Source organism: Streptosporangium sp. NPDC053982 (genome assembly GCF_055585205.1).
Map to the genome: position 1 here is coordinate 417,603 of NZ_JBVJKQ010000004.1, position 42,874 is coordinate 460,476.

At 72.7% G+C, this 42,874-nt stretch carries 38 protein-coding genes (1 of these 38 running past the window's edge); 33 read left to right on the top strand and 5 right to left on the bottom strand.

Translation table 11 applies throughout. The features are described 5' to 3' along the window. The 3 genes in view from ACZ6W9_RS09355 to aspS are tightly spaced (at most 3 nt apart) and all read left to right on the top strand, a layout consistent with a single transcriptional unit that may run on beyond the window. Positions 1 to 472, top strand: partial view of an MBL fold metallo-hydrolase gene (locus ACZ6W9_RS09355; RefSeq protein WP_362934312.1) — the 3' portion only. 242 nt of this gene lie to the left of the window's left edge; the window shows 472 of its 714 coding nt (coding positions 243-714); the start codon falls outside the window, past its left edge; its stop codon occupies positions 470 to 472. A gap of 3 nt (positions 473 to 475) precedes the next feature. Further along, the gene (hisS, locus tag ACZ6W9_RS09360) at positions 476 to 1,741 is read left to right on the top strand and encodes a histidine--tRNA ligase (protein WP_362934315.1); all 1,266 of its coding nucleotides are present in this window, start codon (positions 476 to 478) and stop codon (positions 1,739 to 1,741) included. Further along, on the top strand, positions 1,738 to 3,474 hold the full coding sequence (gene aspS, locus ACZ6W9_RS09365) for an aspartate--tRNA ligase (RefSeq protein ID WP_389969806.1): 1,737 nt from the start codon (positions 1,738 to 1,740) through the stop codon (positions 3,472 to 3,474). The genes hisS and aspS overlap by 4 nt, the downstream gene beginning before the upstream one ends. Positions 3,475 to 3,674: 200 nt before the next feature. On the opposite strand, the gene ACZ6W9_RS09370 is transcribed toward aspS, so the two are convergent. Then, the gene (locus ACZ6W9_RS09370; protein WP_389969804.1) at positions 3,675 to 4,550 is read right to left on the bottom strand and encodes a peptidylprolyl isomerase; all 876 of its coding nucleotides are present in this window, start codon (positions 4,548 to 4,550) and stop codon (positions 3,675 to 3,677) included. Positions 4,551 to 4,773: 223 nt separating this feature from the next. Here ACZ6W9_RS09370 and ACZ6W9_RS09375 point away from each other — a divergent pair, with 223 nt between their 5' ends. Both ACZ6W9_RS09375 and ACZ6W9_RS09380 read left to right on the top strand, forming a co-directional pair. After that, positions 4,774 to 5,313: a hypothetical protein gene (locus ACZ6W9_RS09375; protein ID WP_470117163.1), complete on the top strand. Its 540-nt coding sequence runs from the start codon at positions 4,774 to 4,776 to the stop codon at positions 5,311 to 5,313. 117 nt (positions 5,314 to 5,430) lie between these two features. Beyond that, complete coding sequence (locus tag ACZ6W9_RS09380) at positions 5,431 to 6,741, top strand: replication-associated recombination protein A (RefSeq protein WP_470117165.1); 1,311 nt, start codon at positions 5,431 to 5,433, stop codon at positions 6,739 to 6,741. 127 nt (positions 6,742 to 6,868) lie between these two features. Here the strand turns inward: ACZ6W9_RS09380 and ACZ6W9_RS09385 are convergent, their stop codons facing one another. Beyond that, the gene (locus ACZ6W9_RS09385) at positions 6,869 to 7,531 is read right to left on the bottom strand and encodes a TetR/AcrR family transcriptional regulator (protein ID WP_389969798.1); all 663 of its coding nucleotides are present in this window, start codon (positions 7,529 to 7,531) and stop codon (positions 6,869 to 6,871) included. 45 nt (positions 7,532 to 7,576) lie between these two features. On the opposite strand from ACZ6W9_RS09385, the gene ACZ6W9_RS09390 reads away from it, so the two are divergent. From ACZ6W9_RS09390 to ACZ6W9_RS09470, 17 genes are all read left to right on the top strand, one after another. Further along, on the top strand, positions 7,577 to 8,563 hold the full coding sequence (locus ACZ6W9_RS09390; RefSeq protein WP_389969796.1) for a hypothetical protein: 987 nt from the start codon (positions 7,577 to 7,579) through the stop codon (positions 8,561 to 8,563). A gap of 76 nt (positions 8,564 to 8,639) precedes the next feature. Next, positions 8,640 to 9,998 (top strand): methyltransferase family protein, encoded by a 1,359-nt coding sequence (locus tag ACZ6W9_RS09395; protein ID WP_389969794.1) that lies wholly within the window; start codon positions 8,640 to 8,642, stop codon positions 9,996 to 9,998. Positions 9,999 to 10,039: 41 nt separating this feature from the next. Beyond that, positions 10,040 to 10,435, top strand: a complete 396-nt coding sequence (locus tag ACZ6W9_RS09400) for a DUF948 domain-containing protein (RefSeq protein ID WP_362945389.1) — start codon at positions 10,040 to 10,042, stop codon at positions 10,433 to 10,435. Continuing rightward, positions 10,432 to 10,686 (top strand): hypothetical protein, encoded by a 255-nt coding sequence (locus ACZ6W9_RS09405; RefSeq protein WP_389969792.1) that lies wholly within the window; start codon positions 10,432 to 10,434, stop codon positions 10,684 to 10,686. The genes ACZ6W9_RS09400 and ACZ6W9_RS09405 overlap by 4 nt, the downstream gene beginning before the upstream one ends. A 1-nt stretch (position 10,687) precedes the next feature. After that, complete coding sequence (alaS, locus tag ACZ6W9_RS09410; protein WP_389969790.1) at positions 10,688 to 13,360, top strand: alanine--tRNA ligase; 2,673 nt, start codon at positions 10,688 to 10,690, stop codon at positions 13,358 to 13,360. 51 nt (positions 13,361 to 13,411) lie between these two features. Further along, a complete protein-coding gene (gene ruvX, locus ACZ6W9_RS09415; protein WP_362945395.1) occupies positions 13,412 to 13,918 on the top strand; it encodes a Holliday junction resolvase RuvX in 507 nt (168 codons plus the stop codon). Then, positions 13,915 to 14,949, top strand: coding sequence for an endolytic transglycosylase MltG (gene mltG, locus ACZ6W9_RS09420; RefSeq protein WP_389969788.1), 1,035 nt, complete (start codon positions 13,915 to 13,917; stop codon positions 14,947 to 14,949). Before ruvX ends, mltG (ACZ6W9_RS09420) begins: the two co-directional genes overlap by 4 nt. 163 nt (positions 14,950 to 15,112) lie before the next feature. Then, positions 15,113 to 16,255 carry an endolytic transglycosylase MltG gene (mltG, locus tag ACZ6W9_RS09425; protein ID WP_389969786.1) on the top strand — a complete coding sequence of 381 codons (1,143 nt, stop codon included), beginning with the start codon at positions 15,113 to 15,115 and terminating at the stop codon, positions 16,253 to 16,255. Beyond that, positions 16,252 to 17,094, top strand: a complete 843-nt coding sequence (locus tag ACZ6W9_RS09430) for a shikimate dehydrogenase (protein ID WP_389969785.1) — start codon at positions 16,252 to 16,254, stop codon at positions 17,092 to 17,094. Before mltG (ACZ6W9_RS09425) ends, ACZ6W9_RS09430 begins: the two co-directional genes overlap by 4 nt. Before the next feature lie 304 nt (positions 17,095 to 17,398). Further along, on the top strand, positions 17,399 to 18,085 hold the full coding sequence (gene infC / locus ACZ6W9_RS09435) for a translation initiation factor IF-3 (protein WP_470117170.1): 687 nt from the start codon (positions 17,399 to 17,401) through the stop codon (positions 18,083 to 18,085). A gap of 130 nt (positions 18,086 to 18,215) precedes the next feature. Then, positions 18,216 to 18,410, top strand: coding sequence for a 50S ribosomal protein L35 (rpmI, locus tag ACZ6W9_RS09440; protein ID WP_068924211.1), 195 nt, complete (start codon positions 18,216 to 18,218; stop codon positions 18,408 to 18,410). Positions 18,411 to 18,434: 24 nt separating this feature from the next. After that, positions 18,435 to 18,818, top strand: coding sequence for a 50S ribosomal protein L20 (rplT, locus tag ACZ6W9_RS09445; protein ID WP_189248256.1), 384 nt, complete (start codon positions 18,435 to 18,437; stop codon positions 18,816 to 18,818). 96 nt (positions 18,819 to 18,914) lie between these two features. Continuing rightward, a complete protein-coding gene (locus ACZ6W9_RS09450) occupies positions 18,915 to 19,745 on the top strand; it encodes a TrmH family RNA methyltransferase (RefSeq protein WP_470117173.1) in 831 nt (276 codons plus the stop codon). A gap of 51 nt (positions 19,746 to 19,796) precedes the next feature. Further along, a complete protein-coding gene (locus ACZ6W9_RS09455) occupies positions 19,797 to 20,879 on the top strand; it encodes a sensor histidine kinase (protein WP_389969782.1) in 1,083 nt (360 codons plus the stop codon). An 84-nt stretch (positions 20,880 to 20,963) separates the two neighbouring features. Then, a complete protein-coding gene (pheS, locus tag ACZ6W9_RS09460; RefSeq protein ID WP_389969780.1) occupies positions 20,964 to 22,061 on the top strand; it encodes a phenylalanine--tRNA ligase subunit alpha in 1,098 nt (365 codons plus the stop codon). Next, entirely contained in the window at positions 22,061 to 24,577 is a 2,517-nt protein-coding gene (gene pheT, locus ACZ6W9_RS09465; protein WP_389969778.1) for a phenylalanine--tRNA ligase subunit beta, read from the top strand. The genes pheS and pheT overlap by 1 nt, the downstream gene beginning before the upstream one ends. A gap of 73 nt (positions 24,578 to 24,650) precedes the next feature. After that, a complete protein-coding gene (locus ACZ6W9_RS09470) occupies positions 24,651 to 24,893 on the top strand; it encodes a hypothetical protein (RefSeq protein WP_362945410.1) in 243 nt (80 codons plus the stop codon). 60 nt (positions 24,894 to 24,953) lie between these two features. Here the strand turns inward: ACZ6W9_RS09470 and ACZ6W9_RS09475 are convergent, their stop codons facing one another. Then, the gene (locus ACZ6W9_RS09475; RefSeq protein WP_470117176.1) at positions 24,954 to 26,531 is read right to left on the bottom strand and encodes a PucR family transcriptional regulator; all 1,578 of its coding nucleotides are present in this window, start codon (positions 26,529 to 26,531) and stop codon (positions 24,954 to 24,956) included. A gap of 168 nt (positions 26,532 to 26,699) precedes the next feature. On the opposite strand from ACZ6W9_RS09475, the gene ACZ6W9_RS09480 reads away from it, so the two are divergent. Further along, on the top strand, positions 26,700 to 28,034 hold the full coding sequence (locus ACZ6W9_RS09480; RefSeq protein WP_389969774.1) for an MFS transporter: 1,335 nt from the start codon (positions 26,700 to 26,702) through the stop codon (positions 28,032 to 28,034). Between the two features lie 210 nt (positions 28,035 to 28,244). Then, positions 28,245 to 29,825, top strand: a complete 1,581-nt coding sequence (locus ACZ6W9_RS09485; RefSeq protein ID WP_389969881.1) for an amidohydrolase — start codon at positions 28,245 to 28,247, stop codon at positions 29,823 to 29,825. A 29-nt stretch (positions 29,826 to 29,854) separates the two neighbouring features. On the opposite strand, the gene ACZ6W9_RS09490 is transcribed toward ACZ6W9_RS09485, so the two are convergent. Together ACZ6W9_RS09490 and ACZ6W9_RS09495 are read right to left on the bottom strand one after the other, a co-directional pair. Beyond that, complete coding sequence (locus ACZ6W9_RS09490; protein ID WP_470117179.1) at positions 29,855 to 30,541, bottom strand: Uma2 family endonuclease; 687 nt, start codon at positions 30,539 to 30,541, stop codon at positions 29,855 to 29,857. A gap of 154 nt (positions 30,542 to 30,695) precedes the next feature. Further along, positions 30,696 to 32,354, bottom strand: a complete 1,659-nt coding sequence (locus tag ACZ6W9_RS09495) for a class I adenylate-forming enzyme family protein (RefSeq protein WP_389969772.1) — start codon at positions 32,352 to 32,354, stop codon at positions 30,696 to 30,698. Between the two features lie 243 nt (positions 32,355 to 32,597). Between ACZ6W9_RS09495 and argC the strand changes: the two genes are divergently transcribed. The 9 genes from argC (at position 32,598) to tyrS (ending at position 42,309) form a co-directional block, all read left to right on the top strand. Beyond that, on the top strand, positions 32,598 to 33,620 hold the full coding sequence (gene argC / locus ACZ6W9_RS09500; RefSeq protein ID WP_389969770.1) for an N-acetyl-gamma-glutamyl-phosphate reductase: 1,023 nt from the start codon (positions 32,598 to 32,600) through the stop codon (positions 33,618 to 33,620). After that, positions 33,617 to 34,771: a bifunctional glutamate N-acetyltransferase/amino-acid acetyltransferase ArgJ gene (gene argJ / locus ACZ6W9_RS09505; RefSeq protein ID WP_389969768.1), complete on the top strand. Its 1,155-nt coding sequence runs from the start codon at positions 33,617 to 33,619 to the stop codon at positions 34,769 to 34,771. Before argC ends, argJ begins: the two co-directional genes overlap by 4 nt. Next, positions 34,768 to 35,715, top strand: a complete 948-nt coding sequence (gene argB / locus ACZ6W9_RS09510; protein ID WP_389969766.1) for an acetylglutamate kinase — start codon at positions 34,768 to 34,770, stop codon at positions 35,713 to 35,715. The genes argJ and argB overlap by 4 nt, the downstream gene beginning before the upstream one ends. A gap of 56 nt (positions 35,716 to 35,771) precedes the next feature. Then, the gene (locus ACZ6W9_RS09515; protein ID WP_389969877.1) at positions 35,772 to 36,917 is read left to right on the top strand and encodes an acetylornithine transaminase; all 1,146 of its coding nucleotides are present in this window, start codon (positions 35,772 to 35,774) and stop codon (positions 36,915 to 36,917) included. Next, entirely contained in the window at positions 36,914 to 37,951 is a 1,038-nt protein-coding gene (argF, locus tag ACZ6W9_RS09520; RefSeq protein WP_470117182.1) for an ornithine carbamoyltransferase, read from the top strand. The genes ACZ6W9_RS09515 and argF overlap by 4 nt, the downstream gene beginning before the upstream one ends. A gap of 8 nt (positions 37,952 to 37,959) precedes the next feature. Then, the gene (locus tag ACZ6W9_RS09525) at positions 37,960 to 38,457 is read left to right on the top strand and encodes an arginine repressor (RefSeq protein ID WP_362945440.1); all 498 of its coding nucleotides are present in this window, start codon (positions 37,960 to 37,962) and stop codon (positions 38,455 to 38,457) included. A gap of 275 nt (positions 38,458 to 38,732) precedes the next feature. Further along, positions 38,733 to 40,151, top strand: coding sequence for an argininosuccinate lyase (gene argH, locus ACZ6W9_RS09530; RefSeq protein WP_389969762.1), 1,419 nt, complete (start codon positions 38,733 to 38,735; stop codon positions 40,149 to 40,151). After that, positions 40,151 to 40,798, top strand: a complete 648-nt coding sequence (locus ACZ6W9_RS09535) for a DNA-3-methyladenine glycosylase (protein WP_470117184.1) — start codon at positions 40,151 to 40,153, stop codon at positions 40,796 to 40,798. The genes argH and ACZ6W9_RS09535 overlap by 1 nt, the downstream gene beginning before the upstream one ends. A gap of 242 nt (positions 40,799 to 41,040) precedes the next feature. After that, positions 41,041 to 42,309, top strand: a complete 1,269-nt coding sequence (gene tyrS / locus ACZ6W9_RS09540) for a tyrosine--tRNA ligase (RefSeq protein WP_470117186.1) — start codon at positions 41,041 to 41,043, stop codon at positions 42,307 to 42,309. Positions 42,310 to 42,874: the final 565 nt, after the last annotated feature.

A 42,874-nucleotide genomic window follows, 5' to 3' on the forward strand; every position in this document is an offset into this window, starting at 1 on the left:
CGAGGACCGCGACCTGCTGTCCGACCCCGGCAAGGGGCTGCCGCTCGCGGCCAGGCAGCAGTTCTTCGGCGGGCTGACCTTCACCGAGCCCGACGACGTCCGCGAGCTGGCCGACGGTCAGGCGCTGGAGCTGGCGGGCATGGAGATCACGGTCGACCACGCCCCCGGCCATACCAGGGGGTCGGTGACCTTCAGGCTGCCCGCCTCCGGGGAGATCCCGGACGTGATGTTCTCGGGCGACCTGCTGTTCGCCGGCTCCATCGGCCGCACCGACCTCCCGGGCGGCGACCACCCGACGATCCTGCGCAGCCTGGCGGCCAAGTGCCTGCCGCTGCCGGACGACACGGTGGTCCTGCCGGGCCACGGACCACAGACCACGATCGGCCGCGAACGCGCCACCAACCCGTATCTGGCGGAGCTCGCCGGGCGGGCCGGGACGGCGCCGGGAGCGGGACCCACCAGGGGACTATAAGAGATGACTCTGCAGGCGCCGAAGGGCACCTTTGACTGGCTTCCACCCCGTTCGGAGGTGGCGCTCGCCGTACGTGAGGCGCTGACCGCCCCGGTCCGCCGCGCCGGCTACGGCTACGTCGAGACCCCCGTCTTCGAGGACACCGCGCTGTTCGTCCGCGGGGTGGGCGAGTCCACCGACATCGTCTCCAAGGAGATGTACACCTTCGCCGACAAGGGCGGCCGCTCCCTCACGCTGCGGCCGGAGGGCACCGCCTCGGTCGTGCGGGCGGTCCTCCAGCACGGCCTGCACAACGGCCAGCTGCCGGTGAAGCTCTGGTACTCCGGCAGCCAGTTCCGCTACGAGCGGGCCCAGAAGGGCCGCTACCGCCACTTCTGGCAGGTCGGCGCCGAGGCGCTGGGCGCGGAGGACCCGGCGCTCGACGCGGAGCTGATCGTGATGGCCGCCGACGGCTACGCCGGCCTGGGGCTGACGGGCGTGCGGCTGCTGCTGAACACGCTGGGCTGCCGGGAGTGCCGTCCCGCCTACCGCGCGGCGCTGCAGGACTTCCTGCGCGCGCTCGACCTCGACGAGGCCACCAGGCAGCGCGTCGAGATCAACCCGCTGCGCGTGCTCGACGACAAGCGGCCCGAGGTGCAGGCGCAGCTCGCCGGCGCCCCCCTGGTCGTCGACCACCTGTGCGAGGCCTGCAAGACCTACCACGAGGAGGTCCGCGCGCTGCTGACCGCCTCCGGCGTGACCTACGCCGACGACCCGAGGCTGGTCCGCGGGCTCGACTACTACACGCGCACCACCTTCGAGTTCGTCCACGACGGGCTGGGCTCGCAGTCGGCGGTGGGCGGCGGCGGCCGCTACGACGGCCTGAGCGAGATGCTCGGCGGCCCGGCCCTGCCGAGCGTCGGCTGGGCGCTGGGCGTCGACCGCACCGTCCTGGCCATGGAGGCCGAGGGGCTGCTCGGAGCCGGGGAGGCCGCCTCCCGCGTGCAGGTGTACGGTGTGCCGCTGGGTGAGGAGGCGCGCCGCCGGATGTTCCTGCTCATCACCGAGCTGCGCCGCGCGGGCCTCGACGCCGACATGTCGTTCGGGGGCAAGGGCCTCAAGGGCGCGATGAAGGGCGCCGACCGGTCGGGCGCGGGCTACGCCGTGATCCTCGGCGAGCGTGATCTCGCGGCCGGGTCCGCCCAGGTCAAGGACATGGCCAGCGGTGACCAGACCGCCGTGCCGCTCGCTGAGATCGTCGAGACTCTGAAGGAGAGACTGAGGAAATGATCCGCACGCACGAAGCGGGATCACTGCGCAAGGAGCACGCGGGCGAGCAGGTGACGCTGGCCGGGTGGGTGGCGCGCCGCCGCGACCACGGAGGCGTGGTCTTCATCGACCTGCGCGACGCCTCCGGCTCCTCCCAGGTGGTCTTCCGCGAGGAGGACGACGCGCACGGCCTGCGCGCCGAGTACTGCGTCAAGGTCGTCGGCGAGGTGCGGGTCCGTCCCGAGGGCAACGAGAACCCCGACCTGCCGACCGGCGGGATCGAGGTCGTCGCCTCCCGGGTCGAGGTGCTCAGCGAGGCCGCGCCGCTGCCGTTCCCGGTCGAGGGCGCCGCGGGCGTCTCGGAGGAGGCCCGGCTCAAGCACCGCTACCTCGACATCCGCCGCCCGCAGGTCGCGCAGGCCCTGCGGGTCCGCTCCCGGGCCACCTACCTCGCCCACGAGGTGATGCACGAGCACGGGTTCAACTACATCGAGACCCCGACGCTCACCCGCTCCACGCCCGAGGGCGCCCGCGACTTCCTGGTCCCGGTCCGCCTGCAGCCGGGCAGCTGGTACGCCCTGCCGCAGTCGCCGCAGCTGTTCAAGCAGCTCCTCATGGTCGCCGGCATGGAGCGCTACTACCAGCTCGCCCGCTGCTTCCGTGACGAGGACCTGCGCGCCGACCGCCAGCCGGAGTTCACCCAGATCGACGTCGAGATGTCCTTCGTGGACCAGGACGACGTCATCGCGCTGGGCGAGGCGCTGATCGGCCGCGTCTGGAAGGAGATCGCCGGCTACGAGCTGCCGACGCCGCTGCCCCGGATGACCTACGCCGAGGCCATGTCGCGCTACGGCTCCGACAAGCCGGACCTGCGCTTCGGCCAGGAGCTCGTCGAGATGACGGAGTACTTCTCCGCCACCTCCTTCCGGGTCTTCCAGGCCCCGTACGTCGGCGCCGTGGTCATGCCGGGCGGCGGCTCCCAGACCCGCCGGGAGCTCGACGCCTGGCAGGAGTGGGCCCGGTCGCGCGGCGCCAAGGGCCTCGCCTACGTCCTCGTCGGCGAGGACGGCACGCTCGGCGGCCCGGTCGCCAAGAACCTCTCGGAGAGCGAGAGCGCCGGCCTGGCCGGGAAGGTCGGCGCCGCCCCCGGCGACGCCGTCTTCTTCGCGGCCGGGAAGCCCTCGGAGGCCCGCGACCTGCTCGGCGCGGCCCGGCTGGAGATCGGCCGCCGCTGCGGGCTGATCGACGAGTCGCAGTGGAGCTTCCTGTGGGTCGTCGACGCCCCGATGTTCGAGGAGGACGGCGAGGGCGGCTGGACCGCGGTGCACCACCCGTTCACCGGTCCCAAGCCCGAGTGGGCCGACAACTTCCAGGACCATCCGGCCGAGGCGCTGGCCTACGCCTACGACATGGTCTGCAACGGCATGGAGATCGGCGGCGGCTCCATCCGGATCCACCGCGCCGAGATGCAGCAGCGCGTCTTCGACGTGCTGGGCATCTCCAAGGAGGAGGCCGAGGGCAAGTTCGGCTTCCTGCTGGAGGCGTTCAAGTACGGCCCGCCGCCGCACGGCGGCATCGCCTACGGCTGGGACCGCATCTGCATGCTGCTGTCCGGCGGCGACTCCATCCGCGACGTCATCGCCTTCCCGAAGACGGCCTCCGGGTTCGACCCGCTGACCGGCGCGCCCACCCCGATCACGGGTGCGCAGCGCAAGGAGGCCGGGGTGGACGCCAAGCCCAAGGGCGAGGCGTAACCTCCGCGCGGCACACGGCAGGGCCCCGGACGGATCACCCGTCCGGGGCCCTGCTCGTGCGCGGGGCCGTACGGGCCCTCCGGCGGGATCTCCCCGGGCCGTTCCTCCCGCGTCGCGACGCCGGGCCCGTACGGCCTCCGAGGGCTCTCACGACGACGGCGGCCGCCCCGCGCGGGGCGGCCGCCGGCCCTCCGATCCCGCTAGGAGACCTTCACGTTCTTGATGATCACCGGGAGCTTGGGCGCGGTGGAGCCGCCGTCACCGGTGATGTCGTCGGGGTTGGTGATCCAGCCGCCCTGGGAGATCTTCTCCAGGACCTCCATGCCCTTGGAGACCGTGCCGAACGGCGTGTACGCCTTCTCCAGCTGGGTGTTCTCGTCGCCCAGCGAGAACCAGAACTGGCTGCCGTTCTGGTTGGAGGCGTCCGCCGGCTGGGCCAGCGAGACCACGCCCTTGGCGTACGGCATGCCGAGGTTCTCGTCGTCGAAGACGTAACCCGAGCTGCCCTGGCCGTCGGTGGGGTTCTTGCCGTCGCCCTTGGCCTGCGGGTCGCCGCACTGCAGCAGGGCCACGCCGGAGTTCTCCGGGGTGGCCAGGCGGTGGCACCTGGTGCCGTCGTAGAAGTTCTTCTCGGCCAGGAACGCCAGGGAGTTCACGGCGCAGGGGGCCTGCTGCGTCATCAGGTCGATCACGATGTCACCCTGGTTGGTGGCGATCGTCATGGTCTTGAGCTTGAGGTCGGGCTTGCTCGGCGGCATGCCCACCTTCTTGGCGGGCACGCCGCTGGTGTCCTTGCGATAGGTGCAGGTCACCTTGCCGGGGGCGGCGGCCGGGATGGTCGGCGTCGCCTGGGGCGCCGCGGTCGAGGGGGCCGGGGAGGAGGCGGCCGCGGGCTCGGGATCGTCTCCTCCCGTGAAGGCCGCGACGCCGACCACACCCGCGGCGACGACGGCCACGGCGACACCGGCGCCGATGAAGGTGTTCCGCTTCGCCTTGGCCGTCGCCTGCTCGGCACGTTGAGCCTGCCGCTCCTTGTGCTCCCGCGCCAGCTGGCTCTGGCGGTCCTCGCCGCTCACCGCTATGTCCTCCAGGTTTGCCGTCTCATTACCTCTGACTGGCCGAAAGCGTACCGGCCCCCGGGTGTGCTGGACGTAAGTGACGAGGGTTAACGATGGTGATAAGTGGGAAATCAGGTGCTTTGTCCTGCTGTGTTGCGCAGCTTCCCCACGATAGATTCCGATCTCCGACGCCGGCGTCCGGCCTCGGACAGAGCGGCGACCCCCACGACCGGAGCACCACATGTTCGACGAGATCCTCGGCCTGCCAGCCCACCCCCTGCTCGTCCACGCCGCCGTGATCGCGGTCCCGGTCCTGGCGGTCCTGGCGGTCGTCTACGGGCTGGCGCCCCGTACGCGCACCGCGCTCGGCTGGGCGGTGGCGGCGCTGGCGGTGATCGCCCCGGCCGCAGCCTTCGTCGCCAAGGAGAGCGGCGAGTCGCTGGAGCACCGGCGCTTCGCCTCGGCGACAGGACCGCTGGCCCAGCGCATCGCCGAGCACGAGGAGTTCGCCGACCCCCTGCTGATCGCCGCCTTCGCGCTGGGTGCGCTCTCGCTCGTCCTCCTCTACCTCGTGCGCCGCGGCGGGAACGCCGGTGACGGCGGCCATCGCAACGGCGACGGCGACGGAAACGGCGACGGAAACGGCGACGGCGGCCACCGTGTCGGCGGCCGCGCGGTGACGACGTCCGTCGCGGTGCTCACCGCGGTCGTGGCCGTCGTGGCGGGCTACTACGCGGTGCGGGCCGGCCACAGCGGCGCCGTCGCCGTCTGGGGGGACTGAGCGGGGCTCCGCCCCGGGCCCGCGGCTTCGGCGACCGTACCCCCGGCACCTCCCGATGCTCCCCGGTCCCGGGGCTCCCCGGCCGCCGGCCGCGCGCCCTGACGGTACTGTCGAGGCGTGGACAGCCTGTTCGACTCGGTGGCGGAGGAAGCCCATCGGGGCCACGAGCCCCTGGCGGTGCGGATGCGCCCGCGCGGCCTGGACGAGGTGATCGGCCAGCGCCACCTGCTGGGCCCCGGCACGCCGCTGCGCCGGCTCGTCGAGTCCGAGGCCCCGATGTCGCTGTTCCTGTGGGGCCCGCCCGGCACGGGCAAGACCACCCTCGCCTACGTCGTCGCCGGCGCCACCGAGCGCCGGTTCGTCGAGGTCTCCGCGGTGTCGGCGGGCGTCAAGGAGGTCCGCGCGGCCATCGAGTCGGCCCGCCGGGAACTGGGCATGTCGGGCCGGCAGACGGTCCTGTTCGTGGACGAGGTGCACCGCTTCAACAAGGCACAGCAGGACGCCCTGCTGCCCGCGGTGGAGAACCGCTGGGTCACCTTCATCGGGGCGACCACCGAGAACCCGTTCTTCTCCGTCATCTCGCCGCTGCTGTCACGCTCGCTGCTGCTGACGCTCGAACCCCTGTCCGACGACGACGTCGAAAAGGTGCTGGAGCGCGCCGTCGCCGACCCGCGCGGCCTGGACGGGAAGGTGACGCTGGCGCCGGAGGCGGCCGGCCACCTCGTACGGCTGGCCGGCGGCGACGCCCGCCGCTCCCTCACCTACCTGGAGGCGGCCGCGCTGATCGCCGACGGCGAGATCACCGTCGAGACGGTGGAGCGCGCGGTGGACAAGGCCGCCGTGCGCTACGACCGCCAGGGCGACCAGCACTACGACGTGATCAGCGGCTTCATCAAGAGCATGCGGGGCTCCGACGCCGACGCCGCCCTGCACTACCTCGCCCGCATGGTCGAGGCGGGCGAGGACCCCCGGTTCATCGCCCGCAGGATCGTCATCTTCGCCTCCGAGGACGTCGGCATGGCCGATCCCACCTGCCTGCAGGTCGCGGTGGCCGCGGCCCAGGCGGTGGAGTTCGTCGGCCTCCCCGAGGGGCGGCTCAACCTCGCCCAGGCCGTGATCCACTGCGCGCTGGCCCCCAAGTCCAACGCCGTGATCACCGCCGTCGACGCCGCCGCCGCGGACGTGCGGCGCGGCGACATCGGCCAGGTCCCCGCCCACCTGCGCGACTCCCACTACGCGGGCGCGGGGAAACTCGGCCACGGCGAGGGCTACAAGTACCCCCACGACTTCGAGCACGGCCTGGTCCGCCAGGACTACGCCCCCGCCGAGATCCGCGACCGCCGCTACTACCGGCCCACCCGGCACGGCGCCGAGGCCGGCTTCGCCGACCGCTGGGCGCGGATCCGGTCCTTCCTGCGCGGACGGTAGCGCACCGCCCGCCGTACGGCCGCCCTGCCACGGCCCGCTCCGCCACGGTCCGCCGGTCCCGCTGCGGCCCGCCATGCGCCCTGCCCGTCCCGGAACGGCCCGCACGGCGGGCGGGCCGGGCAGGCGGTCAGCCGGGGGCGGGCGGCGTACGGCGGCGCGGCAGCCGCACCGTCAGCAGCCTGGCGCGCGGGGCGACCCTGCCGACCAGGTCGAACAGCGCCTCGGTGCGGGAGCGGTCGGCGTCGAGATGGGTGAAGACGTTGACGCCGAGATAGAAGGTGATCGCCGCGTAGGCGAGGTCGCGGGGCGGCATGAGGCGGGCGAGCGGTGAACCGCCGATGACCCGCTCCAGGGTCTCCTCGACGAAGCCGATCCACGGCTCGGCACGCTTGGTGATCTCCGCGCGGAGCTCGGGCCTGGCGAGGCCCGCCCCGACGAGCTCGGAGAAGAGCGTGATGTGCCCGCCCTCCAGATCGGCGCGGTAGATGGCGTTGGCCACCTCCACCAGCTCCTCCAGCGTGCGGGCCCCCGCCACGGCCTCCCGGTAGGCGGCCATGCGCTGCTCGGAGGAGCGGTCCAGGGCGGTCAGCAGCAGCTGGTCCACGCCGCCGAAGTGGTAGAAGACCAGGGCCGAGTTGACCTCCGCCTCCTTGGCGATGGCGCGGGCGCTGGTTCCGGCGTACCCCTCGGCCCGCAGCACCCGCGAGGCCGCCTCGACCAGCCGCTCGCGGGTCTCCGCCCCTGCCTGCCTGCTCACTCCGAGCCTCCCTTGCTCCGGCGATCTCCTCATCGTACGGTTTAATCAAGTGATTAAACCAACCGATGAAGAGGCCCCGTGAACGACTCACCCCCATCCCCCGAGCCGAAACCCGAACCGTTCCCCGAGCCGGAACGCGAGCCGGCCTCCGGGCCGCCTCCGGCACCGGAACCGGCGCCCGGACCCTCCCGGGAGCCGGACCCCGCGCACCGGAACCGGGCGCGCCGGACCCTCGCGGCGCTGGTGATCGCCCTGTTCGCCGCGCTGCTGCTCTACCGGGTGCTGCACGCCGGCCACCTGGAGCAGACGGCCCTCTTCTACCTGGGACTGCCGGCCGTCATCGCCGTCACCGTCATCCTCACCGCCCGGCCGCGCACCGTCACCGGGCTGATCATGGCGGCCATCACCGTCGGGCTCGCCCTGGCCGGTCCGCTGCTCGGCGAGGGGATCGTCTGCCTCGTCTTCGCGGCCCCGCTGTTCTACTTCATCGGCCTGATCTTCGGACTCGTCGCCGACGGCCATCGCAGACGGGGGACGAACGCGATCGCCGTCCCGCTGGTGCTGCTGACGCTGGCCGCCGGGGGAGCCGAGCTGGCCGCCCCGTCCCGCGACGGCGAGGTGACCGTGTCCGTCCAGACCTCCGGAAGGGACGTCGAGCGGGCGCTGGCCGCCGCGCCGCGGTTCGGCGCCTTCGACTCGCCGCTGCTCCGGCTGGGCTTCCCCCGGCCGGTGCGGTCGGCGGGGGAGGGGCTGCGGATCGGGGACCGGCGGGAGATCGTCTTCACCCCGCGCCGCTCCCTGGGCATCGGCGCCGCCCCCGAGCCCCGGTCGATGACCCTCGGGGTGAAGGAGCGTGCGCCGGGCCGGGTGACGTTCTCGGTGCTCGGCGACACCACCCTGGCCCGCTGGCTCGACCTGAGGGAGGCGGAGTTCGCCTGGGGCGGCGGGCGGGTCACCGTGACCCTGCGCTACCGCCGCACCTTCGACCCCGGCTGGTACTTCGGCCCGCTCCAGCGGTACGCGCTCGGCGAGGCCGCCGCCTACCTCGCCCGGACGTTCGGATGACCGGCGCCCCGGGAGCCCCGGCGGCGAGCGGCGCCGCGATGGTCCCGGCGGCGGCCGGCGGCGCGGGAGCCCGGCGATGACCGTCGCCGTGGGAGCCCCGGCGGCGGCCGCCGGTCCTGTCCCGGACCCCGCCGGTCTGAGCGCGGCCCTCGCCGGCATGACCGCGGACCCGGCGCTGGTCCGCGGCCTGGCGCTCATGGTCCCCGTGGCCGCCGTGCTCGCCGCCGCCGCGGCCCGCCGTCACCCGGAGCGGGACATCGCGGCGGCGATCCTCGCCACGGCCTGGAACCTGACGGTCCTCGCCGCCGTGAACGTCCTGGCCATCGGCGCGGGCTGGTGGCGCTTCACCGCCGAGGGGGCGGTCTGGCACGGCGTCCCCGCGGACCTGCTGCTCGGCTGGGCGCTGCTGTGGGGGGCGCTGCCCGCCCTGGCCGCCCGGCGGGCGCCCCTGCCGCTCGTCGTGGCGGCCCTGGCGTGGTTCGACCTGGCGGTCATGCCGCTCGGCCGGCCCGTCGTCGTGCTCGGCGACGGCTGGCTCACGGGCGAGACGCTGGCGGTCGCCGCCGCCCTGGTCCCCGGCCTGCTCCTCTCGCGGTGGACGTCCGCCGGGCGCCGCCTGCGCGCCCGGGTCGCGATGCAGGCGCTGCTCGCGGGCGGCCTCGGCCTGGCCCTGCCGATCGCCGCCACGCAGGCGTGGCGGCAGCCGTCGTGGGCGCTGGGCCTGCTCGTCCAGGCGCTCGCCGTGCCGCTGCTGCTCGGCCTGGCCGCGGTGCGGGAGTTCGCCGAGGAGGGCCGGGGCACGCCGCTGCCGTACGACCCGCCGGAGCGGCTGGTGCGGACCGGCCCCTACGCCTACGTGCGCAACCCGATGCAGGTCTCGATGACGGCGGCCTACCTGCTCCTCGCGACCCTCGACCGGGTCTTCCTGGCCGCCGCGGCGGTCGCCCTGGCCTACGGCGCCGGGCTGGCGGCCTGGCACGAGGGCGAACGGCTCGGCGAACGGCACGGCGCGGCCTGGGAGGAGTACCGGCGAGCGGTGCGTCCCTGGGTGCCGCGCCTGCGGCCCGCCGTACCGGAGGGTGTGCCCGGCGCCACGCTCCACGTCTCCCGCGTCTGCGGCCAGTGCGCGGGGGTCGGCGCCTGGTTCGCCCGCCGCCGGCCCGCCGGGCTGCGGATCCTGGCGGCCGAGGACCACCCGGCCGGCCTGCGCCGGATCACCTACACCGGTCCCGGCGGGGGCACGGCCCAGGGGGCCGCCGCCGTCGCCCGCGCCCTCGTCCACGTGCACCTCGGCTGGGCGCTGCTGGGCTGGGCGCTTCTCCTGCCCGGGGTGACCTGGTTCGCGCAGCTGTGCGTGGACGCCTTCGGCGGCGGCCCGCGGACGGAGGCGCGGTTCGCGGGACGTGTGCCGGGAAGGGTCGGTCAGACGCGATAGGGTCTTGCCGTTCCAGCCGGGTGAAGTAGGGAGATCGGCGCATGCTCACCGCCGGAGAGGTCGCGGGCCTGATGGTCGCCATGTTCTGGGCGATCCTGGTCTGCTTTCTTGCCGTGGTCCTGGTCAGGCTGGCACGCCTGCTGACCCAGACGTCCAAGATGGTCTCCGAGCTCGGCGACCGCGTCGTGCCGCTGCTGGAGGACATGACGGCCACCGTCGGCGAGGCCAACCGCCGGCTCGTCGCCGTCGAGGCCATCGCCGAGGACGTCAAGCAGGTCAGCGGTCACGTCGCCAAGGTCAGCGACGTCACGCAGACCCTCATCACAGGGCCGCTGATCAAGGTGGCGGCGCTGGGTCACGGCGTCCGGCGGGCCCTGGGCGCCCGCCGCGCCCGCGGCCGGTCCGCCCCCCGGGTGCTGGAGGGGCGCAGGTCATGATCCGCCGGTTGTTCTACATGTCCCTCGGCGCGTTCTGCGCGGTGTGGACGATGCGTAAGCTTCAGGCACTGCATCCGAACCACGTGGCCCGGCGCGCCCTTCACGGCGCCTCCGGGATGCTGGAGCAGGCACGGGAGTTCGCGGGCGACGCCCTGGACGGCGCCGCCCGGCGGGAAACCGAGTTGCGTTCCCGGTTCGGGCTGGACAGTGTTGACGACACCAACCACTACGACGTAAAGGACGGCCGCTGAAATGGAGTCGGCAGAGATCGCGCGCCGCTTCCTGCGCTTCTTCGAGGAGCGTGGGCACACCGTCGTGCCCTCGGCCAGCCTGATCGCCGAGGACCCGACGCTGCTGCTGGTGCCCGCGGGCATGGTGCCCTTCAAGCCCTACTTCCTCGGGCAGCAGAAACCCCCGTTCAAGCGGGCCACCAGCGTCCAGAAGTGCGTGCGCACCCCCGACATCGACGAGGTCGGCAAGACCACCAGGCACGCCACGTTCTTCCAGATGCTCGGCAACTTCTCGTTCGGTGACTACTTCAAGGACCAGGCGATCCCGCTCGCCTGGGAGCTGCTGACCAAGCCCGAGTCCGAGGGCGGCTTCGGCTTCCCCGCCGAGCGCCTCTGGGTCACCGTCTACCACGACGACGACGAGGCCTACCGCCTCTGGCACGAGAAGGTCGGCGTCCCGGCCGAGCGCATCCAGCGCCGCGGCCTGGAGGACAACTACTGGCACATGGGCGTGCCCGGTCCGGGCGGCCCCTGCACCGAGATCTACTACGACCGCGGCCCCGAGTACGGCAAGGACGGTGGCCCCGTCGCCGACGAGAACCGCTATCTCGAGGTCTGGAACAACGTCTTCATGCAGTTCCAGCTCGGCGCGGTCCGCAGCAAGACCGACTTCGACGTCATCGGCGAGCTGCCCGCCCGCAGCGTCGACACCGGCATGGGCCTGGAGCGCATGGCGGCGATCCTGCAGGGCGTCGACAACATCTACGAGATCGACACCACCTACAAGATCCTCGACCGGGCCGCCGAGCTGACCAGGACGCGCTACGGCCGTGACGAGCGCGCCGACGTCTCGCTGCGGGTCGTCGCCGACCACGTGCGCACCAGCGTGATGCTGGTGGCCGACGGCGTGCTGCCCTCCAACGAGGGCCGCGGCTACGTGCTGCGGCGCATCCTGCGCCGCGCCGTCCGCAACCTGCGCCTGCTGGGCGCGGGCGAGGAGCGCTACATGCACGACCTCACCGCGGTGACCATCGCCGTGATGGGCGATCTGTACCCCGAGCTCAAGGCCGACGCCCCGCAGATCCACGCGGTGATCGACGCCGAGGAGGCGTCCTTCCTGGGCACCCTCCGCACCGGCACCGCGATCTTCGACGCGGCGGTGGAGGAGAACAAGCGCAAGGGCCGGGGCACCCTCGGCGGGGACCAGGCCTTCCAGCTCCACGACACCTACGGCTTCCCGATCGACCTGACCCTGGAGATGGCCTCCGAGCAGGGCCTCAAGGTCGACGAGGAGGGCTTCCGCCGGCTGATGAAGGAGCAGCGCGACCGCGCCAAGGCCGACGCCGCCGCCAAGAAGACCGGCAACGCCGACATCTCGGTGTTCGGCCGGATCCTGGAGAAGACCGGCAAGGTCGACTTCCTGGGCTACGACCAGGTGACGGCGGAGGCGCAGGTCATCGGCCTGCTGGTGGACGGCGCGCCGGTCCCCGCGGCCGGCGCCGGCACCACGGCCGAGGTCGTGCTGAGCCGTACCCCCTTCTACGCCGAGGGCGGCGGCCAGCTCGCCGACCAGGGCGTCATCCGCACCGGCGGCGCCGAGGTCGAGATCGTGGACGTGCAGTCCCCGGTCGCGGGCGTCATCGTGCACCGCGGCAAGGTCCGCGCCGGGGAGATCCGGGTGGGCGACCAGGCCCAGGCCGAGATCGACGTCGAGCGGCGCCGCGCCATCTCCCGCAGCCACACCGCCACCCACCTGGTGCACCGCGGCTTCCGCAACGCGCTGGGGGAGACGGCGGCGCAGGCCGGCTCGGAGAACTCGCCCGGCCGCTTCCGCTTCGACTTCACCGCCGCCGGCGCCGTGCCGCCCAGCGTGCTGCGCGACGTCGAGGACGAGGTCAACGCCGTTCTGATCAACGACCTCACGGTCAACGCCTTCCACACCTCCCAGTCCGAGGCCCGGGCGATGGGCGCGCTGGCCCTGTTCGGCGAGAAGTACGGCGAGACCGTCCGCATCGTCGAGGTGGGCGACTACTCCAGGGAGCTGTGCGGCGGCACCCACGTCGCCAGCTCCGGCCAGCTCGGCCTGGTCAAGGTGCTGGGCGAGTCCTCGATCGGCGCCGGCGTGCGCCGCGTCGAGGCCCTGGTCGGCCTGGACGCCTTCCGGTTCCTGGCCCGCGAGAGCGTGCTGGTGGCCCAGCTGTCCGAGCAGCTCAAGGCCCGCCGCGAGGAGCTTCCCGAGCGGATCGAGGGCATCGTCACCCGGCTGCGCACCGCGGAGAAGGAGCTGGAGCGGCTCCGCTCGGCTCAGGTGCTGGCCGTGGCCGGCGAGCTCGCCGCCGCCGCCCGCGACCTGGACGGCGTCTCGGTCGTGACGCACCGGGCGCCCGACGGCACCTCCCCGGACGACCTGCGCAAGCTGGCGCTCGACGTGCGGGGCCGGTTCCCCGCCGACCGCGCCGCCGTGGTCGTCGTCGCCGGCGTGCCCGGTGACCGGCCCGTCGTCGTCGCGGCCGTCAACGACGCCGGGCGCGCCCGGGGCCTGAAGGCCGGCCGGCTCGTCGGTGTCGCGGCCAAGGCGCTCGGCGGCGGCGGCGGAGGCAAGGACGACGTCGCGCAGGGCGGCGGGGCCCGTCCCGAGGCGATCGGTGACGCGCTCGGCGCCGTGCAGCAGGCGATCGCGCAGGCCGCCTCCTGACACCGGGCGTCCGGGGGTCTGACGAGGCCCGGAGGCGGGGACGATGACCACATGAGAAACGGCATTCGCCTGGGCGTCGACGTCGGCTCGGTCCGCATCGGCGTGGCCCGCAGCGACCCCTCGGGGCTGCTGGCCACGCCGGTGGAGACCGTACGGCGCGGCAGAGGAGACCTGGAACGGCTCGCGGAGATCGCGACCGAGTACGACGTCGTCGAGATCGTGGTCGGTCTGCCGACCTCGTTGTCGGGCCGGGAGGGGCAGGCGGCGGGGCTCGCCCGCGACTTCGCGGCCCGGATCGCCCATCGGCTGGCGCCCGTCCCGGTGCGGCTGTTCGACGAGCGGCTGACCACGGTCACCGCCCAGCAGGGCCTCCGGGCCAGCGGGGTCAAGGCGAAGAACCAGCGCGGCGTGGTGGACCAGGCGGCGGCCATCGTGCTGCTGCAGGCGGCCCTGGACGCCGAGCGCGCCACCGGGAGGCCGCCGGGCAGTGCTCTGGGTGCCTCGGGGCCGCCGGGCGGGCCGCCCGGCACGGGATCGGGTGACGGGACACCGCGGTGATCCCCCGGCCCGCGTGGCTGCTGGCGGGCGGGGCCGCCGCGGTCGTCCTCGCGGCGGCCGCCGGGAGTTACGTGGTGGTCGGGCCGCGGCTGATGCCCGACGACTTCGCCGGGCAGGGCTCGGGCTCGGTCGTCGTGCGGATCCCCTCGGGCGCGAGCGCCGGGGAGATCGCCGAGACGCTCGCCGACGCGGGCGTCGTCGCGAGCGCCGGGGCGTTCGTCAAGGCGGCCGAGGAACGGGCCAAGACCGGCAGTCTGCGGCCCGGCCACTACCGCCTGCGGAAGGGCATGGCCGCCGACTCCGCCCTCGACCTGCTGCTCGCCCCGGGGTCGCGGGTGGTGCGCCGGGTCACGGTCCCCGAGGGGTTGCGCCTGACCGAGCTGTTCGACAGGCTGGCGGCCAAGACCGGTATGCCCAGGGACGCCTTCGTCCGGGCCTCCGAGGACCGTGAGGAGCTGGAGCTGCCGTCCTACGCCAAGGGACCCGAGGGCTTCATGTTCCCGGCGACCTACGAGGTCGAGCCGGACATGACCCCCGCCGACGTGCTCGGCCTCATGGTGGAACGGTACAAGAGAGCCGCGGCCAAGCTGGAGCTGGAGAACCGCGCGGCCGAGCGCGGCCTGACGCCACTGGAGGCGGTCACGGTGGCCAGCCTCGTCCAGGCGGAGGGCGGGCGCGACTCCGACTATCCGAAGATCGCTAGAGTGATCTACAACCGGATCAAGGCGGGCACGCCGCTGCAGATCGACAGTACGGTGCTCTACGCGCAGAACCGCCGGACGCTCAGGGTGACGGAGAAGGACACGAAGGTGAAGTCGCCCTACAACACCTACGCTCATCCCGGGCTGCCTCCGGGACCGATCGCGAATCCGGGGGAGAAGGCGATCACCGCGGCTCTCCGTCCAGATCGGGGTGATTGGTTCTGGTTTGTCACGATCGATCCGAAGCGTAGAATCACGAAATTCACTGACAAAGAGAGTGAGTTTGTGAGATACCGGGAAGAGCTGAACAGATACCTCGGGACGCATTGATGTCCGGCGGAACATCCCCGGTTCCGCCGCAAGCGGCGATGCCCACTGCGCGGCCGAGGCGCGGATCCCGGGACACCGGGCCGCTCGACCCCGTGTCCCCCCTCGGTTTGGCATGCCCGCTTGACGCCAGGCCGTCCCACCCGGGAGATTGGCCAGCGGACCTATGAACGATCTCGATATGGACTTCCTGGTCGGCGAGGACGACCCCTCACGTCGTCCTCGCCGGACCGGCCGTGGGCGCCGCAGACGACGGCGCCGCAACCGCGGCGGGTTCCTCGCCCCGATGCTCGCGGTCATCATCCTGGTCGGCGGCCTCGGCGCCGGCGGCTACTACGGCTACCTGTGGGTGCGCGACGCGATGACCGTCGAGGACTACAAGGGCCAGGGCAGCGGCGAGGTCGTCGTGGAGATCAAGGAGGGGCAGACCGCCTCCCAGATCGCCCTGACCCTCCGGGAGAAGGACGTCGTCAAGAGCTCCGAGGCGTTCACCGACGCCATCACCGACGCCGGCAAGAGCTCCTCCCTGCAGCCCGGCGAGTACCGGATGCGCAAGCAGATGGCCGCCGCCGAGGCCGTGAAGCTGCTCGACCCGGCCAAGCGGCTGCACGAGCGGGTGACCATCAAGGAGGGCCTGCGCCTGACGGCCATGCTGCAGGAGCTCGCCAAGCAGACCGGCAAGCCGCTGAAGGAGTTCCAGCAGGCCGCCAAGAACGGCAAGGCGCTGGGCCTGCCCTCCTACGCCAGGGGCAATCCGGAGGGCTACGTCTTCCCGGCGACCTACGAGATCACCCCCAAGATGACGGCCTCCGACATCCTGACCGCGATGGTCGACCGCTTCAAGGAGACCGCCGAGAAGGAGAACCTGGCCAGGGAGGCCAAGGCCCTGGGCTACACCCCGCACCAGATCGTGACGATCGCCAGCATCGTCCAGGCCGAGGCCGGCAACCTCGACGACATGGCCAAGATGTCCCGCGTCATCTACAACCGGCTCCACTCCGAGCCGCCGATGAAGCTCGGGATGGACAGCACGGTCATGTACGCGCTCGGCAAGTACGGCATCGAGGCCAGCCACGCCGATCTGGAGAGCGCCTCGCCCTACAACACCTACAAGCGTCTCGGCCTGCCGCCGGGGCCGATCTCCAACCCGGGCGACGACGCCATCCAGGCGGCGCTCAACCCGGCCAAGGGCGACTGGAAGTTCTTCGTCACCGTCGACCCCAAGCGCCGCATCACCAAGTTCGCCACCAACGAGACCGACTTCTTCAAGCTCAAGGCGGAGTACGAGCAGAACAAGGCGGGCGGATGACCGGGGCCGCCGGCACCGTCAGGGCCGCGGTCCTCGGGTCGCCCATCGCCCACTCGCTGTCGCCGGTCCTGCACCGCGCCGCCCACGCGGCCATGGGCCTGGACGGGTGGCACTACGAGGCGATCGAGTGCGACGAGGCCGCCCTGCCCGGCCTCGTCGCCGGGCTCGGTCCCGAGTGGGCCGGTCTGTCGCTGACCATGCCGCTCAAGCGCGCGGTGCTGCCGCTGCTGGGCACGGTCTCCGATCTCGCCGTGCGGGTGGGCGGGGCCAACACCGTGGTCTTCGACGGCGGCGCCCGTCACGGCCACAACACCGACGTCCACGGCATCGTCCGGGCGCTCACCGAGGCGGGGGTGGCGCCGCCCCGGTCGGCGACGATCCTCGGCGGCGGGGCCACGGCGGCCTCGGCGCTGGCCGCGCTGCGCGAGCTGGGCCTGGCCGAGGCGACCCTGGTGGTGCGCGACCCGGAGCGGGCCCGGACGACCGCCGGGGCCGCCGAGCGGCTGGAGACGGCCCTGCAGGTGCTGACCTTCGACAAGGTCGGCACGGCCCTGGAGACGGACCTGGTGGTCTCGACGCTGCCCGCGGGCGCCGCCGACGGCCTGGCGGACCTGGTGGCCGGGGTGCCCGCGCTCTTCGACGTCGTCTACGCCCCCTGGCCCACCCGCCTGGCCGCGGCCGTGGCCGCCCGCGGCGGCACGGTGGTCGGCGGCTTCCCCATGCTGCTGCACCAGGCGGCCCGGCAGGTCGAGCTGATGACCGGCCGGACCGACGTGCCGGTGGAGGCGATGCGCGCGGCGGGCGAGGCGGAGATCGCCCGGCGGGCCGCCACGGGCTGACCGGCCCCGCGGCCGTGGACCGGCCGGTCCCGCCGCTCCCGGGAAGGTTCGAGGGGCCTTCGGTGTTGTGATAGAGTGACTACTCGATCGGTCCGGCATGCCTGCCGGACGCGCAAGCGGAGGTTCACCTCCCACCTGGTCGGCCGAAAAGCCGGCAGGTCAAGGATCACACCGGTTGACCCCGGAAAGAGCCCGCGGCGGCGAAGCCGATGAGCTCATGTGGCCCCGCATGCGCGACGTGCGGGGCATTTCGCATTCCGGGCCCTCGGGGCCTCGGGGGTGACTTCCCGGCACGATCGAGTATGTGGCAGACGCCGCCGGGCAAGCCGGCGGTGGATCCGACCTAGGAGGCCCCATCAGCGCCGAGCCCCGCATCAACGACCGTATTCGTGTCCCCGAGGTCCGCCTCGTCGGCCCGAACGGCGAGCAGGTCGGCATCGTCTCCATCGGCGATGCCCTGAAGCTGGCTCAGGAGTCCGACCTCGACCTCGTGGAGGTCGCGGCTACGGCTCGCCCGCCCGTGTGCAAGCTCATGGACTACGGCAAGTTCAAGTACGAGTCCGCGATGAAGGCACGCGAGGCGCGGCGCAACCAGGCGTACACGATCATCAAGGAGATCAAGCTCCGTCCGAAGATCGACCCGCACGACTACGAGACCAAGAAGGGTCACGTGGTGCGGTTCCTCAAGGCCGGGGACAAGGTCAAGGTCACGATCATGTTCCGCGGACGGGAGCAGTCCCGGCCCGAGCTGGGTTTCCGGCTCCTGCAGCGGCTGGCGGAGGACGTCTCGGAGCTCGGCTTCGTGGAGTCCCAGCCCAAGCAGGACGGCCGAAACATGATCATGGTGATCGGCCCGCACAAGAAGAAGGCCGAGGCCAAGGCCGAGAAGGCGGCGGCCAAGGCGCGACGTGACGAGACCTCCGAAGAGGCTCCGGCGCTCGTTGACGACGGCGTGTCCGTCGACGACGGCGCGGCCGTCCCGCAGGAGTGACTCGCACGGCCCGGACCACCGGGCAGTCGCGGGATTAAGCCGAGACCGGGTCCGGTCTCACAGTCAGGCATGCCCTTGACTCGGGTTACCGGCCCGGGACATCGGCACGATCGAGGGAGAGACGGCTGAGATGCCGAAGATGAAGACGCACAGCGGTGCGAAGAAGCGGTTCCGGCTGACCGGCACCGGCAAGATCAAGCGGCGCCGCGCCAACCGCGCGCACTACAACGAGTGGAAGTCCTCCACTCTCACGCGTCGTCTCAAGCCCGAGGTCGTGCTGTCCGACGCCGACACCAAGAAGATCAAAAAGCTGCTCGCCAAGTAACGACCCCCGGGGAGATAGATAGACATGGCACGCGTGAAGCGGGCGATCAACGCCAAGAAGAAGCGCAGGGTCGTTCTCGAGCGGGCGAGCGGCTACCGGGGCCAGCGGTCGCGTCTGTACCGCAAGGCCAAGGAGCAGATGCTCCACTCGATGACCTACGCCTACCGCGACCGCAAGGACCGCAAGGGCACCTTCCGCCGTCTCTGGATCCAGCGCATCAACGCCGCTGCCCGCCAGAACGGCATCACCTACAACCGGCTCATCCAGGGTCTGCGCCTGGCCTCCATCGAGGTCGACCGCAAGATCCTCGCCGACCTCGCGGTCAACGACGCCGCCACGTTCGCGACGCTGGTCGAGGCCGCCAAGAAGGCGCTCCCGGCCGACGTGAACGCGCCGGTCGCCGGCTGAGCAACACGCCCGCCGGGCCGCGGCCCGGCACCGGCGAGGGCGCGGCCCACAGCGATCACGCTGTGGGCCGCGTCCGCATTCCTGGGGGATTCGAACATGGCGGAATCTGAGCTCACCAACATCAAGTCGCCGCGGGTCAAGGCCGTGCGGCGGCTGACCAAGCGCGCCTTCCGGGACCGGGACCGGTCCTTCATCGCCGAGGGGCCGCAGGCCGTACGCGAGGCTCTGGCGCTGGACGGCGTCGTGACGCAGCTGTTCGCCACCGCCGAGGCCGAGGTCCGGCACGCCGACCTCGTCGCCGCCGCCGCGGCGGCCGGCGTGCCGGCGCAGCGCGCCAGCGGCGAGGTCATGGCCGAGCTCGCCCAGACCGTCACCCCGCAGGGCCTGCTGGCCGTCTGCCGGTTCGTGCACGTCCCCCTGGACGACGCCGTCACGGCCGACGCCCGGCTGGTGGCCGTCCTGGCGCACGTCCGCGACCCGGGGAACGCCGGCACCGTGCTGCGCACCGCCGACGCCGCCGGCGCCGACGCGGTCGTCTTCACCGACGCCTCGGTCGACCCCTACAACGGCAAGTGCGTCCGGGCCAGCGCCGGCAGCCTGTTCCACCTCCCGGTGGTCACGGGCACCCCCGTGGCACGGGCCGTCGGGCGGCTGAAGGAGCAGGGCCTGCGGGTGCTCGCGGCAGACGGCGCGGGGGAGCGCACCCTCGACGACGTCGACCTGTCCGGGCCGGTCGCCTGGGTCTTCGGCAACGAGGCGTGGGGGCTGCCCGAGGAGATCCTGAAGCTGGCCGACGAGGTCGTCCGCGTCCCGATCTACGGCGGGGCCGAGAGCCTCAACCTCGCGACCGCCGCCGCGGTCTGTCTGTACGCATCTGCCCGGTCTCAGCGGACCGGTTCCCCGGGCAGCGCCGCGAGGCTGCCGTAGGACGCGGGAAACCCGCTATTGTCGGCGTTGTAGCGTCGAGGAGGCGGGGTCGTGCACGGCGAACACACCGACGAACGGAGCGCTGACTCCGCCTGTGTGATCGACGTGGACGACCTCCCCGACGGCCTCGTCGTGACCGACCGGGACGGCCACGTGCTGGCCGTCAACCGCGCCGCCGTCCGCCTCACCGGCGTCGCCCGCGACCGGGCTCTCGGACGGCACCTGCGGGACGCGTTCTCCTTCCGCGACCACGACGGGCGCGACTGGTGGAAGTGGTTCGACCCCTACGGGGGCCTGCCCGGCCGGGCCCGCCAGCCGGAGCTGCCGCTGCGCACTCCGGGCGGGCAGGAGATGCTCGTGGCCGCCCGCCTGGTGCGCCGGCCCGAGCGGGGCGGCCCGGTCGTCCGGGTGGTGATCACCCTGCGCGACGCGGGCGCCCGCGCCCGGCTGGAGCGCAGCCGCGCCGACCTGGTCTCCACGGTCGCCCACGAGCTGCGCTCCCCGCTGACCAGCGTCAAGGGCTTCACCGCGACGCTGCTGGCCAAGTGGACCCGTTTCACCGACGACCAGAAGCTCGTCATGCTGGAGACGGTCAACGCCGACGCCGACCGGGTGACCCGGCTGATCACCGAGCTGCTGGACGTCTCCCGCATCGAGTCGGGCCGCCTGGAGATCCACCGCCAGGTGGTCGACATCCCGGCCAGGGCCCGGAAGGTCATCGCCGGGCGGGTGGCGGCGGGAGAGCCGGAGGACCGCTTCCGGCTGGAGGTCCGCGGCGAGCTCCCCGAGACCTGGCTCGATCAGGACAAGATCGACCAGGTCCTGGCCAACCTGCTGGAAAACGCGGTGCGCCACGGTCGCGGTACGGTGACAATAGCCATAGAGCCGAACGACTGGGGAGTCGCCGTGTCCGTCCGCGACCAGGGAGAGGGCATCCCGCCCGAGCTGGTCACGCGCGTGTTCCGGCAGTTCTGGCGGGGCAACGCCCGTCGCCGGGGAGGCACCGGGCTCGGCCTGTTCATCGTCAAGGGCCTGATCGAGGCGCACGGCGGCACGATCTCCGTGCGGCGGGGCCCCGAGGGCGGCGCCGAGTTCCGATTTACCGTGCCCACCGGCACCCCTGACTTCGCCTGAGCACTTCGCCTGAGCGTCGATGCGGGCCCGGTGGGCTCTCCCGACTAGACTCATGGCCGCCTAAGCCCTGGATTCGGAGCTCCCTTGTCTAACTACGACCCGGTCGAGGTGACACCGCTGCACGCCGACGAGCTGGCGCGCATGCGGGACGACGCGCTCGACGCCATCAAGGCGGCGCGCGACCTCGACGAACTCAAGCAGGTACGGCTCGCGCACGCCGGAGACCGCTCGCCCATAGCCCTGGCCAACCGCGAGATCGGCGCACTGCCGCCGGCGGCCCGCGCCGACGCCGGCAAGCGGATCGGCGGAGCGCGCAAGGCCGTCGCCGAGGCCCTCGCCGAACGCCAGGCCCAGCTGGAGGCCGAGCGCGACGAACGGGTCCTCGTCGAGGAGACCGTCGACGTCACCCTGCCCTGGGACCGCGCCCCGCGCGGCGCCCGGCACCCGCTGACCACGCTGCAGGAGCGCGTCGCCGACGCCTTCGTCGCGATGGGCTACGAGGTGGCCGAGGGGCCGGAGCTGGAAGGCGAGTGGTTCAACTTCGACGCGCTGAACATCTCGCCCGACCACCCGGCGCGCTCGGAGCACGACACGTTCTTCGTCGAGTCCGTCGACTCCGGCAAGGTGCTGCGCACCCAGACCTCGCCGGTGCAGATCCGGGCGCTGCTCGGCCGGAGCCTGCCTGTCTACGTGGTCTCGCCCGGCAAGGTGTTCCGCACCGACGAGCTCGACGCGACCCACACCCCGGTCTTCCACCAGGTCGAGGGCCTGGCGATCGACGAGGGCCTGACCATGGCCCACCTGAAGGGCACCCTCGACCGGTTCGCCGAGGTCATGTTCGGCGAGGGCATCACCACCCGGTTCCGGCCCAACTACTTCCCGTTCACCGAGCCGTCCGCCGAGATGGACCTCAAGTGCTTCGTCTGCCGCGGCGCCTCGGCGACGCCCGGCAACCCGCCCTGCCGCACCTGCAGGTCGGAGGGCTGGATCGAGTGGGGCGGCTGCGGCATGGTCAACCCGCGGGTCCTCGTCGCCTGCGGCGTCGACCCGGCCCGCTACAGCGGTTTCGCTTTCGGCATGGGCATCGAGCGCACGCTGATGTTCCGCCACAACGTCGAGGACATGCGCGACATGGTCGAGGGAGACACCCGCTTCACGCTCCCGTTCGGGATGGAGGTCTGATGAAGGTCCCGCTTTCATGGCTGCGGGAGTACGTCGATCTCCCCGCCGTCACCGCCCACGGAGTCGCCGACGCGCTCACCCGCGCCGGCCTCAAGCTGGAGGCGATCACCTCCTACGGCCACGACATCAAGAACATCGTGGTCGGCGAGGTGCTCGCCATCGAGGAGCTCACCGGCTTCAAGAAGCCCATCCGGCACTGCCAGGTCGAGGTGGGGGAGGCCGCGCCGCGCGAGATCGTGTGCGGCGCGACCAACTTCCAGGCCGGCGACCGCGTCCCGGTCGCGCTGCCCGGCGCGGTGCTGCCCGGCGGCTTCGAGATCGCCTCCCGCAAGACCTACGGCCGCGTCTCCGACGGCATGATCTGCTCGGAGGCCGAGCTCGGCGTGGCCGAGTCCTCGCCCGGCATCCTCGTGCTGTCGCCCGGCACCCCGATCGGCGTCGACGTGGTCGAGTTGCTCGGCCTGCGCGACGACGTGATCGAGCTGGAGATCACCCCCGACATCGGCTACGCGCTGTCCATCCGGGGCGTGGCGCGGGAGGCCGCGACCGCCTTCGGCGTGCCGTTCCGGGACCCGGCCGACATCACCCCGCCCGACGGTTCCGGCGCCGCCCACCCGGCCTCCATCGCCGACCCGGCCGCCTGCGACCGCTTCGTGCTGCGCGAGGTCCACGGCTTCGACCCGGCGGCGGAGAGCCCGCTGTGGCTGCGGGTGCGCCTGGCCCGCGCCGGCGTGCGCCCGGTCTCGCTGGCCGTCGACGTCACCAACTACGTGATGCTGGAGCTCGGCCAGCCGCTGCACGCCTTCGACGCGGCGACGCTGACCGGCGAGATCGTGGTGCGCCGGGCCGAGCCGGGGGAGACCCTGGAGACCCTCGACCACGTCGTCCGCCCGCTCCACCCCGAGGACGTCCTGATCACCGACGGCTCGGGGGCGATCTCCATGGCCGGGACGATGGGCGGCCTGAAGACCGAGATCTCCGATCAGACCACCGACATCGTGATCGAGGCCGCGCACTTCTCGCCCAGCGGCGTCGCGCGGATGTCGCGCCGCCACAACCTCGTCAGCGAGGCGTCCAAGCGCTTCGAGCGGGGCGTCGACCGCGAGCTGCCGCTGTACGCCTCCTGGAAGGCGGCGCGGCTGCTGGCCGAGCTGGGCGGCGGCACCATCCAGCCGGGCGTCACCCATGCCGAGGCCGAGGTCGAGCCGGTCCGCGTCTCCATGCCGAGCGGCCACCCCGGCCGGGTCGCCGGGGTCCCCTACGACCGCGAGACGGTGGTCCGCCGCCTGGAGCAGGTGGGCTGCACGGTCCAGGCCGGCGGCGCCGCCCCGGCAGGCGGGATCGCCGCCAGACTCGCCGTCACCGGCGACGACATGCTGACGGTCACCCCGCCCTCCTGGCGGCCCGACCTGACCGACCCCAACGACCTCGCCGAGGAGGTCATCCGGCTGGAGGGCTACGAGAAGCTGCCCTCGGTCCTGCCGGCCGCCCCGGCGGGCGCCGGGCTCACCGAGGGCCAGCGGCTGCGCCGCAGGGTCGGCCGGTCGCTGGCCGGCGCGGGATACGTCGAGGTCCTCGCCTACCCCTTCATGGGGGAGCGCGACCTGGACGCCCTGCAGCTGCCCGCGGGTGACGAGCGCCGCCTGGCCGTACGGCTGGCCAACCCGCTCAGCGAGGACGAGCCGCTGATGCGGACCACCCTGCTGCCGGGACTGCTCAGAACGCTGGTCCGCAATGTGGGCCGGGGCTTCGCCGACCTCGCGCTGTTCGAGACGGGCCTGGTCTACCGGCCGGACCGGGAGGCCCCGGCGACCGCGCCGGTCCTCGGCGTGGACCGCAGGCCCACCGCCGAGGAGCTCGACTCGATCGAGTCCGCGCTGCCCGCCCAGCCGGTCCGCGTCGCCGTCGTGCTGGCCGGGGAGTTCGAGCGGTCCGGCTGGTGGGGCGGAGGGCGCGCCGCGAGCTGGGCCGACGCCGTCGAGGCGGCCCGCACGGTGGCCCACGAGGCCGGAGTCGAGCTCCGGGTCCGCGCCGACCGGCACGAGCCCTGGCATCCGGGCCGCTGCGCCGCCCTGTACGCCGGGGACGTCCTCGTCGGCCACGCCGGGGAGCTGCACCCGCGCGTCATCGAGGCGTACGGCCTGCCGCCGCGCACCGCCGCGATGGAGCTGGAGCTCACCCGGCTGGAGCCGCTGTCGGCCGGTCCGGTCCAGGTGTCGTCGATCTCCGCCTATCCGGTCGCCACCCAGGACGTCGCGCTCATCGTCGCCGCCGCCACCCCGGTGGCCGAGGTGGAGGCGGCGCTGCGCGAGGGCGCGGGCGACCTGCTGGAGTCGATCCGCCTGTTCGACGTCTACACCGGGGCCCAGGCCGGTGAGGGCAACAAGTCCCTCGCCTACACCCTGCGGTTCCGGGCGCCGGACCGGACGCTGACCGCCGAGGAGACCACCGCCGCCCGCGACGCCGCCGTGGCGCTGGCGGCCGAGCGCACCGGGGCACGGCTCCGCGGCGCCTGATCCGCGTGTCCGGGGTCCCGGCGGAGCCTTCCGCCGGGACCCTTCGGTTCCGGATCCCGATTCGGGAGGGACGATGAGGCACCTGCTGGTGTTCGCCGGCCGCGACGACGCCGAGGCGGTCGCGGAGCTCGTCGAGGAGGAGCTGCCGCGGGCGGGCGCGCCCGCCGTCGTGCGGGAGGCCCTGGCCGGCGAGGACGACGCCGAGGACGCCCAGTGGCTCGTGGTCGTGGAGAACGCCGACGGCCTGACCGCGGACGACCTGGCCCGCCTGGACGAGCTCGCCGAGGAGCACGACGGCTGGCGCGAGACGGACTGAACGACCCCGGACGACCGCGTCCGGCCGGAGCCCCGCGGGACCGGCGCCCGCCGGTCCAGCTCAGTCCAGGCGTCCCGGGGGGACGGCTTCCCGCAGAGCCAGCGCCAGCCACAGCTTCAGCCGGTGGGAGGGGTCCAAGAAGGAACGCCCCGACAACCGCTCGGCGGTGCGGAGCCGGGTCCTCAGGGTGTTGCGGTGCACACCCAGCCGCCGGGCCGCCGCCTCCAGGTTCTCCCCGCACTCCAGGAACACGTGCACCGAGGCCAGGAGCGCGGTGCCGTGCCGTACGTCGTGCTCACGGAGCGGGCGCAGCACGGTGTCGGCGAACAGGGCCGTCACCGCCGGGTCCACGGCATCGCGCAGCAGGGTCCACGGCTCCAGCTCGTCGACGTGGGCGTAACCGGCGCCGCCCCGCGCGGCCAGTCCGGTGGCGTGCCGCACCGCGACCGGGATCTCACCGAGGTCGCGGGCCCGGCAGCCTCCGGCGACGACCTCGCGGCCGGACAGGGCGGTCAGCCGGTCGGTCAGCGCGCCGCCGATCGGCGGGCCGCCCGCGGCGGATCCGCCCTCGGGGACCACGAGGACGAGCCCCTCGGGGCGGGGGCAGACGAACGCCAGCTCCTCGGTGGCCGGGTCGCCGAGCACGTCGGCCACCGCGTCCAGCGCCGGGTCGACCAGGGCGGAGGCGTCGCAGCCGGCCGCCCGCGCCACCATGACCTCGTACGGCGGAGGCGCGGTGGAGCAGATCTCGGCCAGCCGGACGGCGAACGCCGGTTCGCCGGACAACACGCCGGACAGCACGGCCGCGCGCTGCCGGTGCGCGTGCGTCCGGGTCCGGCGCACCCCGTCCAGTTCGATCGCCAGCAGGCACGCCGCCTGGTTGGCCAGCACGCGCACGTGCCAGTCGGTGGGGCCGGTCGTCCACAGGGCCAGCCAGCCGCGGGGCGGGCCGGTGAAGCCGAGGCTCTGCATCTGCAGGACGCGGTCGCCGTGGTCGACGGCGATCGCGGTGTGCCGCGCTCCGGCCTCACCGGCCGCCTCGACCGCCTCTCCGGCCACCCCGACGGCCTCGGCGTGCCAGGGCCGGGTCGTGTCGGGGGCGGCGGCGCGGGGGCGGCCGCCGGGGTCGAGCAGGAGCGTCTCCCCTTCGGTGTGCTCGGCCAGGGCACGCAGGATGCCCGCGGGGCCGGAGCGCAGCGCGGCGCGCGCCATGGCCTCCTGACCGAAGACGGTCCGCCGCTCGCCGCGGACGCGCTCGTCGGAGTGCCATCGGGCCACCGCCTCGGCCACGGCGATGAACGGCGTCCTGCCGGTGATCTCCAGGACGGGCAGGTCCAGCCGCGCGGCGGTCTCCAGCACCTCGGGCGGCACCTCGGTGATCTGTTCGTGCAGCGCGAACGCCAGGCCGGCGCAGCCCGCCGCGGCCAGCCGTCCGACGTAGGCGCGGCACCCCTCGGCGTCACCCGGTAGCCCGAGACCGACCGTCATGACCAGCTCTCCGCCCCGCAGCCACGGCACCGGGTCGGGCAGTTCCGTCACGTGCGCCCACCGGACCGGGCGGGTCAGGCCGCCGGCTCCGGCGAGCAGCCGGATCTCCAGCGAGGGCAGGGTGAGGACGTCGGCCACGGTTAGGGGCATGTGAAGCTCCTACAGCAGGGCATATACCAGCCTAAATAGCGATATGCACCTTTCCGAAAGGTGTGCGTTCCGCACTATAGCCACTCTCCGACGGTGCGAATCGTCCACAGGCAGCGTCGTTGAGCCGCGCATATCGTCGCTGGAACGACGCACCCCCCGGAGGGCCCCATGGACGGACAACCGCCTCGCCGCACCGGCGAACCGCGCCGCGCAGGCGAACCGCGCCGCGCCGCCTTCGCCGCGTTCATCGGCACCACGATCGAGTGGTACGACTTCTACGTCTACGCGACCGCCGCCGCACTGGTCTTCGGCGACCTGTTCTTCCCCACCTCGACCGACCCCTTCGCCGGCGTCATGGCCTCCTTCGCCACCTACGCCGTCGGCTTCCTGGCCCGCCCGCTCGGCGGCATCGTGTTCGGCCACTTCGGGGACCGGGTGGGCCGCAAGTCCGCGCTCGTGGTCACCCTCCTCATGATGGGCCTGGCCACCTTCCTCGTCGGGGTGCTGCCCACCTACGCGTCGGCCGGCATGCTCGCCCCGGCGCTGCTGGTGCTGCTGCGGATCGTCCAGGGGCTGGCGGTCGGCGGCGAATGGGGCGGCGCGGCGCTGATGGCCGTGGAACACGCTCCGGAGGGCAAGAAGACCTTTTACGGGTCGTTCGCGCAGCTCGGCAACTCCGCGGGCGCGCTGCTGGCCACCGGCGCCTTCAGCCTGCTCAACGTCCTGGGCGGCGACGCGCTGCGGGACTGGGCCTGGCGGCTTCCCTTCCTCGCGTCGGCGGTGCTGGTCCTGGTCGGGCTCCTCATCAGGCTGAAGGTCGAGGAGTCGCCGGTCTTCGAGGAGACGCGCCGGAACGCGCCGGCCGGCCTGCCGATCAAGGAGGTCCTCCGGACGTCCTGGCGCACGGTGCTGCTCGGCATCGGCGCGCTGCCGGTGGCCATCGGCGGCTACTACATCACCACCACGTTCCTGCTGGCCTACGCGACCGGCCCCGGCGTCGGCGTGGAGGAGCAGGTGGTCCTCAACGCGCTGAGCTTCGCGGCCTTCCTGGAGCTGGTCGCCACGCTCGGCGTCTCGTGGCTCGGCGACCGGGTGGGCGCCCGGCGGGTGGTCATCGCCGGGCTCGTCGGCGTGGCCGTTCTGGCGGTGCCGCAGTTCACCCTGATGAGCACCCGGGACACCCTGCTGATCTTCGTGATCCTCGGCCTGATGCGGCTCGCCATGTCGGCGACGTACGGCCCGATGGCCACGATCCTCGCCCAGATGTTCCGGCCCGACGTCCGCTACACCGGCATGTCCCTGGCCTACCAGGTCGCCGGCGCCGTCTTCGGCGGCCTCTCGCCGCTGGCCGCGACCGCGCTGGTCGCCGCGTACGGCGGCGGCCCGGCTCCGGCCATCGTCCTGCTCATCGGGATGTGCCTGCTCAGCATCGGCTGCGTGGCGTTCGTCCGGATGCACCGGGACCCGGCTCCCCGGCCCGTTCCCGCGGCCCCCGGCTCCTGACCCCGGCGGCCCCGGCCGTCCGGGAGCCGGAGACGGTCCCGTCCGGCTCCCCGGCGGCTCGTCGGCCCGCCGGCCCGTCCCGTCCCCGGCGGCCTCCGCCCCTCCGGCGGGCCGTCTCCTTCGTGACCGCAGATCTCGTGACCGCAGAGTGAAGAGTGAGAGGAAGACCTCTTGTCCCCGATCGTCATCACCAACGCCAGGGTCCTCACCATGGACCCCGCCCGTCCCGCCGCGGAGGCCGTGGCCGTACGGGACGGACGGATCCTCGCCGTCGGCCGGGCGCCGGAGGTTCTCGGAGCGGCCGGGCCGGACGCGGAGACCGTCGACGCCGCAGGCAGGACCGTCCTGCCGGGGTTCATCGACCCGCACAACCACCTGCTGTCCACCGCCGAGTCCCTCGTCTCCGTGGACGCCCGCTACCCGCGGGTCGGCAGCGTCGCCGACCTGGTGGCGGCGATCGCGGCGGAGGCCGCGCGCACCCCGCCGGGCCGGTGGATCCGCGCCTTCGGCATGGACGACGCGAAGTTCCCCGAGGGCCGGCCGGACCGGCGCAGCCTCGACGAGGCCACGACCGACCACCCGGTGATCATCTACCACGTGTCGGGGCACCAGGCGGCGGTGAACTCCGCCGCGCTCGCCTGGCGCGGTCTCGACGACCAGGTGACCGACCCGGCGGGCGGCGCTTTCCTGCGCGACGAGGGCGGGCGGCTGACGGGCATGGTCATCGACTCCGCCATGGAACTGCTGCTGCCGCTCGCGGTGGACATCGGCTGCCACGGTCCCAACTTCCACACCGACCTGCCCGCCGAACAGTTGGTGTCCTGGCTTGAGGCGGCCGGGGAGACCTACCTGTCGGCCGGTGTCACCACCGTGTGCGACCCCCAGGTCTCGGCGCGGGAGATGCGGATCTACCGGGCCGCCCACGCCGCCGGCACGCTGCCGGTCCGTACGGTGTGCATGCCGCTGTCCCACCTGCTCGACGACCTGGTCAGGGTGGGGCTGACCGGGCCGTTCGGGGACGACCGGCTTCGCTTCGGCGCCATGAAGTTCTACTGCGACGGCACGCTCCTCGGCGGCACCGCCATGTTCGACGAGCCGTACGGTGAGCGCGGCCAGTTCGCCGGATCGCTGTACCACGCGCCCGACCGGCTCACCGACCTGGTACGGCGGGCCGCGCAGGCCGGATGGCAGGTGGGCGTGCACACCCAGGGCGACCGGGCGATGGGCTTCACCCTGGACGCGCTCCGCGCGGCGGCGGCGGTGTCCGGGGACGACGCCAGGCCGCGCATCGAGCACTGCGGCCACCCGACCCCGGCGCAGGTGAGGGAGTTCGCCGCGCTGGGCGTCATCCCGGTCAACCAGCCCAACTTCCTGTACGACAGCGGCACGGACTTCATCCGCCGGCTCGGCGCGCGGCGGGCGCACCGGCTCCAGCCGATGAGGGAGGAGATCGACGCGGGTCTGCGCCCGGTGCTGTCCAGCGACTCCTTCGTCTCCTCCCTGCGCCCGATGGAGACGGTCGCCAACGCGGTGCGCAGGCGGACCCGCGAGGGCGGGCCGATCGGGGAGGAGCAGGCGGTCTCCCTGCACGAGGCCCTACGGGCGCACACGATCGACGCCGCCCACGCGTTGCGGATGGAGGACCGTATCGGCTCACTCAGCCCCGGGAAGCTCGCCGACGTGGTGGTGCTGGACGCCGACGTAGAGGCGCTGCCCGCCGGCGAGCTGGCGGGGGTCGGTGCGTGGCTGACCCTGCTGGACGGCCGCGTCGCCCACTCGGCTCGCCGCTGAGGCCCGCCCCGCCGGCGGTCCCTGTCGCCTCAGAGGGCGTCGATCTCCGTCAGGTCCACGTCGATCTCGAAGGGCGACGACACCTTGAGCCGATCGTGGTAGACGCCGGTGACGACGTACGTGCCGGTGACGTGGTCGAGCTCGTAGGTGTTGACGACGGGCCGGCCCGCGTCCTCCTCCACGATCCAGAAGTGCCGGATCCCGGCTTCGGCGTACAGCGACGGCTTGCGCTTGCGGTCGCGCTCCTTGGACTCGGGTGAGACCACCTCGGCCACCAGCACCACGTCCTCGGCCCGGTAGGAGGTCTGCCCGGGACTCTGCTCCGCGGCGGCGTGGATGACGCTGAGGTCGGGCTCCGGCCGCTGCTTCGGGCCCAGGACGACGCTCATCTCACGTCGCACGCGGAATTTCCGGGGGGCGTGCTGACGCAGGGCTGACTCGAGAAGAGTGACAGCCCGCATATGGAAGGAAGCCTGAGGACTCACGAACACCAGACTTCCATCAATCAACTCTGTGTGTTCGGGCAATTGCGGAATGCGATCGAGGTCTTCGGCGGTGAACCCTTCCGGGGGAGGGAACGCCCAGTCGGGCAGCGACGAATCCGTCATCCTGGCACTTCCCGTCTCAGGGATTCGAACGTCGACCGTCATGTTCCCACCGTAGCAGCGGGACTCCACTCGGTGAGGGGATCGGCGAGGATACCCGCCCGCCACCATGACACCGGGTCCCGCCGGGGGCCGGGCGGCGGACCGGAGGTCATGCCGGGACGGCGTTCCAGCCGGCCGCCCGGGATCCCGTTCCCGTCACCGGGCTCCGTGGCGGCCGCGTCCGGGGAATCGTTTTCCCGGACGCGGGTCACCGCCGGGGGCGTCAGGAGCCCAGGACCTCCTGGCGCAGGCGGGTCTTGAGGATCTTGCCGCCGGGGTTGCGGGGCAGCTCGCCCTCGCGGATCCAGAACCGGACGGGCACCTTGAACGCCGCGATCCGCCCGAGCAGGAACTCCCGCAGCTCCTCGGCGCTCACCGGGGCGGCCGGCCGTACCACCGCGCCGACCTCCTCGCCCAGTTCCTCGTGGGGGATGCCGATCACCGCGACGTCGTCCACCGCGGGGTGCTCGAACAGCGCGGCCTCGACCTCGGCGCAGTAGACGTTCTCGCCGCCGCGGATCACCATGTCCTTGGCCCGGTCCACGATGTAGACGAACCCCTCGTCGTCCACCCGGGCGAGGTCGCCGGTGTGCAGCCAGCCGTCGAGGAAGGTCTCGGCGGTGGCCTCGGGACGGTTCCAGTAGCCGAGGATGACGTTGGGGCCGCGCAGGCACAGCTCCCCGACCTCGCCGGCCGGCAGCTCCCGGCCCAGCGGGTCGGTGATCCTCACCTCGACCACGGGCACCGGCAGGCCGATGCTGTCGGGCCTGGCGAGGTAGTCGGGGCCGCTGTTGTAGATCGCCAGCGCGGTGGTCTCGGTCATGCCGTACCCGTTGGAGGGGGCGCGGCCGGGGAGCATTCCGGTGATGCGCTCCAGCAGCCTGGGCGGCGCGGGGGCGCCGCCGTAGCCCAGCGAGGTGAGGCTGGAGACGTCGCGCCTGTCCAGGTCGGGGTGGGACAGCAGCTGCCACACGTTGGTGGGCACCCCGCTGAGCGTGGTGATCCGCTCGCGCTCGATCAGCTCCAGGGCCCGTCCGGCGTCCCACCTGTACATCAGCACGAGCCCGCCGCCGGTGAACATGGTGGTGGTCATGACCGCGAAGCAGCCGGTGACGTGGAAGAGCGGCACGGTCAGCAGGGTGACGCGGCGTTTCCCGGCGGCCTCGGCGGGGTCCTTGCCGGCCCTGGCCAGGCTGCGCACCATGCCGTAGGCAACCGTCATCGGCGACTGGCCGAGGTTGCGGTGGCTGCCGAGGGCGCCCTTGGGGCGGCCGGTCGTGCCGGAGGTGTAGAAGATGGTGGCCGGGTCCTCCGGGGCCACCTCCACCTCGGGCAGCGTCACGTCCGCCGTGACCTCGCCCAGGACCTCCTCGAACGGGCGCGCCCCCTCGGGTGCCTCGCCGCGGACCACGATCAGCTGTGCGCGGCCGGTGAGCAGGGCGGCGCGCTCGGCGTCGGCGATCACCACCTTCGCGCCGGAGTCCGACACGCCGAACTCCAGTTCCTGGGCGGTCCACCAGGCGTTGAGCGGTACGGCGACCGCCCCGGCGGCCAGTACCGCGGAGAAGGAGACGATCCACTCGGGGTAGTTGCGCATGGCGATGGCCACCCGGTCGCCCTTGGCCACGCCGTACTCCGCGATCAGGCGGTGCGCCAGCGTGGCGGCCCGGCGGAAGTGCTCCTCGTAGGTGAGGCTCTCGTCCTCGTAGGTGAGGAAGACCTGCTCGCCGTGGCCCCTGCTGCCCTCCAGCAGCGCGCGGAAGTGCGCGGGCGCGTGCTTCCAGGTCCTGACGGCGCCGCCGTGGCCGGGGACCTCCACCGTCTCGAACAGCTGTCCCGGGCCGGTGAGCCGGGCCTGGACCTCGTCGTGGGCGACCGTCATGCGTTCACATCTCCCGGGGCGAAGGGAACCGGACACGCCACGATACCGACCGGTAGGTACGTGCAACAGTGCCGAAACACGGCGCGTATGTCCATGCGCCGGGGGAGTCGTGTTCCTCCTGGTCGGAGGGTCCTTGGGCGACGCGCCTGCCTGGCCCGCTTGCATGACGATTACGGAGGATGCATAATTCTTCTAGTAAATCCATGAGATAGAGTGCATGAACATGCAGAGAGCGGGGGGCGGATGAGAGCGGCCATCGCCGGTGCGAGCGGCTACGCCGGAGGCGAGATCCTGCGTCTGCTGCTGTCGCACCCGGACATCGAGATCGGCGCGCTCACCGCCGCCTCCAGTGCGGGTACCCCGCTGGGCGCCCACCACCCCCACCTGGCCCCGCTGGCCGACCGGGTCCTCCTCGACACCACCCCCGGCACCCTCGCCGGCCACGACGTGGTCTTCCTGGCCCTGCCGCACGGCCAGTCCGCCGCCGTCGCCGCCGGGCTCGGCGACGGCACGCTCGTCGTCGACTGCGGCGCCGACTTCCGCCTCGCCGACCCCGCCGCCTGGGAGCACTTCTACGGCGGCGCCCACGCCGGCACCTGGCCCTACGGCCTGCCCGAGCTTCCGGGCCACCGCGACCCGCTCCGCACGGCCACCAGGATCGCCGTCCCCGGCTGCTACCCGACCGCCGTCACCCTGGCGATGTTCCCCGCCTTCGCCGCCGGCCTCGCCGAACCCGACCTCGTCGTGGTGGCCGCCAGCGGCACCAGCGGCGCGGGCCGGTCGCCCAAGCCCGCCCTCCTGGGCAGCGAGGTGATGGGCTCGGCCGCCGCCTACGCCGCCGGAGGCGTCCACCGGCACACCCCCGAGATGGAACAGAACCTCTCGCCGCTGGCCGGCGCGCCGGTGCGGGTCTCCTTCACCCCCGTGCTCGCCCCGATGAGCCGCGGAATCCTCGCCACCTGCACGGCGCCCGCGAAGCCCGGCGTCACCCCGCGGACGCTGCGCGAGGCCTACGAGGCGGCCGTCAAGGACGAGCCGTTCCTGCGCCTGCTGCCCGAGGGGCAGTGGCCCGCCACCTCGATGACCCTGGGCGCCAACACCGCCGCCCTCCAGGTCGCCCTGGACGAGCGAGCCGGGCGCGTCGTCGCCGTCATCGCCATCGACAACCTCACCAAGGGCACCGCGGGCGGTGCGATCCAGAGCGCCAACCTCGCCCTCGGCCTGCCCGAAGAGACCGGCCTTCCTCTCAACGGAGTCGCCCCATGAGCGTGACCGCACCCCTCGGCTTCCGCGCCGCCGGCGTCGCCGCCGGCATCAAGTCCGGCGGCGCCCGCGACCTGGCGCTGATCGTCAACGACGGCCCCTCCCGCGCCGCGGCGGGCGTCTTCACCGCCAACCGCGTCCAGGCCGCGCCGGTGTTGTGGTCCCGGCAGGTGCTGACCGCCGGCCGGGTCCACGCCGTCGTCCTCAACTCCGGAGGCGCCAACGCCTGCACCGGCCCGCTCGGATTCCAGGACACCCACGCCACCGCCGAGAAGGTCGCCGCCGCGCTCGGCGACTCCGCCGGCGAGGTCGCCGTCTGCTCCACCGGCCTGATCGGCGAGCGGCTGCCGATGGACGCCCTGCTGGCCGGGGTCGACCTCGCCGTCTCCCAGGTCAGCAGGGACGGCGGCCTGGCCGCCGCCGACGCCATCCGCACCACCGACACCGTCTCGAAGATCTCCTTCAAGCGGGGCGAGGGCGGCTACATGGTCGGCGGCATGGCCAAGGGCGCCGGCATGCTCGCCCCGGGCCTGGCCACCATGCTCTGCGTGATCACCACCGACGCCGACCTGACCGCCGGGCAGCTCGACGAGACGCTCCGCGAGGCGACCAGGCTCACCTTCGACCGGCTCGACACCGACGGCTGCATGTCCACCAACGACACCGTCCTGCTGCTGGCCAGCGGAGCCTCGGGCGTGACCCCCGACCCCGCCGAGTTCGGCCGCCTGGTCCAGGGCGTCTGCGCCGACCTCGCCCGCCAGCTCCTCATCGACGCCGAGGGCGCCAGCAAAGCGATCGCCGTCGAGGTCGTCGGCGCCGCCTCCGAGGACGACGCGCTCGCCGTCGCCCGCGCCGTCTGCCGTTCCAACCTGCTCAAGTGCGCCATCCACGGCGAGGACCCCAACTGGGGCCGCGTGCTGTCGGCCGTCGGCACCACCGACGCCGTCTTCGAGCCCGACCGGGTCAACGTCGCCATCAACGGCGTCTGGATCTGCCGGGGCGGCGCGGCCGGCGACGACCGCGCCAAGGTGGACCTGCGCCCCCGCGACGTGACGATCACCATCGACCTGTCGGCGGGCCCGAACTCGGCCACGGTCCACACCACCGACCTCACCGCCGCCTACGTCCACGAGAACTCGGCGTACTCCTCATGACGGCCGGCGACGCGCCGGCCAAGGCGCACACCCTGATCGAGGCACTGCCGTGGCTGGCCCGCTTCCACGGAGCGACCGTCGTCGTGAAGTACGGCGGCAACGCCATGACCGAGGAGCACCTGCGGGAGAAGTTCGCCGCCGACGTGGTCTTCCTGCGCTACGCCGGCCTGCGGCCGGTCGTCGTGCACGGCGGCGGCCCGCAGATCAACGCCCACCTCGACCTGCTCGGCATCGAGTCCACCTTCACCGCCGGGCTCCGCGTCACCAGCCCCGAGGCCATGCGGGTCGTCCGGATGGTCCTGGTCGGCCAGGTCAACCGCGACGTCGTCGGCCTGGTCAACCGGCACGGGCCGTTCGCCGTCGGCATGTCCGGCGAGGACGCCCACCTGTTCACCGCTGAGCGCAAGCACGCCGTCGTCGACGGGACCCCGGTGGACATCGGCCAGGTCGGCGACATCGTCGCCGTCGAACCCGGCGCCGTGCGGGCCCTGCTGGACGACGGGCGCATCCCGGTGATCTCCTCCGTCGCGCGCGGCGAGGACGGCACCGTCTACAACGTCAACGCCGACACCGCCGCCGCGGCCCTGGCCGTGGCACTCGGCGCCGCCAAGCTGATCGTCCTCACCGACGTCGAGGGCCTCTACCGGGACTGGGACCCCGAGACCCGCAGCGGAAAGGTCATCGACCGGCTGTCGGCCTCGGAGCTGCGCGAGATGCTGCCCGGCCTGTCCAGCGGCATGGCGCCCAAGATGGAGGCGTGCCTGACCGCCGTCGACGGAGGCGTCCCCCAGGCGCACGTCCTCGACGGCAGGGTGCCGCACGCCGTACTGCTGGAGATCTTCACCGACGAGGGGGTCGGCACCATGGTGCTGCCCGACGCCGCGCCGGCCGTGCCCGACGCCGCGCGGCCCGCCGTCACGAGCCTGAACGGGAGCGAGCAGTGAGCATCGACGGCCGGCCCGCGGGGGACGACCTCGCCAAGCGCTTCGAGACCGCCTTCATGCCCACCTACGGCGTGCCGCCGGTCGCGCTGGCCCGCGGCGAGGGCGCCCGGGTCTGGGACGCCGACGGCGGCGAGTACCTCGACCTGATCGGCGGCATCGCGGTCAGCTCCCTCGGCCACGCCCACCCGGCCCTGGTGGAGGCGGTGTCCCGCCAGGTCGCCGTCCTCGCCCACACCAGCAACCTGTTCATCAACGAACCCGAGGTGCTGCTCGCCGAACGGCTGATCGGCCTGCTCGGCGCGCCCGCCAGGGTCTTCCTCACCAACTCCGGCACCGAGGCCAACGAGGCCGCCCTCAAGATGGCCCTCAAGTACGGCGGGAGCACCGGCCGCACCTACGTGGTGGCCGCCGAGAACGCCTTCCACGGCCGGACCCTCGGCGCGCTGTCGCTGACCGGCAAACGCGCCATCCGCGACCAGTTCGGCCCGTTCCCGACGGACGTCAGGTTCGTCCCGTACGGCGACGCCGACGCGCTGCGCGACGCCGTCACCGCCGAGTGCGCCGCCGTCTTCCTGGAGCCCACCCAGGGCGAGGCCGGCGTCGTCCCCCCGCCCGCCGGCTACTTCAGGGCCGCCCGGCGCGTCTGCGACGCGACCGGCGCGCTCCTGGTAGCCGACGAGATCCAGTCGGCGATCGGCCGCACCGGCCACTGGTTCGCCCACCAGCACGAGGGCATCCTGCCCGACGTGCTCACCCTGGCCAAGGGCCTCGGCGGCGGCATGCCGATCGGCGCCTGCGTCGGCGTCGGCCCCGCCGGGACGATCTTCGCCAAGGGCGACCACGGCTCCACCTTCGGCGGCAACCCCGTCTCGGCCGCCGCCGCGCTCGCCGTACTCGACACCATCGACGCGGACGGCCTGCTGGAACACGTCCAGACCGTCGGCGCCCAGCTCGCCGGCGGCATCGCCGCGATCGGCCACCCCCTGCTCGCGGGCGTCCGCGGCCGGGGCCTGTGGCTGGCGATCGTGCTGACCGCCGACCGCGCGGCGCAGGTCCAGGCCGCGGCCCAGCGGGCCGGCTTCCTGGTCAACGCCGTCCAGCCCGGCGCCGTACGGCTCGCGCCCCCGCTGGTGATCACTCCCGGGCAGGCCGCCGCCTTCGTGGCCGCCCTTCCCGCCATCCTTGACGAGGCAGCAGAATGACCAGGCACTTCCTTCGCGACGACGACCTGACGCCCGCCGAGCAGACCGAGGTGCTCAGGCTCGCCGAGGCCATGAAGAAGGACCGCTACGGCTACCGTCCCCTCGCCGGTCCGAAGACCGTCGCCGTGCTGTTCGACAAGCCCTCCACCCGGACCCGGCTCTCCTTCGCCGTCGGCGTCGGCGAGCTGGGCGGCCTGCCCCTGGTCATCGACGCCGCCGCCTCCCAGCTGGGCCGGGGCGAGCCCGTCGAGGACACCGCCCGGGTCCTGGAACGCCAAGTCGCCGCCATCGTGTGGCGCACCGGCGGACAGGAGCGGGTCGAGACGATGGCCACCTGGTCGTCGGTGCCGGTGGTCAACGCCCTCACCGACGAGTTCCACCCCTGCCAGATCCTCGCCGACCTGCAGACCGTCCGGGAGCGCTTCGGCGCCACCGCCGGCCTCACCCTCGCCTACCTCGGCGACGGCGCGAACAACATGGCCCACTCCTACCTCCTGGGCGGCGCCGTCGCCGGGATGCACGTGCGGATCGGCGCCCCGGCCGGCTACCACCCCGACCCGGAGATCCTGCGCCGCGCCCAGGAGATCGCCGCCGCCACCGGCGGGTCGGCCACCGTGCTCACCGACCCCGCCGCCGCCGCGACGGGCGCCGACGTCGTCACCACCGACACCTGGGTCTCCATGGGACAGGACGGCAAGGAGCAGCGGGTCGCCGACCTGATGCCCTTCCAGGTCGACGGCCGCCTGATGGACCTGGCCGCCCCGAGCGCGATCTTCCTGCACTGCCTGCCCGCCTACCGTGGGCTGGAGGTGACCGCCGACGTCATCGACGGCCCCCGCAGCCTGGTGTGGGACCAGGCCGAGAACCGGCTGCACGCCCAGAAGGCCCTGCTGCACTGGCTGCTCACCGCCGGCGGGAACGGCGGGAACGGCGGGAACGGCGGGAACACCGATGGGAACGGCGGAGCCGCCACCGGCGGGATCGGCGGGGACACCGGCGCCCCCGCTACGATCCGGGCGGAGGAGGTCACGTGAAGATCCCCATGACGAAGGTCGCCCGCCAGGCGCGGATCACCGAGCTGCTGCAGCGCCGGCCGATCCGCTCGCAGCCCGAGCTGGCCAAACTGCTGCTGGAGAGCGGAGTCGAGGTCACCCAGGCCACGCTCTCCAGAGACCTCGACGAGCTGGGCGCGCTCAAGCTGCGCGCCGAGGACGGCTCCCTGGTCTACGCCCTGCCCGGCGAGGGCGGCGGCCGGATCCCGCTGGCCCGGGTCGGGACGGGCGAGACCCCGGCCGCCCGGCTAAGCCGGATCGCCGAGGAACTGCTCGTCTCCGCCGACGCGTCCGCCAACCTGGTGATCGTCCGCACGCCGCCGGGCGCCGCGCAGTTCCTCGCCTCGGCCATCGACCACGCCGACTGGGAGTCCATCCTCGGCACGGTCGCCGGAGACGACACCATCCTCGTCATCAGCCGCGACCCGACGGGCGGCGCCGCGGTCGCCGAGGCGCTGCTCCGCCACGCCGACCGTCGTGGCGGGTGATCGCGGCACACGGGAAGACCCATGACACGGGTCCCGGGTGCGGGGTGACCCGCACCCGGGAGACCATGGAGAACACTTGATCACGCCTGACCGGGTCGTGCCCGCCTTCTCCGGCGATCCCGGCGCCTCCGCCGCCACGTCGCTCCCCGCCGGGAGCCCCGGCGCCGGGGCCGCCGCCGGGCCGCGGGGACTTCCCCGGAGGGCCGCCGCGGCCCGGAACATCCGAACGCCCAGGTTGGGCTAAGGTCGCGGAGTGGAAGGGGAGGAGAACAACGGTGACTGATGGTGGCAAGCCGATGCGGCTGTGGGGCGGCAGGTTCGAGGGAGGCCCGGCCGACGCGCTGACCAGGCTCTCGGTGAGCGTGCACTTCGACTGGCGGCTGGTGCCGTACGACCTGATGGCCTCCCGGGCGCACGCCCGGGTGCTGCACCGCGCCGGGCTGCTGACGGCCGAGGAACTGGAGCGCATGATCGGCGCGCTGGACGACCTCGAACGCGCCTGCAAGGCCGGCGAGTTCCGGCCCACCGTGGCCGACGAGGACGTCCACACCGCGCTGGAGCGCGGCCTGCTGGAACGCCTCGGCACGCTCGGCGGCAAGCTGCGCGCCGGACGCAGCCGCAACGACCAGATCGCCACCGACCTGCGGCTCTACCTCCGTGACCACGTCAGGAACATCGTGTCCCGCCTGGTCGAGCTGGAGACCGCGCTGATGAGTCAGGCCGAGGAGCACGCCGAGACGGCCGCCCCCGGCATGACCCACCTGCAGCACGCCCAGCCCGTCTCCTTCGGCCACCAGCTCCTGGCCCACGTGCACGCCTTCGCCCGCGACATCGACCGGCTGCGCGACTGGGACCGCCGCGCGGCCGTCTCGCCCCTGGGCTCGGGCGCGCTGGCCGGCTCGTCGCTGCCGCTCGACCCGCAGGCGGTGGCCCGGGAGCTCGGCTTCGACTCCGCCGCGCCCAACTCGATGGACGCCGTCGCCGACCGCGACTTCGCCGCCGAGTTCCTGTTCGACGCGGCGATGATCGGCGTGCACCTGTCGCGGCTGGGCGAGGAGATCGTCCTGTGGGCCTCCCAGGAGTTCCGCTGGATCGAGATGGACGACGCCTACTCCACCGGCTCGTCGATCATGCCGCAGAAGAAGAACCCCGACGTCGCCGAGCTCGCCCGCGGCAAGAGCGGCCGGCTCATCGGCAACCTCACCGCCATGCTGGCCACGCTCAAGGGCCTGCCGCTGACCTACAACCGCGACCTGCAGGAGGACAAGGAGCCGGTCTTCGACTCCGTCGACACCCTCATGCTGGTCCTGCCCGCCATGGCCGGCCTGGTCTCCACCATGCGCGTCAACACCGCCAAGCTGGAGTCCTCGGCCCCCGACGGGTTCGCCCTGGCGACCGACCTGGCCGAGCTGCTGGTCCGCAGGGGGGTGCCGTTCCGCGAGGCGCACGAGGCGGTCGGCCACCTGGTGGTCTGGTGCCAGGTCAACGACAAGGACCTCGGGGACCTCAGCGACGAGGAACTCGCCAAGGTCTCACCCCACCTGACGCCCGACACCCGCGAGGTCCTCTCGGTGCCCGGCGCGCTGGCCGCCCGCAAGGCGCACGGCGGCACCGCGCCCGACCGGGTCCGCGACCAGCTCGTCGCGCTGCGCGAGACCGTCGACGACCAGGCGGCCTGGGCGAGCGGCGCCTGATGCCCGCGGGAGCCTCCGTCCCGGCCGGGTCGGCCCCGCTGACCCGGGACTTCTTCGACCGGCCCGGCCCCGAGGTCGCTCCCGACCTGCTGGGAAGGGTGATCACGCACGGGCCGGTCTCGGTGCGCATCACCGAGGTCGAGGCGTACGGCGTGCCCGGCGAGGACCCCGCGTCCCACACCTACCGGGGCCGTACGGCGCGCAACGCGGTGATGTTCGGGCCGCCGGGACACCTGTACGTCTACTTCACCTACGGCATGCACTTCTGCGCCAACCTCGTCTGCCTCCCCGAGGGGATCGGCGCGGGCGTGCTCCTGCGCGCCGGGGAGGTGGTCGTCGGCGCGGAGGTCGCCACGGCCCGCCGTACGGCGGGCACGAGCCGGGCCGTCGCCCCGCGCGATCTGGCGCGGGGACCCGCCCGGCTGGCGGTCGCGCTGGGCTTCACCCGGGAGCACGACGGGGTGGACGCCTGTCCGCCCGGTCCGGTCAGCGTCCTTTCGGGAGATCCCCCGGTGTCCGGGGCCGTCCGCTCCGGGCCGCGCACCGGGGTGTCGGCGGCCAAGGACGTCCCCTGGAGGTTCTGGATCGACGGGGAGCGGACGGTCTCGCCGTACCGGCCACACGTTCCGCGCCGGCGCGCTTCCTGAGGGCGGGCGCCGGCGTCGGACCCTAGGGTCCTGAGAAGAGACGCCGCTACGGAGATCCTCCGGTCCTGAGGGGAGATACCCGCGTGGAGATCTTCTGATTCGTTCCTGTTCGATGCCTTTCGCGTTGCCCGCCCCAGTTCAGGCCGGTCACGGGGGAGGTTTCAAGTGGCGAAGCGGGGCCGTGATCGGGCAGTCTGTACGGAAGTGACAGGTGTCCCTTCGAACATTGGAAAGCCAGGATCGTGACCGACATCCTCGATGAGCTCGAATGGCGCGGCCTGATCGCGCAGTCCACCGACATCGACGCCCTGCGCGCGGCGATGGCCGGGGGTCCGATCACGGTCTATTGCGGCTTCGATCCGACCGCGCCCTCGCTCCATGTCGGCAACCTGGTTCCCATGCTGACCCTCACCCGCATTCAGCGGGCGGGCCATCGAGCGATCGGTCTGGTCGGTGGCGCTACCGGCCTGATCGGTGATCCCAGCGGTCGCAGCACCGAGCGTTCGCTCAACTCCTCGGAAGTCGTCGCCGAGTGGGTCGCACGGATCCGGGCCCAGGTGGAGAGGTTCCTCGACTTCTCCGACGAGTCACGCGGGATCATGGTCAGCAACCTCGACTGGACCGAGGGCCTGTCGGCGATCGACTTCCTGCGTGACGTGGGCAAGCACTTTCCCGTCAACCGCATGCTGGCGCGCGAGTCGGTCTCCGCCCGTCTCGGTGGCGAAGGACTCAGCTACACCGAGTTCAGCTACCAGATCCTGCAGGCCAACGACTATCTGGAGCTCAACAAGCGGTACGGATGCACGTTGCAGGTCGGCGGCAGTGATCAGTGGGGCAACATCACCGCGGGAACCGACCTGATCCGCCGGGTGACCGGCGAGCACGTACACGCGCTGACCGTGCCGCTGATCACGAAGGCTGACGGGACGAAGTTCGGCAAGTCGGCCGGTGGCGCGGTGTGGCTCAACCCGGAGATGACCTCTCCGTACGCCTTCTACCAGTTCTGGCTGAACGCGGACGACCGTGACGTGGTGAGGTTCCTCAAGATCTTCAGCTTCAGGTCCCGAGAGGAGATCGAGGAGCTGGAGAAGGTGGCCGCCGAACGGCCGGCCGCCCGTGAGGCTCAGCGTGCGCTCGCGACGGAGTTCACCACGCTGCTGCACGGCGCGGAGGAGTGCGCCGCGGTGGTCGCGGCCTCTTCGGCCTTGTTCGGACAGGGCTCACTGGAAGATCTGCCGGCCAGGACGCTGGGAGAGGCCCTTGCCGAGGTTCCGCGTGCCGAGGTCCCCGCGCTGGGAGCCTCGTTCGTTGACCTGCTCGCCCAGAGCGGCCTGGTCAAGTCCAAGTCCGAGGCCCGTCGCGCGGTGAACGAGGGCGGTGCCTACCTCAACAACGTCAAGGTCTCCGACGACTCCTACGTGCCCACGGCGGACGATCTCCTTCACGGTCGTTTCCTGGTGCTGCGGCGCGGCAAGCGGTCCATCGGCGGCGTCGAGGTCGTCGCCGGCTGACGTCAGCCGGCGACGGCGTCGTCGAACGCCCCGGTCCCGGCCGGGGCGTTCGCTGTTTCCAGAGGCCGATGTCCCGGTACGTGCCGCCTTGATCTCTCCGGAGCTCAGCCGGGGGAGGGGACGGCGGCGGGGCCTCCGCTCCCGACGGCTTCCACGGGTTAATTGATTTGACGGCGTCGGATGGGCGGCATAATCTTCTGCAGTGCCCGGGAGCGAGCCGGACGCCTGAGAGGCGGACGGGCCCCGAGGTGAATCCCACCAGAACGAACCTCAGCGTTCGATCCTTGTCAAGATCATTCGGATCATCCGAGCTGCTTGACGCGGTCCGAATGTCAGGGTATGTTTGGAGGGTTGCTCTCAAAAGAGAGTAAGCAAAATCCTAGCTCGACCAGGTTTTCCAGGACAAATCGTTCGAGAAAAACGATTTGACAGGGAAATTCGAGAAAAGCTAAGATGGAAATACGAAATGGAACGCCCCGGAGAGACGGGCCTGAGGGTCCGGTTCGACGGTGAACGCGTCCGTTTCTTGAGAACTCAACAGTGTGCTAAAAGCCAGTGCATGATG

Coding starts and splice junctions, on each gene's coding strand:
- hisS (WP_362934315.1), top strand. CDS start 476: ATGACTCTGCAGGCGCCGAAGGGCACCTTTGACTGGCTTCCACCCCGT.
- aspS (WP_389969806.1), top strand. CDS start 1,738: ATGATCCGCACGCACGAAGCGGGATCACTGCGCAAGGAGCACGCGGGC.
- ACZ6W9_RS09375 (WP_470117163.1), top strand. CDS start 4,774: ATGTTCGACGAGATCCTCGGCCTGCCAGCCCACCCCCTGCTCGTCCAC.
- ACZ6W9_RS09385 (WP_389969798.1), bottom strand. CDS start 7,531: ATGAGGAGATCGCCGGAGCAAGGGAGGCTCGGAGTGAGCAGGCAGGCA.
- ACZ6W9_RS09395 (WP_389969794.1), top strand. CDS start 8,640: ATGACCGTCGCCGTGGGAGCCCCGGCGGCGGCCGCCGGTCCTGTCCCG.
- ACZ6W9_RS09400 (WP_362945389.1), top strand. CDS start 10,040: ATGCTCACCGCCGGAGAGGTCGCGGGCCTGATGGTCGCCATGTTCTGG.
- ACZ6W9_RS09405 (WP_389969792.1), top strand. CDS start 10,432: ATGATCCGCCGGTTGTTCTACATGTCCCTCGGCGCGTTCTGCGCGGTG.
- alaS (WP_389969790.1), top strand. CDS start 10,688: ATGGAGTCGGCAGAGATCGCGCGCCGCTTCCTGCGCTTCTTCGAGGAG.
- ruvX (WP_362945395.1), top strand. CDS start 13,412: ATGAGAAACGGCATTCGCCTGGGCGTCGACGTCGGCTCGGTCCGCATC.
- mltG (WP_389969786.1), top strand. CDS start 15,113: ATGAACGATCTCGATATGGACTTCCTGGTCGGCGAGGACGACCCCTCA.
- ACZ6W9_RS09430 (WP_389969785.1), top strand. CDS start 16,252: ATGACCGGGGCCGCCGGCACCGTCAGGGCCGCGGTCCTCGGGTCGCCC.
- rpmI (WP_068924211.1), top strand. CDS start 18,216: ATGCCGAAGATGAAGACGCACAGCGGTGCGAAGAAGCGGTTCCGGCTG.
- rplT (WP_189248256.1), top strand. CDS start 18,435: ATGGCACGCGTGAAGCGGGCGATCAACGCCAAGAAGAAGCGCAGGGTC.
- ACZ6W9_RS09450 (WP_470117173.1), top strand. CDS start 18,915: ATGGCGGAATCTGAGCTCACCAACATCAAGTCGCCGCGGGTCAAGGCC.
- pheT (WP_389969778.1), top strand. CDS start 22,061: ATGAAGGTCCCGCTTTCATGGCTGCGGGAGTACGTCGATCTCCCCGCC.
- ACZ6W9_RS09470 (WP_362945410.1), top strand. CDS start 24,651: ATGAGGCACCTGCTGGTGTTCGCCGGCCGCGACGACGCCGAGGCGGTC.
- ACZ6W9_RS09475 (WP_470117176.1), bottom strand. CDS start 26,531: ATGCCCCTAACCGTGGCCGACGTCCTCACCCTGCCCTCGCTGGAGATC.
- ACZ6W9_RS09480 (WP_389969774.1), top strand. CDS start 26,700: ATGGACGGACAACCGCCTCGCCGCACCGGCGAACCGCGCCGCGCAGGC.
- ACZ6W9_RS09485 (WP_389969881.1), top strand. CDS start 28,245: ATGGACCCCGCCCGTCCCGCCGCGGAGGCCGTGGCCGTACGGGACGGA.
- ACZ6W9_RS09490 (WP_470117179.1), bottom strand. CDS start 30,541: ATGGTGGCGGGCGGGTATCCTCGCCGATCCCCTCACCGAGTGGAGTCC.
- ACZ6W9_RS09495 (WP_389969772.1), bottom strand. CDS start 32,354: ATGACGGTCGCCCACGACGAGGTCCAGGCCCGGCTCACCGGCCCGGGA.
- argC (WP_389969770.1), top strand. CDS start 32,598: ATGAGAGCGGCCATCGCCGGTGCGAGCGGCTACGCCGGAGGCGAGATC.
- argJ (WP_389969768.1), top strand. CDS start 33,617: ATGAGCGTGACCGCACCCCTCGGCTTCCGCGCCGCCGGCGTCGCCGCC.
- argB (WP_389969766.1), top strand. CDS start 34,768: ATGACGGCCGGCGACGCGCCGGCCAAGGCGCACACCCTGATCGAGGCA.
- ACZ6W9_RS09515 (WP_389969877.1), top strand. CDS start 35,772: ATGCCCACCTACGGCGTGCCGCCGGTCGCGCTGGCCCGCGGCGAGGGC.
- argF (WP_470117182.1), top strand. CDS start 36,914: ATGACCAGGCACTTCCTTCGCGACGACGACCTGACGCCCGCCGAGCAG.
- ACZ6W9_RS09525 (WP_362945440.1), top strand. CDS start 37,960: ATGACGAAGGTCGCCCGCCAGGCGCGGATCACCGAGCTGCTGCAGCGC.
- ACZ6W9_RS09535 (WP_470117184.1), top strand. CDS start 40,151: ATGCCCGCGGGAGCCTCCGTCCCGGCCGGGTCGGCCCCGCTGACCCGG.